This window comes from Bradyrhizobium campsiandrae, from assembly GCF_014529705.1.
Lineage (GTDB): Bacteria > Pseudomonadota > Alphaproteobacteria > Rhizobiales > Xanthobacteraceae > Bradyrhizobium > Bradyrhizobium campsiandrae.
Map to the genome: position 1 here is coordinate 1 of NZ_JAANIH010000025.1, position 55002 is coordinate 55002.

The window sequence follows — 55002 nt, forward strand, 5'->3', positions numbered from 1 at the left end:
ACAAAGCGCAGGCGCTCTTCCATTACCGAACTCGCTTTCCACGGCATCCACGCCTCCCGCAGAACAAAAGCGGAAAGTGTAACCCATGTGTCCGGTACGATTTGTCACCTATGTCTCGGGCCGCTCACGCCAAGCCGCCGGGGCCAGCCGCCCCATCCACTTACGCGCTATTTTCAGTTTGCCGAAACGCCAGCTTGCCGCGCCCGCGCCAGCGTGTCCGACGGTGCCTCGTGGAAGGTCGCGCGGTAGGCTGCGGCAAATTCGCCGAGATGATGAAAACCCTGGGCGCGCGCGCATGCCGCGACCGAGGCGCCGCTACTTCTGAGTAGCTGCGTGCGGGTGGCCCAAAGCCGCTTCAGGCGGATATATTGATGCAGGCTCATGCCGCGCACCTTGGTCACCGCGCCGCTGAGCGTGCGGACCGAGACGCCGAATTCACCGGCGAGATCCGCGGTATAGATCGGAGAAGCCGGATAGGCCGTGACATAGTCGTCGATCTGCTGCACGAGCTTTGCGGATCGCGCCCCTGCGCTCGGTGCCCGGCGCTCGGACAAAGGGTCGATCTGAAACAGCTCGTCGAGAGCAAGCAGCAGGCCCTCCTGGAGATGCGCGGCGACTTCCCTGGTCTCGAACATGTGCGGCTCGATCGAGGCGGTCCTGAGGATGTCTTGCACTAGCTGCCGTACGTAGAGATGAGCGGCGGCATCCGCGATACGAACCCACAGCGCGTCAGCGCGATCGAACCAGCCGCGATCCTTGAGGGTCGGCGAGAACATGATCAGCGCATGATGATTGGTCTGTGGCTCGACGAAATGGCAGTGGTGGCTGCCGCGCAAGGCAATGAAGAAGCGCGAGTCGATATCCATCCCGCTCGAACTGGCGCGCAGATGATCGGTCATCGGCAGGATCACCATACCGCCTGGCGCGCGGTAGGTGGTCTCCAGGATGCGGGCAAACGACCTTGCGACGATGATCCGGCACGCCGGCAGGTTCACGATTGCTCGCGCGGCAGCGAAGTTGGCAACGTCGAGGGGGATGCTCCTGGCGTCTTCCAGCGACTCAGCCGGCCGAAACGAGTCGACGTCGGTAAACCGGGTCAGCTGGAGGGCCGAAGAAGGGGCAAGAACGTCGAAGAACATGCGTCTGGCCGAATACTGCAATGTGACAATAAAATGAACGTCGGTACGTGGCAATCAATGGCGAAACACGACGATTCAGTAAACCGGATTCCGGGCCGTAGTATTGCGGACATCATGCCACGAGGGAGGCCCGATCGATGCCGCCGTCAACGGTCCGGCTCATCGGCTGACCGGTGGCGAGATCAATGAATGGGAGCCTCGCGGGGCGAGCGCATACAATGATGTGCGCGACAAATTTCATCTTTGATCTAGGTCAGTGCATTCCGCAAAACCGAAGGGGCCCCGGAGGGCCCCTTCAAAACTCACCAGCGGCGATAGCCGTAATAGCCATAATAGCGCGGACCATAATAGCGCGGGCCGTAATAACGCGGCGGCCCATAGTAGCCCGGCCCGTAGCCGTAGCCGTAATAGACGTTCGGCTGCCACCAGCAGCGTCCCCAGGCGTTGCAGACCATCCGGACCTGCTCGACATTGGAGACCTGCGGTGCCGCAGCAACTGGCATGGCCGACGCCGTCGACGATGCCGCGAGAGCACCGAACAGGGACGCGGCGACAACGCCGATCTTGAGCTTCATGATGTCTTCCTCCGCTTACGCAATACAGGATATCGAAGTTGTTCTGATCAAATTGTGGCAGAACCGAAATGTAATACTGATGAACAAACCTTCAGCCGGTCAGCCGTACCTCTGATCAAGCCTCGTCAAGTTACCCCAGCTGGGTCGCGATCGCCAAGGCATAGCGTCTGCCCTCCATCCTCGATCCCTCATCCTTGATCCTGCGCAATTCGCACGTCCGGCTTCCTCCTTAGTTTCGTCGTGTGGGGCGTCTTTCGAGGATTCGAAACGCATTCGGATCGGCCGCCCGCCTTAGTCGAGCAAGACGGCCAATTGTTTGGAGCAGTGCAATGAACAAGATGAGGATCGACAAGGGCGACTGGCTCGTCGTGTGCGATGGGCGCAAGGCGCTCATCCTGGAAAATCTCGGCGACGAGATGTTTCCGAATCTTCACACCAAGGAGGTTCGCGAGCAGACCAATCCGTCGACATCGGCGCAAGGGACTGATGCGCCGGGCCGGCTGCATGCGGCGGTCGGCGGCGCCCGCAGCTCGGCGGAGCAGACCGACTGGCACGATGAGGCCGAGCGCACTTTCCTGAGGAGCCTCGCCGAACGGCTCGATTCCGCGCTTAGCGCCGGGGAGACCTCAGCCTTGACCATGGTGGCTTCACCGCGTGCGCTTGGCATGATCCGGAGCGACTATTCGGACGCGGTGCGCAGGGCGCTGCGAGGCGAAGTCGGCAAGGACCTCGTCAAGCTGCCGGTCTACGAGATCGAAAAGCAGGTACTGCTGTCGGGGGCCGGGTAGGAAGGACCCCGCCGCGCCCGTCAGTAGCAGGGGTGCCGGCGACCGTCTTGGCCGACATAGGCGGCTGCGCTCTGGTAGCAGTGGTTGGTCGAGGGGCCGTCGTAGAAGGCGAAGGTGCCGGGGGTGATACCCGGGCCGTAATTGTGCAGATAGCTGATCGGATAGGGCAGCGGATTGGGGTGGTAGCGATGGTACCGGTGATGGACCCGCGCCTCCGCCAGGCCAGGGGCTAGGATTGCGGCCGACAGGGCAGCAATCGCGGCTACAAGCGTCAACTTGCTCATCTCGATTCTCCGGAACCCGCGCAAATAGGTCAGCCTTCTATAGCGATTTCGGGGCGCCGGGGCATCCATCAGGCGCCCTGAAATCGGGGCTAGTTCCGCAGATTCCCTGATGGGTGTGACAGAATTGCCGGAATTGGGGCCGAAGCCTGCCCATTTTTGGCCTTTTCGGGATGCTTAACGAATTCCCCACACAAGTATGGCCAAAGAGAATCCGGTCAAAGATTCCCAGCCAGTCGCTTGGGGAGTTCCTTGGGGGCTCTTCGAGGCCGGTTCGTTCCCGCAAGGTTTTGCCGTCACGCTGTCATGCGCATCACGCTCCTCAGCCTGTTGTTGCTCTCCCTCACCGCCGCGCCCGCGCGGGCCGAACTGCACATCACCCGTGACCACGGCGGCTATGTCGAGGAGTACAAGGCCAAGTACAAGCGCGTCCGCGACAAGGGCGAGCGGGTCATCATCGACGGCATCTGCAACTCGGCCTGCACGCTGGTGCTCGGCATCGTGCCGATGAACAAGATCTGCGTGACGCCAAAGGCGAGCCTCGGCTTCCATCAGGCCTATTACGACAAGGCCTTCACTTTCGGCATCAAGGTCACCAGCGCGGAGGGGACGTCGGATCTGATGTCCTATTATCCCGACACGGTGAAGGACTGGATCCGTCGCAATGGCGGGCTCACCACCGACATGAAGAAGATCAAGAACGGGGTCGAGCTCTGGAAGATCATCGATCCCTGTCCGGAAGAATGGTGATCGGTTGATCTGAACTGCTGCTCGCGCCGCAGCGCAGCATCGGAAATTCGCATTGCCGCACAGCGCCCGCTCGGGCAATGAGGGCGGCAATGAATCATAATCAAGACAGGCTCGCCGCCCGCGCAGCACCAATCCTGTTTGTGCTGCTCTGGAGCACGGGCTTCATCGGCACCAAATACGTCGTCAACGACGCCGATCCCTTGACCTATCTCGCCATCCGCATGGCGTTGGTGGTCGGCCTGATGGCGGTCATCGTGGCCGTCGCCCGCCCGAAATGGCCCGATCGCACCGGCATTGCGCATAGCGCGATTGCAGGCATTCTCGTCCATGGTTTCTATCTCGGCGGTACCGCGATTGCGATCGCGCATTCGATTCCGGCGGGCCTGTCCGCGCTGATTCCAGGCTTACAGCCGATCCTGACCTCGACCATTGCCAACCGTTGGCTCGGCGAGAAGGTGACGCCGGTGCAATGGGGCGGCCTGCTGCTCGGGCTCGGCGGCGTGGCGCTGATCCTGCACAATCGTCCCATGACCGGGGAGGCCGGGCTCGGCTGGCTCGCCTCAGTGGTCGCGCTGATCAGCATCACGCTCGGCACGCTCTACCAGCGGCGCTACTGCAACCACATCGACTGGCGCGCCGGCAATCTCGTGCAATATGTGGCGGTCACGATCTTCTTCGCGGTCGGCGCCTTCCTGTTTGAGGACCGGGTCGTGCACTGGACGCGGGAGTTCGTGCTTGCGCTGGCCTGGCTTGCCGTGGCGCTCTCGATCGGATCGATCGGGCTGCTGTACTGGCTGATCCGCCACGCCGCGGCGACGTCGGTGGCGAGCCTGTTCTATCTGGTGCCCGCGGTGACGGCGCTGATGGCCTATCTGCTGTTTTCGGAAAAGCTCGACACGCTGGCGATCGCTGGCATGGCGATGTGCGCAGCCGCTGTGTTTGTGGTCAACCGGCGCTTCGGCGCGTGACGGGCTTGCCGGAATACATCCCTGACGTGCGGCGGTCTTCGTGTTACGCTGGCGGGGATTTCGGCTGCCCTTTCACGCGGTGATTTCCATGAAGAAGGCGAAGCGCGCACTGCTCGGCAGGTCCCTGAAGCCGGTCCGGATTGCCTGCATCAACTACGCGCGGGAGTCGATTAACGACCGTGAGATGAGCCGGCTCACCAAAGCGCTGCAGAAGTGCTACGACAAGCATTTCCTGCCGGTGTGGGGCTATCCGGTCGAACTCTATGTCACGCGCAAACCGAAGCGTACCGATTGGCAGCTCGTCTATTTCGATGATGCCTTGCACAAGAACATGCTCGGGCGCCACGAGCTGACCCATCGCGGCCAGCCGATTTCGAAGATCTTCGTCAAGGCGCTTGGGGAGGAGCCGATCAGCGTGGCGGCTTCGCACGAGCTGTTCGAGATGGTGCTCGACCCCATGGCCAATCTCTGGGCGGACAAGAATCCGAACACCCAATACGCCTACGAGGTCTGCGACGCGGTGGAGGAAGACTCTTTCGACGTCGATGGCCTGCCGATGTCGAACTTCGTCTACCCGTCCTGGTTCGAGCCATTCAAGCATCCGCGCGGCGCCAGGTTCGACCACAAGGGAACGCTGAAGGCGCCGTTCTCGATGACCGAGGGTGGCTACGTCATCAAGAAGGTCAACGGCAGGAAGGTGATCAAGGCGTTCGGTTCACCGGCGAAGCGGCGGCGCTTCAACGCCGAGGATCGGCGCGGCCATCGCAGCGAATTTCGCGATCCGAACGGACAGCACCATCCGGGTCGGCGCGCTGCGAAGCGGCGCGGGTAGGGAGACAAGCCTCCGGGCACGCCCATACCCGGAGACTGTTTTCGAGCTGCGTTCAGCGCTTGGCCTTTTTGGCCTTCTTTTTCGACTTGGCAGCCTTCTTCGCCGCTTTCTTGCTCGCGGTTTTCTTGGCTGCCTTCTTCGTGGATTTCTTGGCTGTTTTCTTCGGCGCCTTCTTCGCTGCTTTCTTCTTGGAAGCCTTCTTTGCCTTCTTCGGCGAGACCTTCTTCGCGACCCGCTTGGCGGCCTTCTTTACTTTCTTCACGGCGGTGATGGCGGCATCCTTGGTCGCGTCTACGGCGGTGGTGATCGTCTCCATCGCCTGCTCGGTGATCGGCTTATCGTCGTCCATATCGCGTCCCCCACGGTTTGCATGGAGCGATGACGATAGCGGGTTTCATAATTGTGTCAAAGCAACGCTCAACTTTTGCGGAGCTTTGCGTAAGCGGCGAGGGCGCGCTCGCGTCCCTTGGCATGATCGACCATCGGATGCGGATAGGTCTTGCCGAGCGTGAGGCCGGCGCTCGCCAGATCGAGCGGCGTCGCTTGCCACGGCTGGTGGATCAGCTTGGCCGGCAGCTCTTTCAGCTCGGGCACCCAGCGCCGGACATAGGCTCCATCAGGGTCGAACTTCTCCCCTTGAAGCACCGGGTTGAAGACGCGAAAGTAGGGTGCGGCGTCGGCGCCGCAGCCCGCGACCCATTGCCAGTTGGCCGGATTGCTGCCGGCATCGGCGTCGACCAACGTGTCCCAGAACCAGGCTTCACCATCGCGCCAGTCGATCAGGAGGTGCTTGACCAGAAATGAGGCGACCACCATTCGCACCCGGTTATGCATCACGCCGGTGTGCCAGAGCTCGCGCAAACCAGCATCGACGATCGGATAGCCGGTGCGGCCGCGCTGCCAGGCGGCAAGCGCGTTCTTGTCGCTCTTCCAGGGGAAGTCGTCGAAGCTGGTTTGCAGGTTCTCGGTGGCGAGCTCTGGGTGGTCATGGAGCAGATGACGGCAGAACTCGCGCCAGCCGAGTTCGCTCAGGAACTTGTCGACGCCGGTGCCGATCGCCGGATTCTCGGCTGCAGCGAAACGTGCGGCGTGAAAGACTTGGCGCGGGCTGAGCTCGCCGAACCGCAAATGCGGCGAGAGGCCTGAGGTGCCAGCGCGATCGGGACGGTCGCGGTCGCCGGCATAGCCGTGCACGGTGTGCTTGAGGAAGTCGCGCAGGCGTGCGCAGGCGGAGGCTTCACCCGGCGTCCAGGTCTCACGCAGGCCGCCGGCCCAGTCGGGCTTGCTTGGCTCGAGCGCCCAATTCTCCAGTCTGTCGCTGAATAAGTTCGGCGCGGGTCGAAGCTGTTTCGGGGCGGGTAGCGGCTTTGGTGGATCGCCGAGCGCAAGCACCCGCCGCCAGAACGGCGTGAACACGCGCAAGCCGCGGCCTTCCTTGTTGCGGATCGCGGAGGGCGGGGCGAGCAAATCGCCGGGAAAGCCTTGCGAGTCCACGCCAAGTTTTGCCAGCGCTGCTTCGAGCTGTGTCTCGACGGCCTGATGCGGGGCTTGAGCGATCATGTTCCAGTAGACCGCACCGGCGCCGCTCTCCCGCGCCACCTCGGGGATCACCCTGGCTGCCGGGCCCTTGCGCAGGACAAGCGATCCGCCGCGCCCGGCGAGGTCGATGCCAAGCGCGCGTAGCGACTGGGCCAGCCACCAGCGCGCCGCGCCGCCCAATGCACGTCCGGCCGCCTCGTCGAGCACGTAGAGGCAGACCACCGGGGCGCCGGATGTCGCGGCGGCGTGCAGAGCGGGGTGATCGGACAGGCGGAGGTCGTCGCGAAACCAGACGATGACGGGCGGGGGAAACATGATCGCTACAGGCCCTGTTGGCGCACTTCATAGCTACGCCATGTCCAGGTGAAGTTTCATTCGCCGGCGGCGAGGCCGCGTTGTCAGCGCGTGAAACCGGGTACCTTGCCTGCCGTAGATGGTGGGGTAAGTGACTGGCCGCCGGGCTGCGGAACAGGGAGGCCACCAGTGAATCGAATCGCCGTACTGTACGTTGCGACCCTCGTCATTCTGACAGGCCTGGATTTTATGTTCCTCGGCTTTCTGGCCAAGGGGTTTTTTATGGCCCAAGTCGGAGACATGCTCGGCGACATCAGGCCGGTGCCCGCCGTGCTGTTCTATCTGATTTACGTGGTCGGCTTGCTTGTCTTCGTCAGCGGGTCGCCGGTCGCGACTTGGCAATCGACGCTGTTTTACGGCGCGCTGTTCGGACTGTTTTGTTATGCGACCTTCGAGCTGACCGCATTGTCATTGCTCAGGCATTGGACCTGGCCCGTCGTCCTTCTCGACATCGCGTGGGGCGCGGCGGTCTCCGCGGTCTCGTCGACCGCGGGACTTCTCGTGGCCAATCGTCTGACCGTTTAAGCCCTATTTCGGCTGCGGCACGATCCGAATGTAGGGCTTCGGTTCCTTCCAGCCTTGCGGATAGATCGTCTTGGCTTCGTCGTTGGACACCGAGCCGGCGATGATCACGTCGTCGCCCTGGGACCAGTCGGCCGGGGTGGCGACGCGATGCTTGGCGGTGAGCTGGAGCGAGTCGATCACGCGCAGGATTTCCTGGAAGTTCCTGCCCGTGGTCATTGGATAGACCAGCACCAGCTTGATCTTCTTGTCCGGTCCGATGATGAAGACGTTGCGGACGGTCTGGTTATCGGCCGGCGTGCGGGTGAGGGGATCGCCCGAGGTCGAGGCCGGCAGCATCTCGTAGAGCTTCGAGACGTTGAAATCGGTGTCGCCGATCAACGGATAGTTCGGCGCGGCGCCCTGCGTCTCCTTGATGTCCTCGGCCCATTTGGCATGGCGGTCGATCGGGTCGACCGAGAGGCCGATCAGCTTGACGCCGCGCTTGTCGAATTCCGGCTTCAGCTTGGCGAGCGCGCCGAGCTCGGTCGTGCAAACCGGCGTGAAGTCCTTGGGGTGGGAAAACAGCAGGGCCCAGCTGTTGCCAATCCAATCGTGGAACTTGATTTTCCCTTCGGTGGTCTCGGCTTCGAAGTCGGGGGCGGTAGCGCCAATCGGGAGTGTCATGTTTTGACCTCATCGCATTGAATTTACTTGGGAATTAGTCTCTGGCCGTCGAATTCAGTATAGGGTCTTCCTGGGCTTAAGTGAACGTCCGCTGAACTGCTTCAAGTAAAATGTTAATTCCTCCTCTGAAGGGCTGATTTCTCAGCACATTTTTGTTACGCGGGCGCCTGCGGCGAAACATCTCCACCGGGGCTTCACGGGCTCGCTTGCCCCGATAAAGCCTTTTATGACCCGCATCACGCCCGCCCGGCGCTCTCTGGAACCGAAACGGTCCTCATGGCGACTAATCGGCAACCATTGAGAAAAGTCGCGATCCCCATATCGAATCGTTAACCACCCCTTTACGCCCGCATGAAAATGCTGGTCGATCAGAAGAAATCTGGAAGTGAACTATGTCTGCCGCGCTGCCCAAGTCCGCTGAAAAGTCCACCGAGTCCTCGTCCCTCGAACCGTCTTGCCGCCACACCGCGGCCCATGCCCTCACCATCGTGCGCGACGGCGTGATCACGGGCGAAGGCCCGACCACCAAGGGCCGGGTGCACTTTTCCCGTTCCATCGATGCCGATGACGCCGCCTGGTGCCTCCGCATCCTGACCGCCACGGCCGTAAACGACGAGCCGGTCAGCCGCGCCGAAGCCGAGGCGCTGTTCGAGATCAACGAGGCCGCGACCGAGCGTGCCGACGGCGGCCGCTTCGACGATTTGCTGGCCAAGGCGGTCGCTCATTACGCCGCGAGCGCCTCCGGCCTGAAGGTGCCGCCGCGCAGCGTCGCACTGGCGCAGGACACCGACATCGAGAGCTGGGCGCCGTCCTATGCCTCCAAGGTCAAGAGCGAGATGCTGGAGTGGATTGCCGGCCAGATGCGCGGCAAGCGTCAGAACAACCGTCGCCTGATGGCGATGGTGGCGACTTTCCTCGGCGCCACCGCGCTGCCCCTGGCGGGCCAATTGCCTAATGTCTTCGACATCGGCATGTAAAAGATCTGGTCAGCTGAGGACCAAGACATTCCCGCGCCCCTTGCGAGGCGCGAGAGCAAGCGGCGGGGTTATTTCCCCGCCGTTTTTTGTTTGCCCGTCTCCGGCTCCAGGCCCAGCGTGCGGCCCGGGAAGCCGGCAGCGTCGAAATAGCGCTGGCTGCCGACGCGCTGGACGCTGAGAACGGTCTCGAGCCCGTTCTCGGACTTCTTCTTCGACTTCTCAACGGCCTTGAACGCCTTCGGCACGATGCCATTGGGCAGGGCCTCGGACATCACCCGGCCGACGAGACCGCCATTCTGCGAACCGCGCAGGCCGAGCAGCTGGGCCGCGGTCATGCCGACGTCGGCGTTGCTGACCGGCAGCTCGTCGACATAGCCGGCTTTGAAGTCCGGACCGATCGCGGCCATGAAGTTGTAGGTGTCGCCGCGGCTGAAGCTGCCGTGCATGCCCTGGCCCTGGCGCAGCACGGTGTCGGCCACTTGCACCGAGCAATTGGTCGGTGCCTCGCCACACTCGCTGGCATAGGAGCGGAAGTTGACCACGATCGCCGGCGTCGGCGTCGCCGCCTTGCCGCGCAGATTGATGCTCGACAGCGGCAGGGTGCCGGGGAAGCGGCCGAGCTGGTCGTCGACGAACAGGCCGGAGACGTAGTCCTGCTCCAGCAGGGCGCTGATGGTCTTGGCGGCCAGCTTCTTGTCCTTGTTCGGCAGATAGATCAGGTCCGAGCCGCCATTGGTGGCGACGACGAGGTCGGGCTTGGTCGGATCCTTGCCGAGCACGCCGTTGCCGGCTTTCGGATGGGCGTTACCGGTGACGGCGGCATTCTTGTCGTTGGGGTCGAACAGCGGCAGATCGAGCGCCTTGGCGAGGTCGAGGGCGACGAAGCCCATCGGCAGGAAGTCCTTCGGCGTGTCGTCATAGCTGGCCTTGGCCGAGGGGCTGGTCTTGCTCTCCTTGGAGATGGTCGAGAAGCCGTGGTCGGCCTGGATCATGATGTTGGTGTTGGCAGCGAGCCCAAGCTCGTCCAGCGCCTTGCGGATCTGGGCGAGGTTGTTGTCGACGTTCTTGATGCTCGCCATCGTGCTCGGGCCGTTGATGCCGGGCATGATCTGGTTGAGGCTGTCGCCCTGGTTGTGCTGGGTGCCGTCAGGATCTCGCGACCAGAACACCAGCACGAACGGCTTGTTGCGCGCCTTGAACATCGGCAGCACCACCTTGGTGGCGACGTCGGCGAAATAGGCCTGCTGCGCGACGTTGGCGACCGTGGTGCCGGGCGTTTTGGCGTCGCCCGCCTTTGCGTTGTCGCCGCGCGAGGGGGCGGTGAGGGGAAGGCCAGCCTTGGTCAGGGCGTCCTTGACCTCGTCCGACAGCGCCACGCCGTTCTTGCCGCCGGTGGCATCGTCGAACACGACCGAATGCAGGCCGGCCTTCTCGGGATGATCGGTGTGGTCGAACTGGTAGGTCGGGCCGACCTTGCCGATCGCCGCCGTGCTCAGGCCCTTGTCGCGGGCCATCTTCAGAACGGTCTCTTCGTTGAGATAGTCGCCCTTGAAATGCTCGTCGATGTCGCCGAGCACGGCGTCGTTCTCGATGAAGGGGACCACCGTGTCGCCGGCGGGAGCTGAGGTGTAGTTGGTCCAGATCGTGTTCGAAAACACGCCGGTATCGCCGAGATAATGGCCGGTCGACATCGCCGAGCCGTTGGCCATGGTGAAGGTCGGAAACAGCGAATGCGAGTTCTTGAAGTTGACGCCCTTGTCGCGGACCTCGGCCATCGCAGGCGCGGTCTCGCGGGTGACCTTCAGTGCGCGCAGCCCGTCGGGAATGAACAGGATCAGGTTACGGGGCGTGTTGTTCTGGGCGGAGGCAAATCCGGTCGACAGGACCGTGAGCCCGGCGGACAGCAACACCAGTGAACGGCGCATCAAAATCTCCTAGCGGTGAGGCGGCTTGGCCGCCGAACCGCGGCCCCGGCAATCGTTTAGTTTTGCTGTATGACGGTTTTGTTACAACAACCCATCGGCATGCAGAAGTGACGGGGAGGTGGCACGACATCCACGAATTCGTCATTGCGGATGCTGCTCGGGGCACGAGCTCGTATTTTGAGTGCATCTGTATCAGCAGTGTCAGTTGTATCAGCAGTGTCAGTGCGAGCGCAGCGAAGGATTGCTGGGCCCGCCCGGCAACGCAAGGTCTCGGGCTGCGGTCGCCAAATAAAAACCCGCCGCGCAACTGACGCGGCGGGTCCGAGATTTTGCAGGCGGATCTTACCAGCGATAGCGACCGCTCAGCGTGCCGTTGTTGTTGCCGTCGGGGCCGACATCGCCCTGCGTCGAGCTCGGTGTCGGGTGATTGCTGCCGTTGTACGTGCCGTACGGACCCGCGACATCAGGATAGTAGGCGCGCGGCTGGACCGGCTGGTAGGCCGGGGCGGTACGGTCCCAGCCCACGCGTCGGCCGTTCCACTCATAACCCTGTGCTGAAGCGGCGGTGCTGCCCGCGACCAGAGATGCCGTGATCAGGCAAAGCAGTTTTGACGTGTTCTGCATGTGAGATGCTCCTTGCTTCTTGTCGGGGGCCAACGACCGCAATAAGGGAGCGTTCCGGACCCGTTTGGCGTCGCGCGATCAACTCCGATCAACAGGTTATGAACGCCGGGCCGGGGAACCAAGCACTTGATACCATGAGAGGATTTCGGGCGATTGGCCGCACGCGATTTTTCATTAATCCCGTGCCTTAACCAACAATTAATTATACGTTTGCGGCTGGGCGACAGGGCGGCCTAGCGTGCGGTGGGGAGCCGCTATTCGCGAAGCCAAACGAGTTGGTGCGTATCATGATGTCCAGATCATTTGGGGCGTTGCTCGCCTCGCTCGGCGCAGCCGCGCTGCTCCTCGGCTCCAGCAACAGTTTTGCGCGACCGGGTGGCGTCGCTCCTCATGGCATGGTGACCGCCGCTGCGCCGCCGGCTGCGGCACGCCCGCCGATCGCGCCGGGGGCCCGGTTCCGCGGCCGCAGCAATCGCTTCAACAATCCCTGGGTCTATTGGCCCGGTGGCGGTGGATTCTTCTATGACGGCGCGAGCTACAGCGAGCCTTTCGCCGATGCCGGTCAGCCTGTCACCAACGACGTTCGCTATACCTACACCTACGACGTTCCCTGGGACTGGGCGCATCGCTTCCCGCCGAATGTCGTGCCGTCCGATCGGCCCTATGTGTCGAGCTGTCCGACGGAGCAGGTGACGGTGCCGGGCCGCGGTGGTGGCGACCACACCGTCAACATCACGCGCTGCTACTGAGCAGCGTGCAGCACAAGGCGCAGCCGACTACAGAACGCCTGCCGCGGCCGCCTGGTCGCGGTCGGTCTGTTTCCGCCTGACATTCGCAAGCTCGCGGCTGCAAGCCACAAACGCTGATGTCCCAGGGCGCAGTCCGAACTGACCGCAGACATCCCGATCCTCGTCGGCAATGACGCGCGCGAGCTCCGCCTCGGCGGCCTCCCGCATCGCGGGCGCCGAGACGAGCGTGTGCAGCCCGAGCGCCGCCACGACGGCAAGCACCAACGCCGCCGCGATTCCGAGGCGCTGCGTATCATCGGCCGCGTGCTGGGACGGGCGGACCCTGGTTCTGGTTCTGGCTTCGGTCATGCAATCCTCGAATGAAAATATCGATGGTCAAAATTGATGGTCGAGCCGGTCGGCAAAATTCGGCGGATCGAACATCAATACACGCTGCGTCGCAGCGCGCATGTGAAATAGATTACAGACTCCAGGCCGGCGCAGGCCGAATTCAAAGTCGAATTGAAAATCGCTATTAGCCGAGTTCAAAGCTGGTTACGCCGAACACGCGGTCGAGCCGCAGTGACCGGATCGGTCCAGTGTACATTCGCGCCGTTTCGAATGTCGGCTTCAGCCCGACGGATTCCGCAAGCGCGATAGCATCGCGATTCAGCGCCGGGATGTCGAGCACAATCTCGTTGCTTCCGGAGCTCGCCAACAAAGCCTGCAGCACGGCCTCCGCCGCGGCGCGGTCATCGGCTACCAACGGGCCGATCTTCCGGCCGGTCCGGCATGGGCGGATCACGCCCCACGCGGCAAGCGTGCCGTCGCGCAGCAGTGCGCAACCGACATGACCGGGGGAGTTGATCCAGGCGCGCAAGAAGGCCGAGCGTGAGGCGGGAAAGACGGTGGCGTCGTCGGCCTCCACAAGCGCAAATGGGATTGCGCCGAGCGCGACAACTTCGGCGGGCGGCTTCGGTGGCGCGGCAACGAGGCCACTGTAGCGAATATTGGCGTGAGCGAGCTGGAAGCCCGACTTCCTGTAGTTCTCCTGCTGCGCCACGACGCCGTCGAGCCCGATCACGCGCGCGCCCGCATGCGCGATCGCGGCCTTCCAGATGCGCAGGCCGTGGCCTTTGCCGCGAAAGTCCGCGCGCACTATATAGAAGCCGAGGAAGGCAAAGCGCTCGTTGTAATTGACGCACGAGACTGACGCGACCGGCTCGCCCTGGATCTCGCCGATGAAGAAACCTTTCGCGTCCGGAATCGCAAAGCAGGCGGCATCTCGCAGGCCGGGATTCCAGCCCTCCGTCGCGGCCCAGTCGATCGCGATCGAGATCTCATCGGGCCGCAAATTGCGGATCTGCAAATCGCTCATGTCGCGGTGCCTCGCGGGGGACTTGGTTTGCGGGCAGGTCTGGCTGTAGAAGGCCTGACGGCAGGGCTGCAGTGAGAACCTTGTCCTCGCCTCAACCTATCACAGGGACATCTGGTCATGGCAGCAGAGAAGGTCGCACTCGTCACCGCGGGCGGCAGCGGCATGGGAGCAGGAGCCGCGCGGCGGCTCGCGGCCGATGGCTTTCGCGTCGCGATCCTGTCGTCCTCCGGCAAGGGCGAGGCGCTCGCGGCCGAGCTCGGCGGCTTCGGCGTCACAGGCTCGAACAAGTCCAATGACGATCTGAAGCGCCTCGTTGACGGCGCGCTTTCGCAGTGGGGACGCATCGACGTGCTCGTCAACAGCGCCGGCCACGGCCCGCGCGCGGCGATCACGGAGATTACCGACGAGCAGTGGCATCTCGGCCTCGACACCTATCTGCTCAACGTGATCCGTCCCGTCAGGCTGGTGACGCCGGTGATGCAGGCGCAGAAGGGCGGCGCCATCATCAACATCTCGACTGCATGGGCGTTCGAGCCGAGCGCGATGTTTCCGACTTCCGCGGTGTTCCGCGCCGGGCTTGCCGCCTTCACCAAGATCTTCACCGATACCCATGCGGCCGACAACATCCGCATGAACAACGTGCTGCCGGGCTGGATCGACAGCCTGCCGCAGACGGAGGCGCGCCGCGACAGCGTGCCGCTGAAGCGCTACGGCAAGGTCGAGGAGATCGCAGCGACGATCTCCTTCCTCGCCTCCGACGGCGCCGCCTACATCACCGGGCAGAACCTCCGCGTCGACGGCGGCCTGACGCGCTCGGTCTGAAGCGTTTGGTTTAAGGGGTGCGCCTCGCTTGAGCCAATTGCCGACTTGTGCGAGCCTGTGCCTGAAGCGTTGGATGTCCTCGCGAGGGTCGCATGGCCGATTGGGGATCCGGATACGTCGTCGACACGGCCTATGTGCACGATTTCTGCCGCGTGCAGGTGCCGGCCATGCTCAGCTTCGCCGCGCTCGCCAGGGGCGTGGCGGCGACCGGGGGACGCGGCGAGCCGCTTCATTACTGCGATCTCGGCTGCGGGCAAGGGCTGACCGCCACCATCGTGGCAGCCGCCAATCCCAACGCGAAGGTGTTTGCGGCTGATTTCAACCCGACCCATATCGCAGGCGCGCGGTCGTTGGCCGAGGCTGCGGGGCTGAACAACATCGCCTTTCACGAGGCCGATTTTGCCGAGCTCGCCGACGACGCCTCGGTGCCGGAGTTCGACATCATCGCGCTCCACGGCGTCTATAGCTGGATCGGCGCCGATCATCGCAAGGCGATCGTCGCACTGATCCGGCGGCGGCTGAAGCCCGGCGGTCTCGTCTACGTCTCATACGACGCGATGCCGGGCTGGGCGGGAATGGCACCATTGCGGCGGCTGATGGTGCAGTTGCAGAGCGCCCAGCCGCAGGCCTCGTCGAAGCGCGCACTGGATCAGGCGCTGGCGCTCGCCGACCGCCTGAAGGAGGCAGGCGCGCATTTCTATCGCATGTACCCGCAGGCCGCGGTGCAGCTCGAGCGGCTGCGCAAGCTTCCCGCGTCCTATCTCGCGCACGAGCTGCTGACGCGGGACTGGCAGGCGTTCAGCTTCGCCGATCTCGCCCAGGAGCTTGCCACAGCCAAGCTCAGCTATCTGGGCTCGGCCCATCTCACCGACCACGTCGACCGCGTCAACTTCACGGAGGCGCAGCAGGCACTGCTGGCCGATCTCGCCGATCCCCTCATCGTCGAGACCACGCGCGACATGATCATCGGTCGCCAGTTTCGCCGCGACGTCTTCGCCAAGGGTTTCACGCCGATGGCGCCGATGGCAGCGCGGGAACGCTGGCTGGCGACGCGCTTCGTGCTGACGAGCCCGCGCGACGACATCGAGCTCAGCTTCGACACCCCACTTGGCCGCTTCCAGCTGCGCAGCGAGATCTACCAGGGCGTGATCGACGCATTCGCCGCAGGGCCGCTCCGCCTGCGCGAGGTGATCGAGCGTCTGCCGGAGACCAGTCTGGGCTGGGTTTCGCTCACCGATGCCGTCAAGGTGCTGGTCGGGCAGGGGCACCTCGCGCCGGCGCTGCCGCCGGAGGAAGAGACTACCAGGCAAAAATCCACGCAGGCGTTCAACGCGGCGGTGATGGCGCGTGCCAAGGAGACGACGGAGCTGCGTTACCTCGCTTCGCCCATCACCGGCGGCGGGGTCAGGGTCGATCCGCTCACGCAGCTCTACATGCAGGCGAGGCGCAAGGGCATCGCCGATCCGGCCGCGCTGCTGGCAAACCTTGCCACGGCGAATGAGAGCTTCGAGACGAACGGCCGAAAACTTTCCGCGGATGAGGTGCGCGCGCAGATCGCCGCCAGGATTGCGACGATCGACGAGCACGTCGTGCCGCTGCTCGCGCGGCTCGGGATCGGCTAGCTACAGCAGCGAAAAATCGTGACTGTGCTGCAGCAGCTGATGCAGCGTATCGCTGTCGCCCGATGTCGTTGTCGTGCCGCCGCCCTGGTTGCCGCCATGACCGGTCAACGCGCCGGCAAGCTTGATGTAGTCGTCGCCGAGCGCGCCGACATCGATGTTGAGCTTGTGCAGATCCGCATCGAGCTTGTGAAAATCCTCGCCGAACTTCAGCGCGATCTGATCGATCTTCAGCGTGCCGAAATTGTCCTGCGATCCCTTGATGTCGGTGGCGATCTTGAGGAAGTCGTCGCTGACCTTGTGCAGATCGTCGCTGACCTTCAGCGCGCCGCCGCCGAGCTTGATGAAGGCCTGGTCAATCGCCTCGGAGCCCTTGAAATCGCCGAGCTTGAGGAAATCCTCGCCGACCTTGTGGAAGTCGTCGCCGACCTTCTGCAGGCCGTTGCTGAAATCGGAGAGATCGCCGGCCCATTTGATGAAGGACTCATTGGCGCCTTCGCCTGAAAGGTGGAGCTTGATCGTGTCAAGCCCGAGCTTGATCGCTTCGAAGCCCGCGGCCTGGAAATCCGTGTCGAGCTTGATGAAGTCGTCGGACAGCCTCGGCGCGCCGCCATCGCCGGTGGTTTCGGCGAGGTTGCCGATGCCTGGCGTCTGATCGGCGAATTTCAGGATGACGTCGTCGAATTTGTGCAGGACATCGTCGAGCTTCAGCGTGTCGAAGCCGAGCTTGATGAAGTCGAAACCGGCGTGTTCGGCATCGTACTTGAAGTCGTGGGCGACCTTGTGCTCGTCGAACTTCAATGCATCGGAGAACAGATCGGTGAGCGCGTCGCCGACGCGATCGAAATCATGTCCGAATTTGAGGAAGTCGTGATCGAGCTTGTGCGCGAGGAATTGGTCGAAATTGTCGAACTTCAGGAAAAAATCGGAGGCCATGGCCTTAGCTCCATGTCTCAACAATTTATCGCAGCAATGGCTGGAGTGTAGGTGGACGAGATGGCGTGTCAAGCTCAAGGGCTCACACGCATTAGGCAAGCGCCGCTGCCCCATTCGGTTTCTGATGGTTGGGCGATCGCAGCGCCGATTTCGCGCGCCGGTTGCAAGGGCCGACTGCCGACTCAGAGACCGATTGCGCCCAGTTGTCTTGGTGTGACGCGAGCCTGCATCACGCGACAGCTACGCGTGACGGGCTTGGCTGGGCTTTCCGTTTTGCTCAACCATGTGCAATCAGCAGGTGCGCCAGCGCGGGCAAGATCTTGTAACGGGCGATCTCGTGCGGATATTCGCCGCGATTGGCGAGCAGCACGATGCCGATCCTCCGTGCGGGAACCAGGCCGATATAGCCGGAGGCGTTGTTGAGGCCGCCCGGCTTGTCGACGACAGTGAGGCCATCGAGATGCACGGTCTCCCAAGCCATTGCTTGTCCAAATGTGGCTTGTCCGAACGTCTGGTCGGTATGAAAGCTCTCCCGCTGCGTCAGCCGCAGCGCCTCGCGCAAATGTGGGTCGATCGCGTGGCCGTCGACGCAGGCCGCCACGAACGTGGCAAGATCTCGCGCGGACGAGAACATCTGGCCGGTGCCGGGGAAGTCGAAATAGCTCTGCTGGTTGCCGACAGGGCCGATGGCGCTACCCTGGTCGGAATATCCTTGCGCGACGCGCCGCAGCGTGGCGGCGTCCATCACCGCGCGGTTGTCAGGTCCGCGTTCGGGAACGAAGGTGGCGTGCATGCCGAGCGGGACGAGGATGCGGCTCTCGATCAGCTTTGCGATCGGCGTGCGATAGCAGCGCTCGAGCGCGAGCTGAAGCAGCACGTAGCCGGCATGGCTGTAGATGCGCTGCCTGCCCGGCGCGACGCCCGCGGGCGGCACGAAGGCGTTGAGCATGTCGATGAATTGCGCCTGGGAGTAGGAGTCGTTCGGCCATGGCGGGTGATCGGTCGGCAGCAGCAGTCCCGATGTGTGCGTGGCCAGCTCGCCAACGGTGACTTTGCGGACATAGTCGCCGGTCAGCTCCGGCAGATATTTCGGCACGGGATCGTCGAGCCGCAGCTCGCCCCGAAGCGTGCCTGAAGCCACCAGCGTCGCCTCGAACGGCTTTCGCAACGAGGCGAGATTGAACAGCGTGTCCGGCGTCACCGGCCGCCTGGTAGAGTCGTCGGCGAAGCCGTAAGTGAAGAATTCGACATGGCGGCCGGCATAGAGCGCGGCCGCAACGCCGCCCGGATGATCCGGCGTCGCGGTGGGGGCGAGGTCGGCGGCGACCATGTCGCGCATCTGCGCAATCATGTCGGCATCTGCCGACGCGCGGCGCGGCCCGGCCAGCGCGGCGGCCAAGGGAACAAGCGCTGCGCGGGCGAGGGATCGCCTCGTGATATGCGGGGAGGTGACAACAGGCGGCACGTGTTCCGATTGACGATGCGGTGCGCCCCATGACCATTCTAGCGGGGCGGGTCTCTGGTCCAATTCACGATTGCGTAGCGGGTTCCGCATTCGCGCTCCGGAAAAGATACTTAGCTTTGGAGCTAACAATCATTGACGGCGGATCGCGGCGCCTCTATAGTTAGCTGTATGGCTAACCAATTATCCCAGCTCGACCAGGTTTTCGCAGCGCTCGCCGATCCGACGCGGCGGGCGATCGTGATGCGGCTGTGCGCCGGCGAAGCCTCGGTCGGTGAGCTCGCCGAGCCGTTCGATATGGCGCTGCCGAGCTTCATGAAGCACATCCATGTGCTGGAGCTGAGTGGGCTCGTGCAGTCGGAGAAATCAGGCCGCGTGCGCACCTGCCGCCTCAGCCCGGACGCCCTTCTCAGCGCGGAAGACTGGTTCCAGCACCAGCGCGCGATCTGGGAGGCGCGGCTCGACCGGTTCGAGGCTTACGTGATGAAACTGAAGAAGGAGCGGGCGGCTGCCAGGCCGCCCTCCAAAACGAACAAGACGACCAACAACAAGCCAAGCAAACGGAAAGGTACCTGACGATGTCAAATGCTGCCAACGCCGCACTGTCGCAATGGTCGATGGACCGCGAGATCGTCATGTCGCGCGTGATCGACGCGCCGCGCGATCTGGTGTTCGAGGCGTGGTCCGATCCGAAACATTTGCCGCAATGGTTCGGGCCGAAGGGGTTCAAGATCGAGACCTTCGAGATCGACGTCCGCGTCGGCGGCGTCTGGCGCTTCAACATGATTGGTCCCGACGGCATCGTCTATCCGAACCGCATGCGCTTCCGGCGCATCGAGCGGCCGCATTTGATGGAGATGGATCACGGCGGCGACCAGGATGACGATCCCGGCATGTTCCGCTTCACCATCACCTTTGCCGAGCAGAGCAACGGCAAGACCGTTTTGATGATGCGGCAGCTGGCCGCGAGCACCGAGCAGCGCGATGGCATGATCGGCTTCGGCGCCGTGGAATACGGCTACCAGACGCTGGACAAGCTCGCGGCCTATATGGCGGCGATGAAAAGATAAGAGCCTCTGCGATTCGGGGGCGCTCTCGACGCGGCGCCCCCCGGATCAATCTGAAAAAGCAGGCGCGTTCGCAATTGTGACAGCGCTCAGGTGAATTATGACAGCGGCGTCACGCAGATTTTTGTCGCCTGGAACGAAGGATTTGTGACAGAATTGCTACCGTTGGATGTCATCTCGACTACAGCGGAGCTCATCATGTTGCAGTGGCAGGCCCGGTCAAATCCCCTCGCGTGGTGGTGGGGGTCTCTGACGCTTGTCAGTACGGCGAACATTCTCGTCTGGTTCATGCTGTACCGCGAGTTCTATCCGACGGTGGCCAGCAGCGTCGGCGGCGGTGCGGATATCGGCCTGATGTTCCTGCTCTGCGCCGGCTATGTGTTCGGCTGCGCCTTCCGCTCGGTGCTGCCGCGCGCCGACGTGCAGCGCATCTGCCTGTTCGACACCTGGCTCTCCAGCGTCTTCGTCGGCCGCACGGTCGCGACCGTGGCCGAGCTCTGCTTCGCCGCGCAATGGGCGATCATCCTGCATCAGCTCGGCAGGATGACCGGGGCGGAGACCGCGGTGAACATCGCGCTGGTGATCGTGCCTGTTATCATCATCGCCGAGTGCTTCTCCTGGTACGCCGTCGTCACCACCAATTTCCTCTACAACGCGATCGAGAACTCGCTGTGGGCGGTGACCTTCTTCCTCGCCGGCATCGCGCTGTGCCGCCTGATGCCGGAATTCCAGGGCATGGTGCGCTGGGCGCTGATGTCAGGCATCGTCGGCATCGCCTGTTTCCTCGCCTTCCTCGTCACCGTCGACGTGCCGATGTATCTCAGCCGCTGGCGGGCAGGGCATGAGGAGGGCAACAGGTTCCTCGGTTTCCTGGAGGGCCTGCATGACGTTGCGACGCGGTGGGTAGTGACCCACGACATCGCGCATTGGAAGGGCGAGCTGACCTGGATGTTCCTGTATTTCAGCGCCGCCGTGTGGTCGAGCCTCGCACTCTGCGCGCTCTATGCGATGGAAGGCTATCTCACGCGCTACCTGGCGTGAGCCCACCTTCGCTTGGGAATGCTCTATTTGCCAATCAGGCTGCATTTGCTGCGGTCGAGCGGGCGAAACGCCTGCTCGGGCGGAATGGTCGCGACCAGCTTGACGAAGTCCCACGGCCCCCTGGACTCCTGGGGCGTCTTGACCTGCACCAGATAGAGATCGTGCACCATGCGCTGGTCCTCGCGGATGCGGCCATTGGGCGTATAGGCGTCCGACACCGGGGTCGCCTTCATCTTGGCCATCACGGTCGCGCTGTCGTCCGAGCCGGTGTCCTTCACGGCCTGCAGATAGTGGCGCACGGCGGAATAGACGCCGGCCTGGATCTGCGAGGGCATCGCCTTGCGGCGGGCATAGAACGCATCGGAGAACTTTCGCGCGGCCGGCGAGACATCCTCGAAGAACGAGGTGACGATGAGATCGCCGCGCGTCGCCTTCAGGCCGACCGCCTCGATGTCGACGTTCTGGAACGACATCGGCACGATCTTGATGCCTTGATCCGCAAGGCCGAACTCCTCCGCCTGCTTGAGCGCGGTGGCGTTGTCACCGGCGACGTTGATCGCGAGGATCTTGGCGCCCGAGGATTGCGCCTGAAGCAGGAAGGATGAAAAATCGGGCGTGCCGAGCTGCGCCTTGACGCTGCCGGCAACCTTGCCGCCCAGCGCGACGATGCGCTCGCGCGCGGTCGCCTCGATCGAATGGCCGAACGCATAGTCGCCAGTGATGAAGAACCACGGCTCCTTGCTGGTCTGCATGATGCCGGAGACGACCGCGGTCGCGGTGGAATAGGCGTCCTGGGTCCACTGCACGCTTGATGGTGCGCAGGCCTCGTCGGTGAGCTGGTTGGCGCCTGCGCCGGAGACGAGGAAGATCTTGCCGTTGCCGCGCACCAGTTCCTGCACCGCGAGGGCCGCGCCGGAGCTGCCGCCATCAGCGATCGCCTGCACGCCGTCGCTGAACCATTTGCGGGCGAGCGAGGCGGCAAGGTCCGGCTTGTTCTGGTGATCGGCCTGCAGGATCTCGATCGGCTTGCCGTTGATCTTGCCGCCGAACTCCTCCGCCGCCATGCGCGCCGCCTCGACCGAGCCCGGACCCATCGCAGTCGCGAACACGCCGTTCATGTCGGTGAGCACGCCGATGCGGATGGCCTCGCCGTTGATCTCGGCGCGCGCAGCGCCTGTCAGCGCCAGTGTGATTAACAGGATGGCAGTGGAGGGGGTGCGGATAGTGGCCATGGCGTTTCCTGATGTTATCGTTGATGGATCGGTCGCGGTGTCAGGCCGGCTCGGCGATGACCTTGTTGCGCAGGACGCCAATGCCGGAGATCTCGACCTCGACGGTGTCGCCCGGGCGCATCCACAATGGCGGCGTGCGCTTGGCGCCGACGCCGCCGGGCGTGCCTGTCACGATGACGTCGCCGGGGACGAGCGGGCAGATCGTCGAGATATAGGCGATCAATTCGGGGACGGCGGTGATCAACAGATCGGTGGTGGTGTCCTGCACCACGGTGCCGTTGAGCCGGGTCTGCAAGGTGAGCTTCGACGGGTCCGGAATCTCGTCTGATGTCACCAGCCACGGGCCGAAGCTGCCGCTCTCCGCGAAGGTCTTGCCGGAGAGGAATTGGCTGGTGTGGCGCTGCCAGTCGCGGATGCTGCCTTCATTGTAGCAGGCATAGCCGGCGATATGGTCGAGCGCACGGCTCGCGGGAATGTGCCGGCCTTGCTTGCCGATGACGAGGGCGAGTTCGCCTTCATAATCGAAATCGTCGCTGACCCCAGGTTTCACGATCGGCTGGAGGTGACCGACCTGGCTGCAGGGGAAGCGGACGAACAGCGCCGGCTTCTCGGTGACGGTGCGTCCGGTCTCGGCGACGTGGTCGCGATAGTTGAGGCCGACGCAGATGATCTTGCCGGGGTCGGGGATGACAGGGGCGAAGCTGATGGCCTCCAGCGGATGATCCGGCGCGGTAGCAGCGACCAGCCTAGCCGCCTCGGCCACGCGGCCCGCTTCGAGCAATTGCCGCAAAGAGGTGCAAGGCGCCATGCGCGCGCCGAGATCGACGACGCCGTTGTCCTTGACGGCCCCGAAGGAGGCGCGGCCGTTGGCGATGAAAGAGAGCAGCTTCATGAGATATCCTTGGGGGAGATTGTTCGGTCAGGCCGCGGACGGCACATGGGTGGAAGGCGTAATGGCGGCGATGAGCCGGTCGAGCTCGGCATCGTTGCGGGCGGTGCCGCCGATGTAGCGGTCGGGACGAACCAGCGCGGCGATGAGGCCGTGCTCGCGCAGCCAGGGTCCGATGCCTTCGGCATCATCGCTGGTCAGGATCTTGAATCCCCCTTGCAAGAGCGCAGGATGGCCTGCGCTCTCGACGAGCAGGACATGGCTGTAGCCGATCCGGTCATCGCTGCGGTTGCCGTCCTTGAGCACGAATTGCGGCGCAAGATGTCCGGCGAGAGGCAGGTCGCCGAGCGCGAGCCCGGGGCCGAGCAGGGGCTTTTTGACGTCGAGCTTGACCGGCGCATTCTCGCGCGCCTGCCCGGCAGCGAGGCCGGCCTCGATCGCCTTGGTGTTGATGACGCCCCCGAGGCGAATGGCGAGCTCGATGAACTCGCGCACATGCGGCAGCCGTTCGCTCTGATAGGTATCGAGGATATCGGAGCTCGCTTCGCCGCGACTGATCGCGGCGAGCTTCCAGGCCAAATTGGCGGCATCGCGAATGCCGGCGCACATGCCCTGGCCAAGGAAGGGCGGGGTCTGGTGCGCTGAATCGCCGGCAAGCAGTAGCCGGCCGCTGCGCCATTGCTGCGCGATGGCGGAATGAAAGGTGTAGACCGCGGCGCGCTCGAGTTCGGCATCGTCAGGGGTGACCCAGCGCGACAGCAGCTCCCAGACCTTCGCCGGTTGTGCGACGTCGTTCGAATCCTCCTCGGGGAGAACCGTGATCTCCCAGCGCCGCCGGGCGCCGGTGCCGCGCACGTAAGTCGCCGGCCGCCTGACGTCGCAATGCTGGAGGCTGTAATCGCCGAGATCGTCGCGCGCGCGCTTGAGCTGCACGTCGATCACCAGCCAACGCTCATGGAAGCCGAGATCGTCCATGCCGGCGCCGATGAAGCGGCGCACGAGCGAACGTGCACCGTCGCAGCCGATCACGTAGGCCGCGCGGACTTCGCTGAGCTTGCCATTGGAGAGATCCTCGTAGCGGACCCGTACGCCCCTCTCGTCCTGATCCAGCGCGAAGACGTCGCAGCGACTGCGTAAGGTGACGTGCGGCCAGCGTGCGAGGCCTGCGATCAGCACGTCCTCGAGATCAGGCTGGTGGAAGCGATAGCTGAGATTCCACCCCATGGGGGTTGGCGTCTGCGGCCGCGACCAGTCCAGCAGCATTTTGCCGTCGGCATCGAGGAACAGCATGCCCGGGCTGAGGATGACCTGCGGCAGGATCGCCTCCGCAAGGCCGATGGTCTGGAACACCCGCATGCATTCATCGTCGAAATGCACCGCGCGCGGCAGATGATAGGTCCGCGCCTCGCGCTCCAGCACCAGGGTCCGCAGGCCGCAGAGGCCGAGCAGATTGGCCAGCGTGGCGCCGACAGGACCACGACCGACGATCACGGCATCGAATTCCGAAGCGGCGGAGTTATTTTGCATGCGCCATCTTTGTCCTCGGGCGGGTCTTGGCTTCAACGCCGCCGTGCCGAGTGTCCATCCAGCGGACACAGGGCTCCGCGCCCGCGAGGCTCAGCCGGGCCGAGGCCGATAATGCTCTTGCAATCGGCGGCAATTACATATATGTACATTTGAACATATATGCAGGTAGCCATGGCGAAGGCCAGACAGAAGAGCGTTGCGCCGTCCCGCCCGAGAGGGCGTCGCAGCAAGGACATGCCGGATGGCCGCCAGGCACTCCTGGCGGCGGCAACCCACGCGTTCGCTTGTCACGGTTTTGATGGCGCCGATCTGCGCAGCTTCGCGGCCGACGCCAAGGTCAGCGCCAATCTTGTGCGCGTTCACTTTGGCAACAAGGCTGCGCTCTGGGAGGCTTGCCTCGATCGCGTCGTCGCGGTCGGGCTTCCTGCCATGGCCGGGGTCCAGAAGATCGCTTGCGATTCCGCCCGCCCGCTGAGTGAACGGCTTTGCGCCGTGATCTCCGAGATCGCCCACTTCTACGCAGCCAATCCGGATGTCAGGGATTTCGTCGTCCGGCATGCGAGCGAAGCGCCGGAGCGTGCCGTGCTGGTGTCGGATCGGCTTCTGCGTCCCGCATATGCGACAGTGCGTGAGCTTTTCTCCGCCGGCATCGAAGCCGGAATCATTCGCAGCCCGCATCCCGCGCTGTTCTTTGCTCTTCTCAACGCGGCGCTCAACCAGCCACCGGCTTTTCCGATGCTGCTGAATCGGATCGCGCCCGAGATCGATCCGGAAACCTCCCGCGAGCTTCTGATCGAGACGACCATCGCGACGTTTCTCCACCTTCCATGATGCTGGGTGACGTCGCCTGCCTTCCCAAACGCCAACCCCAACCCGAGAGTGAGTATCCCTATGCAGTTCCGCCTAGTTCTTGCCCTGCTGAGTGCAACCATGTCGCCGGCTCTGGCCCAGTCCGGTCCGAGCGAGGCCGACCAGCGGCAAGCCTGCATGGGAGATGCTCTTCGGCTTTGCGCCGCCTATGTCCCCGACCGGACGCAGATCAGGAATTGTATGGCTGCGCAGCGCGACCAGCTCAGCCCGCAATGCCGCGTCGTCTTTGATGCATCCGCCCAGGCTTTGAATCCACAACGGCGCGCCGGGTCCGGAGCGCCCTAGGATTCGATGGAGATGGCGGCCGCGGTTTCGCGTAACGGCGCAACGAACCCGGCCACGGCTTCGTCGAGCGAAAGCGCTGACCGGATCCAGATGATCGAGATGCAGCCGAACACGATGTCATCGCGAACGATCGGCACTGCGATCGACGCCGTCTTTGGATTGTATTCGCCCTCGCTGCGGATGGCGTAACCCCGCGCGGTCGTCTCGGCGATCATCTGGTCGAGGCGATCCTGGTCGAGAAAGGGGCGGTCGTCGGCTTCGTCGATGCGACGGAGATGACTGACGATGAGGTCGCGCTCGCGCGCGGGGCAGGCGGCGAGATAGGCGCGGCCCGCCGACGTGCGCAGCATCGGCAGGCGCTTGCCGATCATGCCGCGATCGATCGAGAGGGGGCTGCGCGAATGTGTGGTCTCCTGCACCACCATCGCGGCGTTCTCGTAAGTCGAGAGATCGACCGGCCAGACCAGGGTCTTGCTGAGTTCGGCCAGATAAGGCGCGGCCGCCTGGCAGATCACTACGCCTGGATCGTAGCCATCGCCAAGGCTCAGGGCGAGCCGGGTGACGCGAAAACGATCGTCGCTGGCGCTGCGGGCGACATAGCCGAGTTCCTCCAGCGTTTCGAGCAGGCGATAGACGGTCGGGCGGGGCAGATCGAGCGCGCGGGCGACGTCGCCGGCGCGGATGCCGCCGGAGCGGTTGACCTCCTGCAGCACGTCCAGCCCGCGCTTGAAGGCCCGGACGCCCTCCGACTGCCGCGGCGGCCCGTTCCGCGTCCGCTCCTTGGACACTTCGTGTTTTCTCCCTTGTGGCGCGAGACGGTGCGATTATCGTCGTTGCAAACGCGAAGCGATTGCGCGCGCCACCGTAGGGTCGTGTGCGACCGGTATCAAGTTCGCCGCAGTGCAGCGGATGCGATGCCCTTGGGAGAACGTCGATGGAAATCACCGCACTCGGCTATATCGGGATCAACTCGTCCCAGCTCGACCAATGGGGGCAGATGGCGACCGGCCTGCTCGGCATGCAGCAGGTCGATCGCGGCGGCAAGATGCGCGCCTTCCGCATGGATGATCGCAAGCAGCGCCTGATCGTCGACGGCAGCAGCGATGCCGGCCTTGCGGTGATGGGCTGGGAGGTGCCTGGCATCGCGGAGCTCGACCAGCTGGCGGGCCGATTGGAAAGCCATGGCGTCAAGGTGACGCGCGGCTCGCGCGCTCTTGCCGACGAGCGCCATGTCGCCGAACTCATCACGTTTGCCGACCCGGCCGGCAACCGGCTGGAAGCTTTCTGCCAACCCGAGCTTGCAAGCGAGCCGTTCAAGCCGGGCCGCCCGATCTCGGGCTTCCGCACCGGCGCGCTCGGCATGGGGCACGCCGTGCTCAACGTCGAGGACGTCGAGCCGCTGTTGCCGTTCTATCGCGACGTGCTCGGCTTCCACGTCTCGGACTTCGGACTGAAGCCCTATGGCCTCTATTTCTTCCACGTCAACGGCCGCCACCACTCCTTTGCGATGGTCGGCTCGGGACGCAAGGCGCTGCATCATTTCATGGTCGAGCTCGGCAGCCTCGATGACGTCGGGCAGGGCTATGATCTCGCGCAGATGGACGATGGCCGCATCGCCTACACGCTGGGCCGCCACACCAACGATCACATGACCTCGTTCTATGTGAACACGCCGTCCGGCTTCTTCGTCGAATATGGTTGGGGCGGGCGCGTGATCGACCCCCAGACCTGGCAACCGCACGAAACGTTTGATGGGCCGTCACTTTGGGGCCATGAACGGCTCAACATGCCGGAAGAGCAGCGCAAGCGCCTGCGCGACATGCGGATGGATGCGGCTGCGCGCGGCGTGCGCGTTCCCGATCCCCGCGTGCCGCCGCTGAACTGCGCCTGGCTGGATCAGATGGTCGCGCGCGAATGATCGGCCACCTGGCGGAGCCGTTCACGCCTCGCCGAGATCGGGCTCCGTCAATATCCCCTGACGCAACGCCAATCGGACCAGCTCGATGTCGGAGCCGACGCCGAGCTTGTCCTTGATCAGCGAATGCAGATTCGCCACCGTCTTGGGGCTGACATGCAGCGTCTCGGCGATCTCCTCCGTCGTGTTCTCGGCGAGCAGCAGCCGCAGCACCTCGAACTCGCGCGGGGTGAGGACATCAGCGGCCGAGTCCTCGCCGCTGATCCGGCTGAGGGCAAGCTCGTGGTCGATGTCGGGGCTGATGGCGATCTTGCCGGCGAGCACGTCCATCACGGCGCGAACCAGCGTCTCCGGTGGACTGGTCTTGGTGACGTAGCCTCGCGCGCCGGCGCGGATGGCCTGTACGGCAAATCCGGCATTCTCGTGCATGGTGAAGACGAGGATCTTGGCGGCCTTGTCCCACTGCCTGATCCGCCTGACGGCCTCGACACCGCCGATGCCGGGCATGCTGAGATCCATGATGACGAGGTCGGGCGCGACGGACTTGAACAGGCGATAGGCCTCCGCGCCGTCGCTGGCTTCGGCGATGACGCGCAGGCCCGGCTGCTTCTGCAGCACGGAGCGATAGCCTTCGCGAACGACCGAATGATCGTCGACCAGCAAAATGGTCGCGGTCATGCCGCGTGCTCCAGCGCCTGCGGGCCCGCGGCCGCGAGCGGAATGACGACGCGCAGTGCGGAGCCGCCGGATGGGCCGACCTCGAAGCTCAGCCGGCCGCGCAGGGCTGCGACCCGCTCGCGCATACCGAGCAGGCCCATCCCTGACTTCGCGACAGGATCTGTCGAGCGGCCGTCATCGTCGATGGCGAGCGTGATCTCGTCGTCATGCATCGTCAGTTCGAGGTTCACCCTGGTGGCGCCGGCATGCTTGGCGGCATTGGTGAGCGCTTCCTGGACGATGCGGTAGAGATTGGCACTGATCGTCGCCGGCAGGGTCTCGAACGTGCCGTCGAAGCGGATCGAAAAACGGGTCTCGCCGCGGCCACGGCCATTCCAGCCGGCAACGAGGCCTTCGAGGCTGGCGACGAGCCCGAGCTCCTCGACATCGGGCGGGCGCAATCGGAACAATGCGCCGCGCAGCGTCTCCATCATCCCGGTCGCGGTCCGCGCGATGCCGTCGCATTCGCCAAGCAGGGACGGGCATTCCTGTGCGGCGGTCTGCCGGGCGGAGGAGGCGAGGGCGCGGATGGCGGCCAGCGACTGGCCGAACTCGTCGTGCAGCTCGCGGGCGAGATGACGGCGCTCCTCGTCCTGGAGCGCGATCAGTTTCCGCGTCAGCTCGGCGCGCTCGGCCAGCGCGGTGTCGAGACTTTCGGCGAGATGGTTGAAGATGTCGCGCACGGCCGAGAGCTCGGCGAGATCGAACGGCGGCAGCCGCGCGGTGAGGTCGCCGGCGGCGATCTGCTCGAGACCGGCGCGGATCATGCGGGTCGGACGCAGCGCGCGGGCGAGTGCGGCATAGACCAGCACGCACAGCAGCGGCAGGGCGATCGCCAGGGCCAGCATCAAGCGGCCGGCCTCGTGCCAGGCCTCTGCCGTCTGCACGGCCGGGTCGACCGAGACCACGGCCTCGCCGAGCTTCGTCCCGCGCAGGATCACAGGCCGCGCCGCCTCGCGGCCGGGGTCGAACAGGCCGTGATAGAACGCCGTGAAGATCTGCGGCGGCGAGTCATCCGTAACAGGCGCACCGCTGCAGAAGCGCTGGAGCATCTCGCCGCTGGTGCCGCGGAACGCCAGGCACAGGCCGGGCGTCATCACATAGGCCGAGACCGGATCGAGGTTGGGAAAATCGGAGCGCGGGCTTGCCGTCCACAGCACCTTGCCCTGTTGCAGCTCCAGCGTTTTCGCCACGATGGCGGCGATGCCGTCGTTGCGCGTATGGGCGGCGCGATCCGCCGTGATCAGGAAATAGGCTGAGATCGCGGCAAAGCAGGCGGCCGATATGGCGGCCACGCGCAAGGCCAGGCGGACCTTGAGATCGAATCTTTCGCGGTTCCACATCGGCGTGCACCTGGCGCGAACGGAATGTCGCTCCCGCATTAAAGGGCAGAACGGTGCTTGCGCAAAGCGGCACCCTTACTGCGGTGCAATGTCGTGAAATTTTCCCGGTGCCGGTCGGGACGGTCACGGCTGCGGCAGATGGCGCGTCGGCCTAGCTTGCGGCCTTTCTGTCATCCGAGGCCCGCGATGCGCCGTACCCTGTCGTTGCTGTCTTTGACTGCTCTACTCGGGGCCGGGCTGGATGGCCGGGCCGTCGCTGCCGAGACCACTGTCGCGCTCGACGATTTCAGCTACACCGATACCTCGGCCGAGCCTGTCGACCAGAGCGTCGCCCATGAGCGGCGGCTTCAGGCGTTCATGGTGGCGCTGCGGCGCGACATCGCCGCCGATCCGCGTTACCGGTTGGCGCCGTCCGAGCAGGAGGGGGCGGCGTTCAAGGTCATCGGCGGCATCCAGAAGACCAGCACACTGGTGCAATGGGCCAAGGTCGCGGTGATCGACGTCGGCGCCAGGAAGGTCGTGATGGACAAGCTCTACACCTTCCGCGGCGATAACGACGAATCGTGGGAGCGTGCCGAGATGTTCGTGTCCCGCGAGGTCATGGCCGCCTTGGCGCAGCCTTAAAAGGTCAGCTGCACCTTCATCGATTGCGCGCGGTCGCTGGCGAGCTCAAACGCGGCGACGGCGTTTTCGAATGGCATGGTCGCCGTGATCAGCGGCTTGACGTCGATCAGGCCTTCGCCCATCAGCCGCACCGCCAGCTCGAACTCGGGATCGAAGCGGAAGGTGCCGCGGAGCTGTAGCTCCTTGGCGACGATGGAATTGATCGGCAGCGTCATCTCGCCGCCGAGGCCGAGCTGCACCAGCGTCGCGCCGGGACGGAGCACGTCGAGCGCGGCACGCAGCGCGGCCTGATTGCCGGAGGCCTCGAACAGGGTGTCGAACACGCCCTTGCCGACGCGCCAGGGATCGAGCGCGGCGGCATTGGTCGCGACGTTGATGGCGTGCGTGGCGCCGAGCTTCCTCGCAACCGCGAGCGGTGCGTCGGCTACATCAGTCACCACGATCTCGGATGCTCCGCCGAAGCGCGCGACCAAGATCATCAACGCGCCGATCGGGCCGCAGCCGGTGATCAGCACGCGCTTGCCGAGGAGGGCGCCGGCCTGCTTGCCGGCGTGCAGGCACACCGCGAGCGGTTCGGCGACCGCGGCCTCCGCCAGCGACAGCTTGTCGGAGATCGGCACTGCCTGCGTCGCGTCGACGGTGATGAACTCGCGAAAGCCGCCCTGCACATGGGGAAAGCGCATCGCGCTCCCGAGGAAGCGCATGTCGAGGCACTGGTTGCGTAGGCCCTCCTGGCAATGCCGGCACGCGCTACAGGGTTTGCTCGGATTGACCGCAACGCGCGTGCCTGATTTCACGCTGCCGACGCCATCGCCGACGGCCGCGACCACGCCCGCGATCTCGTGCCCCAGCGCCATCGGCTGCTGGATGCGCACCACGCCAAAACCGCCATGATGGTAATAGTGCAGGTCGGAGCCGCAGATGCCGCCATTGGCGATCTTGACGCGGACCTCGCCCGGACCGGGCGCCGTGTCAGGATAATTGTCGATCCGCAAATCCTTGGGCGCGTGAATGACGACGGCACGCATGGGCTGAGTTCCTTGTTCGCGATTACATCGCGGCGATCATGCCGCCGTCGACATAGATGATCTGGCCGTTGACGTAAGTCGAGGCGTCCGAGGCGAGGAAGATCGCCGCGCCGACGAGTTCGTCCGGCTTGCCCCAGCGCTTGGAGGGGATGCGGCCCATCAGCCAGTTGTTGAAGTCGGGGTTGTTGACCAGCGCCTCGTTCATGTCGGTCAGCATGTAGCCGGGGCCGATGGCATTGGCCTGGATGCCGTGCTGGGCCCACTCCACCGCCATCGAGCGGGTCAGGTTCTTGATGCCGCCCTTGGCCGCGGTGTAGGGGGCAATCGTGGGGCGCGCCAGCTCGCTGCCGAGCGAGCCGATATTGATGATCTTGCCGCGCTTGCGCGGGATCATGCGCTTGCCGGCCTCACGCCCGATCACGAAGGCGCTGGTGAGATCGGTCTCGATCACCTTGCGCCATTCGTCGGTGGTGAATTCCGCGAGCGGCTTGCGGTGCTGGATGCCGGCATTGTTGACGAGAATGTCGACGGCGAGCCCTTCGCGGTCGAAGCGCTCGAAGGCGCCGACGATCGCGGGCTCGTCGGTGACGTTGAAGGCGGCCCCTTCGGCCTGGTGGCCGGCGGCGCGAAAGTCAGCGACGGCCTGCTCGACACGCTTGGGATCGACGCCGTTGATGATGATCTTCGCGCCGGCCTTGGCCATGCCCTCGGCGATGGCGCGGCCGAGTCCACGGGAGGAGCCGGTGACGAGGGCGGTGCGGCCGGACAGATCGAACAGGGCGGTGCTCATCTCAAGACATCCTCAAATGGTGGAGCGGCGCACGATCAGATCGGAGCGCTCGAAGACGGCGGGCAGAAGGTCGACGCCAAGGCCGGGGCCTTCCATCGGGAAGACGTAGCCGTCCTTGATCACGGGCATCGGCGTGACGAGCTCATTGTACCAGCCCTTGTAGAAGGCGCGCACGGATTCCTGGATCAACGTGTTGGGCTGGCTGAACGACATGTGGATGGCGGCGATGAAGCCGATCGGGCCGATGCAGTCATGCGGCGCGAAGGGCCGGTGATAGGTCTCGGCCATTGCGGCGATCTTGCGCCCCTCGGTGAGGCCACCGGTCCAGCACAGATCCGCCATCACCACATGCATGGCATCGCGGTCGAGCATGTCCTTGTAGGGGAAGCGCGAGCCCAGTGTCTCGCTGGCGCAGACCCAGACGTCGGTCGAGCGCGCGTATTCGGCCAGCGCCTGCGGCGAGTTCATGCGGATCGGGTCTTCGTACCAAGTCGGCTTGTAGGGCTCGAGCGCGCGTGCGATCTGCTTCGCGGTCGGCAGATTCCACAGCGAGTGGAGCTCGACCATGATCTCCATGGCGTCGCCGACCGCCTTGCGGATCTTCTCGAACGGCTCGATCGCCTGCTTCATCTGCGCGGCGGTGATGTAGAGGCCCTTGTTCTCCTGCGCCGCCGGATCGAACGGCCAGATCTTCATCGCCGAGATGCCGCTTTCCAGCAGGCTTTCGGCGAGCGCATCGGCGCGGTTCATGAAGCCGTCGAGGTCTTCATAGGGACCCCTGGAGGCGCCGAGATTCCAGTTCGAGACCGGGCTGATATTGGTGGAGCGGACATATTGCGTGCCGGCGCAGGTGTTGTAGATGCGCTGCTTGTCGCGGCAGAGGCCACCGAGCATCTGGTGCACCGGCTGATTGCAGACCTTGCCGAACAGATCCCACAGCGCGATGTCGATCGCGGACGCCGCGCGATATTCGACGCCGGTCGAGGACTGCGCCATCGGCAGGTTCAGCATGTCGCGATGGATCGCTTCGATGTGGAGGGGATTGCGGCCGAGCAGGCGGCCGGCAAAGGTGTCATGGATCTGAGCCTCGACGGCGCCTGCACCATAGAAGGTTTCGCCGAGACCGATCACGCCGCTATCGGTGTGAACGCGCACCCAGATGACGTTGGAGAATTCCTCGGTGCGCAGCGTCTCGATCGAAATGATCTTCACAGGCCTTGTCCTCCCGTCACGGCGCCTCGCGCCGACATGTTTTCATTTCGCACTGCAGCATGGTGCGAGGTCGATCGGAGTCTTACGCCTGCTTGTAATATATCACAACATGTTTTAAGGCTGCCACAAACAAGGCGCCGCCCTGCGAGCGACAACGCAGGCCGACGGGAGGCAAACATGGCACGGCGCAAGCGCGCGCTCGAGGTGGTGAGATCAGAGGATGACGGCGAGGGCAGGCCCTCGCGGCGCAACCGCCTCAACTTCTTCGAGCTGGCCTATCAGAAGATCGAGGAGCTGCTCGTTCATTGCGAGCTCAAGCCCGGCCAGTTCATGACCATGCTGGAATTGCAGCAGATCACGGGCTTCGGACGCACACCGGTGCATCACGCCGTCAACAGGCTCTCCGCCGACACGCTCATCATCATTCGTCCCCGCCACGGCCTGCACATCGCGCCGATCGATCTGGCGCGCGAGCGCATGTTGCTGGCTTTGCGCCGCGACATGGAGCGTTTCGTGATCCGCCTTGCGGCCGATCGCGCCAGCCTTTCGCATCGCAACCAGGCGCTGCACATCGAGCGCCTCTTGCGCGAGCGCCGCGCCAGCCTGACCCTCGACGAATTCAACAGCCTCGACCGGCGCATCGATGCGCTGGTGCTGGAGGCTGCGGGCGAGCCTTTCCTGGTGCACACGCTGCGGCCGCTGCACACGCTGTATCGCCGCATTGGCTACATCCACCACCGCTTCATGCCGGGCAAGACCGATCTGTCAGGAACGATCGATCATCATCTCGGTATTCTCCACGCGGTCGCGAACCGCCGCGTCGAGGATGCCGTCAAGGCGAGTGACGCCCTGATCGACTACATGGACGAGATGTTCACGGGCATGGAGGCGGGGATCGATCCGCGCCTGCTCGATTGCAGCATCGAGCCGCTGCTCGGCGCGTAGAGAGTTTTGAAGAAGGGACCCAAAATGTCGACGATGGCCGTGCCACAACCTACCGCGAGCGAAGCCGCGGTCCGCTACCTCATCACCAATTACAGCCCCAAGGGCAACAAGGTCGGCTGGCTGATGATGGCCTCGATCCTGGTCGAGGCCTGGGACCTCTATTCGATCGCCTTCGTGCTGATCTTCATCAAGGAGCAGTACAATCCCGACCCGCTGATGCTCGGCCTAGCCGCGGCGGGCACGCAGGGCGGTGCGCTGATCGGCGCGCTGCTTGGTGGCTGGCTGTCCGACAAGATCGGCCGCCGCGTGATGTTCCTGGTGACGATGGTGATGTTCATCGTGCTGGCGCTGGCGCAGGCCTTCGTGCCCAACGTCACCTGGCTGGTGGTGATCCGCTTCCTGCTCGGCGTCCCGCTCGGCTCCGACATCTCGACCGGCTACACCTACATCATGGAATCCATGGCCAAGGGTGAGCGCGAGGTCATGGGCAACCGCTGGCAGTTCATGTTCGCCGTCGGCGAGGTGCTGACGATCGGCGTCATCGTGATCTTCCTGCTGCTCGACATCCATCACGAGACGCTGTGGCGCGTGACGCTCGGCCTCGGCGCGGTGCCGGCGCTCATCATCCTCATCATGCGCCACGACGTGCCGGAAACGGCGGTGTGGCTGGTGCAGAAGGGGCGCTTCCGCGAAGCCAAGCAGGTGGCGCGCGAGATGTTCAACGACGACCTCGCCATGCTCCCGGACCAGGACGTTGTGGTGCCGAAGGTCTCGACCCGTGCCTTCCTCGCAGATCTCAAGAAGGATCCGATCCGCTGGCGCGCCACGATCTACGGCTGGATCGCCTGCTTTGCGCAAGGCAGCGAGTTCTCGACCTTCGCGTTCTATCTGCCGGTGCTGTTTGTGATGGTCGGCGTGTCGAGCATTCTCGGCAACAATCTGGTGACCATGGCGCTGTTCTGCTTTGCCGCGGTGTCGGGCTGGGTCGGTCCGCTCTTGACGCCCAAGATCGGTCATCGCGGGATTGCCATCGCCGGTTTCGGCATCGTGCTGGCCTCGCTTCTGGTCGCCGCCTTCGCGCTCTACACCGACAACAAGATGCTGTTGCCGTTCGCGGCCGCCGCCATGCTGTGGGGCCATTACTGGGACGCGTCGAACTGCATGACGATCCCGACCATGGTCGCCAAGCCGAAGTACCGCGGCACCGCCAGCGGCTTTGCCTACATGTTCGTGAAGCTGCCGTCGTTCCTGGCGATCTTCCTGTTCCCGTCGCTGTTCGCCGCGATCGGACAGGCCAATGCGACGCTGTTCGTCGCGATCTTCCCGTTGATCGGATTGCTGGCCGCAATCTTCATCCTGCCGGAAGTCTACGGCTACGAGAACGACTGACGATGTAGGGCCCGGTCGCGGCTGTTTACGGTCGCGATCGGGCTTGTCTCGCTACGGGCTCAGAAAGACGGGATCGATGCCGGTCGCCGTATGGCTCAGCAAGCCGATGGCCTGAAGCTGGGCGCTGTGCAGATCGACCTGCACGATCGCGAATACGGTCAGAAGAACGATGGCCGAGAGCATCAGCAGCGGATGCGATGTCTCATGCGGCGAGGCAAAGCCCCGGATGGAGCGTTGCAGGGAAAAACTCTGCGGCAATGCCTTGGATTGGATCTGCATAATGACCTTCCTTGCCGCGCCATAGTCGAATTGCGCGACAAATGGACTTTAGCCGCGGGATCGTTGCTGGCATTGATGCACCGCAAACAGGTGGTCGTTAGTGGATCGCGGCTGCCAGCGCGGCGATCAGGGCCGGTGGCGTCACCAGCATACCGAGCTTGAGGAACGGCCAGGCGCCGACCTCGATCTTTTCCCGCCGCAGCGCCACCAGCCAGAGAATGGTGGCGAGCGACCCCGTCACCGACAGGTTGGGCCCGAGATCGACGCCGATCAGGATGGCGCTGACGACGGGCGCGGGCAGGTGGTCGCTCGCGGCGACGGAGCCCGCGACAAGGCCGACGGGCAAATTGTTGGCGATGTTGTCCGCGATCGCGGTGGCAATGCCGACGCTCCAGGCGGCTTGGGGGACTGATTGCGCGACGGCCTGATGCAGCAGCGCGCTGAGTTGCCCGATGACGCCGGTCTTGATCAGTGCCTCCACCATCACGAAGAGGCCCCCGACCAGCGGCAGCACGCTCCAGGACACGCCTTTCAGCACGGGCAGCGGCGATTGGCGACTGATCAGCAGCACGATCGCGGCGGTGACGACGCCGCAGACAAAGGTCGGCAGTCCCAGCGGCGTGTCGAGCGCCGACGCGGTGACCAGCACGATGCCGATGGCGATGATGCCGACAGCCGTCAGCTTGCCGCCACGGCCGAGGATCGAGTGTGGCACGCTGCTTGCGATCGCTTCCTCCTTCAGCGCGCGGTGCTGGGTCAGGCGCAAGACGATATAGGTCAGCAGGATCGAAGCCGCCGAGGGCAGGGCGAACAGGCGCAGCCATTCGGTGAGCTGCGGCATGCGCGTGCCGAACACGACGAGATTGGCGGGATTCGAGATCGGCAGCACGAAGCTCGCGGCATTGGCGATGAAAGCACAGACGAACAGATAGGGTAGCGGCTTGGCGCCGGCCGCACGCGTCGCGGCGTAGACGGCGGGCGTGAGCACGATCGCGGTGGCGTCGTTCGAAAGCAGCACGGTCACGACCGTGCCGACGATGTAGATCAGCAGGAACAGCCGCTGCGGCGAGCCGCCGGCATATTCCACGGCAACCGCGGCGAGATAGTCGAACAGGCCCTCAAGCCGCGCGAGCTCTGCGATCAGCATCATGCCGATCAGGAAGAGATAAACGTCGACGCCTTTCTCGATGCCGGAAAGCGCATCCTGCCAAGGCAGCAAGCCTGATAACACCAAAGCACCGGCGCCGAGCACGGCCCAGATCGCCTCAGGGAGGCGAAACGGGCGGACGATGACGCAAGCGGTCGCGGCGACGATGATGCTCCAGGCCCAGATGGCGTCAGACGGCACGTTCAATCCTTGGCGTGGGATGGGTTCATTCGGCAGCGATAGCGGAAGCCGGCGCAATTGTCTTCCCCTGCCGACGCGGAGCGCCGTCCTTGGCGTGTCGCGTCTCAGGCAGGGCCAGCAGGCAGATGACGGCACCGATCGCCGCAACCGCGCCAAGGGTGATGAAGGCGGCGCTGTAACCGGCGCCGACCACGACAAAGCCCGCGAGCGTCGTCGACAGTGCCGCGCCGATGCTCTGCGCCGTGATCACGGCGCCTTGCGCGACATTGAAGCGGCCGGTGTTGCGCATGAGGTCGGCGACGATGACGGGGAATATCGCGCCGAAGATGCCGGCGCCAACGCCATCGAGCAGCTGCACGCCGACCAGCCAGAATGGGTTGTCCGAGAGCGTATAGAGCGCGCCCCGGATCGGCAGGATCAGGAGCGCGGCGAGGAAGAAGCGCTTGTGGCCCCAGCGGTCGGCTTTCGCGCCGACCAGCATCGCGAATGGCACCATCACCAGCTGCGCGGCGACGATGCAGGCCGACATCAGGCTGGTGCCCATGTTCTTGTCCTGAAGCGCGAGCTTCTGCCCGACCAGCGGCAGCATCGCAGCGTTCGAGAGGTGGAAGAGCGCGGCGCAGATCGCGAAGACCAGCAGAGGACGGCAGGTCAGGAGGACACTGAAGCCTGAGGGGGCGTCCTGCGACTTGTCTGTAGCGGCTTCGTGCAGCCCGCGGGCGAGGTCATGGTCAATCGCGCCTTCTGGAATCGCAAGGATGCTGACGAGGCTTGCGATTGCCATGGCACCAAGTAGATAGAACACCACGGTTGGCCCGAACCAATAGGCGGAGATCCCGGCGAGGCCGGCCGCGACCGCGTTGCCGGCGTGGTTGAAGGTCTCGTTGCGACCGATCCGCCGGGTGAAGGCGGCATGGCCAAAAATGCCGAGCGAGACGGCCGCGATCGCCGGCGGAAAGATCACGGCAGCCGCCTGCGCGATGCCTTGCGAGACCGCAACCGGCAGGAAGCTCGGAAACAGGGGCAGCGAGAGCGAGGCGAGCGTGACCAGGACGGCCGCAAGCGCCATCACCGTCCGTTTCGCCCTCGTCGCATCGACCAGCGCGCCGGCCGGCGTCTGCGCCACGATGCCGGCGACGGTTGCGACCGACATCACGAGGCCGATGCGCGCTTCGTCCCAGTGCTGCTCGGTGAGCAAATAGACAGCGAGATAGGGGCCAAGCCCGTCACGGACGTCGGCGAGGAAGAAGTTTGCCGCATCGAGCGCGCGGCCGGCGCGGGCCTTGTTGTCTTTGTCCGACATGCAGGTCTCCTTCCTCGCCTTCCTTCCCTCAAGCCGCGTGGGCGTCTTCGTCGTGGCCGTGCCTCGGCTTCTTGTCCTTCGGCTTTTTCACCGGCTTCAGCCTGTCGGGATCGGGCCCGATCTCCAGCGCGTGGATCACGCGGCCATGCTTCGTCTTGAGGCCGTCGCCGCGGGCGGCAAGTTTGGCACCGGGGGCGAGCAGGGCCGCGACATGCTCGGCCTCCTTGGGGCCGATGCGCAGCACGGTGCCGTCGGACAATAGCGCTCCGCGCAATTCGCCCTTGGGGCCGAACAGTGACAGTTCGACGCGATCGTGGACGGACATCGGCTCGTGCTTCACCTTGGGATGCTTGCGGTCGTGATCCGGACCCTCGTCGACGATGTCGCGCCCGCCTGCCGTGGTCACCGAAACAGCCGCGAGCAGCTGGGCGCCGCGAGGCCGCACGCCGCGCACGCGGACCTTGTCGCCGCGCGCGAGGTGACGGGTCAGTTCGCCATCCATGTGCGGCGGGGTGTGAACCAGGATGGTGGTCTGCTTGTCCCTCATGACGAAGCCGTCGACCTCGCCATGGGGATTGAGCACGAAGCGTTCGAAGGTGCCTGCGACTTCCGGCAGGCTGTCGGGATCGATCCAATGCATGGTGTTGTCCTCATTCTGTTGTCGTTTCGAGCAAAGCCTCAGCCGCGCGGGGGCGGCGGCGGGCCGAAGCCGGGAGGCGGCGGAGGACCGCGGCGATCGGGGCCATCCTTCGGGCCGGGCGGGCGCGGACCGCGGAGCTCGGTCATCTGCTCCGGCGAGGCGCCGATGGCCCTGATGTCGACGACCTTGCCGAGCGCGGTGTCGAGTACGTCGCCGCGCGCCGAAACGGTCTGGCCCGGGCGCAGCCAGTCCTGCATGCGCTCGGCTTCCGGCGGCGGCAGGCGAAGCGTGGTGCCGTCGTCGAGCAGCGCGCCGTTCACCTCGCCGCGCTTGCCGTGCAACTGCACAGCGATGCGGCCGCTGATGACCGGATCATCGTTTGCGCCACGTCGATCCGGAGGCCCATTGTCAACAGCGCTCTTGCCGGTTGCGACGTTGGTGATCGAGGCGGCGTCGACCAGCGGCAGCGCCCGCGCGCGCAAACCGCGCACGGAAACGTTGTCGCCCGGATGGATCGCGAACACCGTCTGGGCGCTGAGGTGAGGCGGCAGCTTCACCTCGGTGCCATCGGTGAGAATGACGCCGTCGACGTCACCTCGCGGCGTCAGCGTGTATTGCTTCACCGTCCCGCGCGTTTCCGGAAGCTGCGACGAATCCCACATCGGACCCGTCGCCTGCGAATACGCGGCCGCACCGCCGCCGATCGCCGTCGTGGCGAGCAGCATCCAGAACGCCGCGCGTAGGCGTGTCGTTTTCATGGAACAACTCCTTTCGATATCGCGACCTCGTCGCTTGCCTGTCGTTGAGCAAGCGATATGCCAGGTGCCGAATGCTTGATTTGAAAGGGTTTATTCCTGCGGCGACGAGATCAGGCGTCATCTTTCCCGACGCGGTCCGTCAGCTTTTCTGACATCTCGAGGAGGCCGTAGCGCTGCATCTTGGTGTAGAGCAGCTGGCGGTTGATATTGAGGCGGCGCGCCGCCTCGGTGCGGTTGCCGGCGCAAGCATCCAGCGCGCGCGCAATCATCGTCTTCTCCAGTTGCGCGACGGCTGCCGGGAGATCTGCATCGGGTGCCGACGGGTCCGCTGTCCTGTCGTGCGCGCTGGTGTCGATGTCCTCGGGCCCGATCACGTCCGCGCGCGTCATGATGCAGGCACGTTCGATCACATTGCGCAGTTCGCGGACGTTGCCGGGCCAGGAATGGCGCTGCAATTTGTCGATCGCGGCCTGGCTGAGACGCTTGTGCCTGATACCGCTCGCGCTCGCGCGGGCGAGGAAGTGCTGCGCGAGCGGCAGGATGTCCGCCGCGCGATCGCGCAGCGGCGGGATTGCGATCTGCACCACGTTGAGCCGGTAATAGAGATCCTCGCGGAATTCGCCCGTGGCAGTGAGCTTGGCGAGATCGCGATGGGTCGCTGCAATGACGCGTGCCTTGGTGTGCACCGGCTTGCCGCCGACCGGCGTGATCACCTGTTCCTGCAACGCGCGCAGGATCTTGGCTTGCATCGCGAGCGGCATGTCGCCGATTTCGTCGAGGAACAGCGTGCCGTTGGCGGCCTCACGGAAGGCGCCGGCCCGGTCGGCGGTTGCGCCGGTGAAAGATCCCTTCACATGCCCGAACAACTCGCTCTCGAGCAGGTCTTCCGGAATCGCCGCACAATTCACGGCGACGAACGGGCCGTCCTTGCGCTTGCCATGCACATGGAGCGCACGGGCCACCAGCTCCTTGCCCGTACCGGTTTCGCCGAGGATCAGCACGATGGCGTTGCTGTCGGCGGCAAGACCGATCGCCTTCTGCACGGCGCGCATCGGCTCGCTCGATCCGATCAGGCTGTCCTCTGTGTCGGCATCCGGGACGCCGACCGCCGGCATCCGCTCTGGCAGGCGGCAGAGCAGATCCTTCAGCTCCGCGCGTCCGATCGGCTTGCTGAGGTGATCGAAGGCACCGAGGCGCATCGCCTCGATCGTGTTGGCGGCGCTGGCGAAGGCCGTCAACACCACGACGGGCGGGGCGTCGCGGTTCGCGCGGATCCGGCGAAGCACCTCGATGCCGTCCATCCCGCCGGGCATACGCAGGTCGAGCAGCACGACGTCGACATCGCCGTGAAGCGCCGCGAGACCTTCGCGGCCGGAGGCGGCGAGACGGGGCGTATGGCCGAGATCGGTAAGCGCTTCGGCGAGACCCTCGCGCAGTGCTGCGTCGTCGTCGATGATCAGGACGGTCGCCATGGCACTTCGATCTCGAAAACTGCGCCGCCGATGTTTCGCACGAGGCGGACGTGACCGTGATGATTCCGCGCGATCTCGCGGACGATGGCGAGCCCAAGGCCGGTGCCGTCAGCACGGCCCGTGACGAACGGCTCGAACAGGCGCTCGCGTACGTCCTCGGCAACGCCGGGGCCGTTGTCGGCCACGCGTAACAGCAAGCTGTCGTCGCGCCGATCTGCGTTCACCGCGATCGTGCCGCCTGCCGGCGTGTTCTGGATGGCGTTGATGATCAAATTGTCCAGGGCTCGCTGCATCTGGGACGGATCCAGCTGCGGTAACGGTGACGATACGGGGCCGGTTCCCGCGGTCAGGGTGATGCCGCGGGCCGCGGCGAGCTCGCGATGGCTCTCGAGCGTGCGGGCCAGGAAGGTTTCGAGATCGACCTCCGCGAGCTTCGGCTCGCGGGCCTGCGTCATCTCCAGGAGATCGCGCAGCAGGGTATCGAGGCGGTCGACCTGCTGAAGGATTGCGCTCAGGGCTGCTTCGCTGCGGGAGCCGTCGGTCACAGCCAGCGCGTTCTCCGCCTTCAGGCGCATGGCCGCGATCGGGTTGCGAATTTCATGGGCAAGGCCGGCCGACATGCGGCCGAGCGCTGCTAGCCGTTCGGCGGCGGCGGCGCGGCGGCGCTCCAGCGCGAGGCGTTCGCCGGTGCTGTTGAGCGCATCGACCAGGCGGTCGAGCTCGGGCGCTCCGGTCTGCGCCAGCCTGGGCAGATCGATCGCTCCGTCCCGGCGATCGTCCAAAGTCCGTTCGATCTGGTTGATCTTGCCCGACCAGGCATAGAGCACGCGCGCGAGCCAGGCGGCCGAGCCGAAGATGGTCAGCGCGAGCACGATGAGGCCGGCGAGGAGCTGGTTGTAGGCGGGACCTTCGGCGGTGAAGGCCCGTGTCATGGTCCATCCCGTGACCCCCGCCAGCGGGCCGCGCAGCGGGCAGGCGTGGACGATGAGCACTTGGGAACGGCCTGCCTGCCGGATCGTCGCCGCTCGCCCGGACCGCTGCGCCTCGGCATTGACCTCGCGGATGGTGTTGAGCTCGGCGGCGGGAAGGTCGGTCTTCGGCCCGGTGCCTTCATAGGTCGGGAACGCATAGGCAAGGGAGCCCTCATCGGCCTGCCAGACGCCGCCCTCAACGCCGGCTGCGCCTGCCAGCGCTGTCTGGGCGACGGCAACCAGCTGCTGCTTCAATTGATCGTCGATCGGCCCACCGCTCCAGCCGGTCACAAAGAACTGGTAACGGTCGGCGAGATCGCGGCAGGCGCGCGCAACCAGCTCCTCGGATCGGGCGAGCCGTGCGTTCGCTGTCTGCTGAAAGGATTCGAACAGCAGATAGCCGGTCGCGACACCGGAGACGACCAGCATGATCCAGAGCGCCAGCAAACGTGAGCGAAGTGAACGCATGAGCTATGAACGCGTCGGCGTGGAATGTGTGCCCTAGAACCTGATCGCCAGCAGCACTGCACCGGCGCCGATCATGATGATCCCGATCCAGCCCTGCGCGGACGGTCGCTCGCCGAGAAAGGCGAAGGCGAACAACGCCACCAGCACGACGCTGAGCTTGTCGATCGGCGCTACCAGCGTCGCGGGCCCGAGCTTGAGCGCGCGGAAGTAGCAGAGCCATGATGCGCCGGTCGCAAGCCCCGACAGCACCAGGAACAGCCAGGTCTTCGACGAGATCGCCGACGGCACGGCGAATTGCCCGGTGAAGAACAGCAGCACCGAGAAGGCGAGCAGCACCACGATGGTGCGGATGAAGGTGGCGAGGTCAGGATTGACGTTCTCGACGCCGACTTTGGCGAAGATCGCGGTCAGCGCGGCGAAGCAGGCGGAGAGCAGCGCCCAGGTTTGCCAGGCGGAGAAGAGGGCGGGTTTCATGGGGTAGGTATCGCTACGTTCGACGTTATGTAGGCAGGCGCATCCTAACACTTTGCCGTCGTCCCGGCGAAGGCCGGGATCCATACCCCCAGGGAGAAGTTTGACACGAGATGGTCATTGGAAATCTTCGCCAACAGCTTTTCGTGGTTATGGGTCCCGGCCTTCGCCGGGACGACAGCGTGGGTTTGGCTAACACTCACCTCGCCGCCGACAGCTTCTCCGTGATGGCCTTGCGCAGGATGCGCGAGAGCGATTCCACCGAATAAGGCTTCTGTATCAGCTCAAAGCCGCGATGGGCGCTTTCGGCGAGCACGTTGCTGTAGCCGGAGGTGAGCACGACGGGCAGGCCCGGATAGCGCTCGCGGATGATGCCGGCGAGCTCGACGCCGTTCATGCCGGGCATGATGACGTCGGAGAAGACGAGGTCGACCGCGAATTCGTTCTCGCCCAGGATGGCGAGCGCGGCATTGGCGTTGGCGACCCGGCGGGTGACGTAGCCGAGGTCTTCCAGCAGCTCGGTCGAGAACTGGCCGACATCGTCATTGTCTTCCACCACGAGCACGCGATAGCCGCGCCCCGTGGTGGCGGCCTCGCTGGTCAGCGCCGCGGCCGCGTGCTCGGCGATCGGACTCTGCGCCTGCGGCAGGTAGATGGTGAAGATCGCGCCCTGGCCTGCCGTGCTTGTCACGGCGATGTCGCCCTCGGACTGTTTTGCAAATCCGAACGCCTGGCTGAGGCCAAGGCCGGTGCCCTTGCCGACCTCCTTGGTGGTGAAGAACGGCTCGAAGATCGCGTCAATGTTCTCAGGGGCGATGCCGCTGCCGGTGTCGGCGACCGAGATCGCGACATAGTCGCCGCTCCGCGCCGATTGTTCCCGCAGGCTCGGAATGCCATTGACCTTACGTACCGCAATGGTGAGGCGGCCTTCGCCGTCCATGGCATCGCGGGCGTTGATGGCAAGGTTGATCAGCGCGGTCTCGAACTGGGCGATGTCAGCCACGGTGAAGCAATCGGCATCGTCGATCTCGACCGCGATCTCGATGCGGCCGCCGACCAGCGGACGCACTAGCTGCGCCACGCCCTCGACCTGGCTGCCGACATTGAAGATCTGGGGCTTCAGCGGCTGCCTTCGCGCGAACGCCAGCAGCTGCGATGTCAGCTTGGAGGCGCGCTCGACGGTGTCCGAGATCGCGTCGACATAGCGGCGGCGGCGCTCCTCCGGCAGCTCGCGCCGGCGCAGGAAGTCGGTCGCGGAGCGGATGATGGTGAGGAGGTTGTTGAAGTCGTGCGCGACGCCGCCGGTGAGCTGGCCGATCGCTTCCATCTTCTGCGACTGCCGCAGCGCTTCCTCGCCGCGGCGGCGCTCGGTGATGTCGACGGCCTCGGGGACGGCGCCGGTGATGTTGCCGCGGCGGTCGAGCACCGGGCGCATGCCGAACTCGAAATCGCGCTCGCCGATCGGCAGGCGCAGCCGCATCTCCATTCGCACGGCTTGCCCTTTCAGCACGGTGTCGAAGGCCTCGCGCACGGCCGCGCTCATGCCCTGTGTGCCGGTGAACCAGGGCGTGTCCCAGAGCAGCTTTCCGATCACCTCCGAAGAGCTCGCCTTGATGCCGTCGAGCGCGGTCTTGTTGGCGTAGAGCAATGTGCCCTGCAGGTTGACGAGGCCTTGATACTGATTGCTGGTCTCCAGGATCGCGCGCAGCCGCGCCTCGTTGGATTCCAGTTCGGCAGTGCGCTCGGCGATGCGCTCTTCCAGCGTCTCGTTGAGCCGACGGAGTTCGATCTCGGCCTGCTTGGCGACGGTGATGTCGTGGGCGACGCCGATGAAACCGATATGCCGGCCGGTCGGGTCCCAGCGGGGTTGCGATTCCGAGCGCAACCAGCGCCATTCGCCGGATGCATTCTTGTAGCGCGCTTCCAGCACGAAGGGTTTGAGCGAAGCCTCACCCTCCACCGATTGCTGCAAGACATGCGGCAGGTCGTCGGGATGCAGCACCTTGCGCCAGTCGAAGGCGATGGCCTGGTCGTAGGGCAGGCCGACGAAATCGACATAGGCCTGATTGGCAAAGGAGCGGGTGCGGTCGAGCTTGGTCACCCAGATCGGCACCGGCGCGCTGTCGGCGATCAGCCGGAAACGCTCTTCGCTCTCGCGCAAGGTCTCGCGTGCGAGCGCCTGGTCGGTGATGTCGATATGGGCACCGACGAGGCGGATAGCGCGGCCGTCGCGGTCGCGTTCGATCTTGGCGACGACGCGGATCCAGCGGGTTTGGCCGTCGCTGGGGCGGACGATACGGTATTCGGCGGTGTAATCTTCGCTTGCGCCGGCGAGCGCATCGAAGAAATGTTTGACGGTCGCGGCGCGGTCGTCAGGGTGGATGCGGCTGACCCAGTCCTCATGGGCCTCGTCGGCGGCCTCGGACGGCAGCCCGTGGATTATCAGATATTCCGGCGAGCGTCTGTTCTTGAAGCCTTCGCGGAAGTCGACCTCGAGGCCGCCAACCTTGCCGATGCGCTGGATACGCGCGAGTTCGGCTTCGCGTTCCTGGAGCGCACGATAGGCATTGTCGCGCTCGCGCGCGATCTCTTCGAGATGCTGGCGCAGGCTTTCGGCAGCTGGGGACTCGGGCGTAGGATCGTTCAAGGCGTCGGCCGGTGTGATGCGGGAGCGCACGTGCCGATCATATATTCACACAGACAAAGCGTGATAGCCATTGCTCAAAAGGGAATAGATCAAGGAAAGGCCCGCTGCGTCGCTTGGCGGGTATGAATGAACGCGGGAGCTGGCTATTTGTTCCGGGGATTGGAACGATGAGCGGTCTGCGCGCGTATCTGCGTGGCGCCACGTCTGATATCCGTAACACACCCTTTCCCAAGAGGCTCAATCTTGAAGCTCTTTGTTTGCCAGGCTTGCGGCAACGTTCTCTATTTCGAGAACCGCGCTTGCGAACGCTGCGGTCACCGGGTCGCCTTCCTGCCTGAAAAGGAGACGATGTCGGCAATCGAGCCCGATGGGGAGGGCTGGAAGACGCTTGCGGACAAGGGCGAACGCCGGATGCTTTGCCGCAATGCCGAGTATGACGCCTGCAACTGGCTGACCGATGCTAGCGATACCACCGGCTTTTGCCGGGCCTGCCGCCACAACGGCATCGTGCCTGATCTCTCCGACCCTGCACAGCTCGCCGGCTGGCGCGAGTTGGAGATGGCGAAGCACCGGCTGTTCTACTCCCTGATCCGCTGGAAGCTGCCTCTCAAGACCCGGCAAGATGACCCCGAGCACGGGCTGATCTTCAACTTCCTCGCCGACGATCCGAGCACCGGGCAGAAGATCATGACCGGCCACGACAACGGCCTGATCACGATCGCGCTCACCGAGACCGATACGATCGAACGCGAACGGCGCAGGCTGGAGATGGGCGAGCCCTATCGGACGCTGCTCGGGCATTTCCGCCACGAGGTTGGCCACTATTTCTGGGACGTGCTGGTGCGCGACGGCGGCAGGCTGGAGGAATGCCGCGCCGTGTTCGGCGACGATTCAGCCGATTATGGCGAGGCGCTGCAGCGCCACTACGCCGAAGGCGCACCCCCTGAGTGGCAGCAGAATTTCGTGTCGGCCTACGCCACCACGCACCCCTGGGAAGATTTCGCCGAGACCTGGGCGCACTACCTGCACATCGTCGATACGCTGGAGATGGCTTCCGAATTCGGCATGGAGGTACGCCCCAAGGTCGACCACGACGGGGAGTTGACGGCGCGGATTCGCTTCAACCCCTACGAGGCGAAGGGCGTCGAGGCCCTGGTCAACGCATGGCTGCCCTTTACCTTCGCCATAAACAGCGTCAACCGCGCCATGGGCCTGCACGACCTCTATCCCTTCATCCTGTCACCGGCCGTGGTCGCCAAACTGGGCTTCATCCACAGCCTGGTCCGGGAGGTGGCCAAAGACAGGACCAGGGCCCGGGAGCCGTAGGCACTCCCCAGGGGGCTTGCCGAGGCCACCGGCGGTCTTGCGCTGGTACGCCAGAGCGGGCCGGATTTTGCCCGTTGCCTCCGGCCGATTTTGCTGTACCACGGCAGGATACGGCCCCGTTCGGTCGGCCCGCCAAGGCCCCGGAGGGGTCCCGCCCAAGGGACGAAGCTCAAGAAAATCATGTTCAAACGCATCCTGATCGCCAATCGCGGCGAAATCGCCTGCCGGGTCATCAAGACCGCGCGCAAGATGGGAATTCAGACGGTTGCGGTCTATTCCGAGGCCGACCGCGACGCCCTCCATGTCGAGATGGCCGACGAGGCCGTCCTGATCGGCCCGCCCGCCGCGGCCGAGAGCTATCTGGTGATCGAGAAGATCGTCGAGGCCTGCAAGAAGACCGGCGCCGAGGCCGTGCACCCCGGCTATGGCTTCCTGTCCGAGCGCGAGGCATTTCCGCGGGCGCTGGAAGCGGCCGGCATCGTCTTCATCGGTCCCAATCCGGGCGCGATCGCCGCGATGGGCGACAAGATCGAATCCAAGAAGGCGGCTGCGAAGGCCAAGGTCTCGACCGTGCCTGGCTATCTCGGCGTCATCGAGGACGACAAGCACGCCGTGAAGATCGCAGACGAGATCGGCTACCCCGTCATGATCAAGGCCTCCGCCGGCGGCGGCGGCAAGGGCATGCGGATCGCCCATTCCAAGGCCGAGGTCGCCGAAGGCTTCAATCTCGCCAAGGCGGAAGCAAAGGCCTCGTTCGGCGATGATCGCGTCTTCGTCGAGAAGTTCATTGTCGATCCCCGTCACATCGAGATCCAGGTGCTGGGCGACAAGCACGGCAACGTGATCTATCTCGGCGAGCGCGAATGCTCGATCCAGCGCCGCAACCAGAAGGTCATCGAGGAGGCGCCGTCGCCGCTGCTCGACGAGGCCACCCGCCGCAAGATGGGCGAGCAGGCCGTCGCGCTGGCGAAGGCCGTGAATTATGATTCCGCCGGTACGGTCGAATTCGTCGCAGGCCAGGACAAGAGCTTTTACTTCCTGGAGATGAACACGCGTCTCCAGGTCGAGCATCCCGTCACCGAGCTCGTCACCGGCGTCGATCTCGTCGAGCAGATGATCCGCGTCGCTGCCGGCGAGAAGCTCGCGATCGCGCAGAAGGATGTCACGCTGACCGGCTGGGCGGTGGAGTCGCGCCTTTACGCGGAAGATCCGTTCCGCAACTTCCTGCCCTCGATCGGACGCCTGGTGAAGTATCGCCCCCCGGCGGAAGCGAGCCAGGACGGCATCACCGTGCGCAACGATACCGGCGTTCAGGAGGGCGGCGAGATTTCGATTCACTACGATCCGATGATCGCCAAGCTGGTCACGCACGCACCCTCGCGCGCAGCGGCGATCGAGGCACAGGCGACCGCGCTCGATTCGTTCTATGTCGACGGCATCAGGCACAACATCCCGTTCCTGTCGGCGCTGATGCATCATCCTCGCTGGCGCGAGGGAAGGCTGTCGACCGGCTTCATCGCCGAGGAATTCCCCAAGGGCTTTGCAGTGCGCGTGCCCGAAGGCGAGGTCGCCCGGCGGATCGCAGCGGTCGGCGCCGCCATCGATCACGTGCTCGGCGAGCGCAAGCGGCAGATCTCGGGGCAGATGGGCGGGCGCGTCGTGCAGCGCGAACGCCGTCGCGCGGTCTGGCTCGACCGCCAGGAAATCCTGCTCGAGGTCGTCCGCGAGGGCGATGCGATCGCGATCCGTTTCGTTGACGCTGACGGCAAGGTCGGCAATGCGCATCTGTTGCAATCGCCGTGGAAGCCGGGCGATCCGGTCTGGCAGGGCACCATCGACGGCCAACTCGTCGCGGTGCAGACGCGGCCGATTGCCAACGGCATTCGCCTTGCGCACCAGGGCGTCGAGGTGCCCGTCTATGTCTGGACCGAGGCGGAAGCGGCCTCGGCGCGGCTGATGCCGGTAATGACGGCGTCCGATACCGGCAAGAAGTTGCTGTGCCCGATGCCCGGCCTGATCGTCTCGATCGCGGTGACCGAGGGGCAGGAGGTCAAGGCCGGCGAGACGCTGGCCGTGGTCGAGGCCATGAAGATGCAGAACGTGCTCCGCGCCGAGCAGGACGGCACCGTGAAGAAGGTCCACGCCAGCGCCGGCGCGACGCTCGCGGTGGATGCGCTGATTTTGGAGTTTGCGTAAACGTGTGAGTGGGGCCCCGCTGGCCCACCAACACCGTCATTGCGAGCGCAGCGAAGCAATCCAGACTGCCTCCGCGGAAAGACTCTGGATTGCTTCGCTGCGCTCGCAATGACGGAGTATGTTGCGGCTGCGTCGCAACAATTGAGAGGGCACCATGGCCTTTCGTTCCCGCCGCGAGAAACTGCGGCTCATCCTGTCGGGCGGGACCTGCGTCCATCCAGGCTCCGTCTATGACGCCATCTCGATCCGCATTGCCGAGGATCTTGGCTTTCCGCTCGGCATGTTCGGCGGCTCGGTCGCCTCGCTCGCCGTGCTCGGCGATCCCGACGTCACGCTGATCACGCTCACCGAGCTCGCCGAGCAGATGCGGCGGATGTCGCGCGCCGCAAGCCTGCCGGTGCTGGTCGATGCCGACCACGGCTACGGCAATGCGCTCAACGTGCGCCGCACGGTGCAGGAACTAGAGACGGCGGGCGCCGCCGGCCTCACCATCGAGGATACGCTGTTGCCGGCGGCCTTTGGCGAGGCGAAGGCGCAGCTGATCTCACTGGAGGAGGGCGTCGGCAAGATGAAGGCCGCGCTCGATGGCCGTGGCGATCCCTCGCTGGTCATCATGGGCCGCACTGGCGCCGCCTCGATCACCTCGATCGAGGACGCGATCCGTCGCGCCAGGGCCTATGAGGCCGTTGGCGTCGATGCGCTGTTCTTCACCGGCATCAAGTCGCGCGCCGAGCTTGAGGCCATCGCCGGCGCCACGCGTCTGCCCATCGTGCTCGGCGGCGCGCCGGACGAATTGAACGCGCTCGACTATCTCGCGAGCCAGCGCGTGCGCATCGCGCTCCAGGGCCATGCGCCGATCGCGGCGGCGACGCAGGCCGTCTACGAGGTTCAAAAAGCGTTGCGCGAGGGCACGCCGCCGAAGGCGCTGAAGGGATTGCCGTCCGTGGAGCTGACCAATCGTGTCACGCGTGAGGCCGACGTCAAGGCGCGCAGCGCCGATCTTCTTGGACTGAAAAAATGAGCCGCGCGATCCTCCAGGTCATGATCCGCGGGCGTGTGCAAGGCGTGGGCTATCGGGCTTGGGTCGAATATCAGGCAACCGCCAGCGGTCTCGAAGGCTGGGTCCGCAACCGCCGCGACGGCAGCGTCGAAGCGCTGTTCGCCGGCGCGCCGAAGCATGTCGCCGACATGGTCGCGCTGTGTCGCCACGGCCCGCCATCCTCGCGCGTCGACAGCGTGACGAGTGAGACGGCAAGCCTCGACGAGCTGAACCTGCGCCGGGCAGGGGAGGCATTCTCGGTGTTGCCGACGATTTAGCCGGCCATCACCGCGGCAGTTTCGATATCGCTTCGCTGAGCTCGTGGATCTCATACGGCTTGCGCAGGATCGGGAACTCGCCGCGGACGCCAGCGGCGACTTCGCTGTAGCCGGTGGCGAGCAGAATCGGCAGGTCGGGATGGATCTGACGAAGACGGTGGGCGAGGCCGAGTCCGTCCATCTTGCCAGGCATGACGATGTCGGAGAACACGAAGTCGACGCCGTTGTTCTCGAGCTCGCGCAGCGCGGCTTCGGCGTCCGCGACCCGACGTACGTGGTAGCCGAGCTGCTCCAAAAGGCCGATGCTGACGAGTGCGACATCGGGATTATCTTCAACCAGCAGCACGGTGCCGCTGCCGCGGAGCGGCGTTGTCACGGATGTTTCGCTCGGGGCGGCCGCGGTTTCGCGCGGCAACAGGATGGTGAACGTCGTTCCCTTGCCGAGCTCGCTGGCGACCTTGACCGTGCCGCCGGCCTGGTGCGCAAAGCCGTGCACCTGCGACAGGCCGAGACCGGTGCCTTTCCCGACTGGCTTCGTCGTGAAAAACGGCTCGAAGATCTTGTCGACGACGTCGGAGGGGATACCGAGCCCGGTATCGGAGACGGCGATGGCGACGTATTCGCCGCTATGGAGCGGATCGTCGAGGATGATGTTGTGCGCGCCGATCGTCACCGTGCCGCCGTCGGGCATCGCGTCGCGCGCATTGATGACGAGATTGAGCAGAGCGGTCTCGAACTCGGAGACGTCCGCTCTGACCGGCCAGACCTCGCGCTCGATATCGAAGGCGAGACGAACGGCGCTGCCGACGCCGGCGTGAAGCACCTCGCGAATGGCCTCGATGCGATCGCCGAAATGGATCGCCTGTGGATTGACGCTCTGCCGCCGCGCGAAGGACAGCAGCTGTCCCGTCAACGCGGCGCCGCGCTTGGTGGCCGTCTCGATCGCCGAGATCGCGCGCTGTAATCTGGAATCGTCGGGGTCGCCCTTCTTCAGGACGTGCAAGCTGCCGCTGATGATCATCAGCAGATTGTTGAAATCGTGCGCGACGCCGCCGGTGAGCTGGCCGAGCGCATCGAACTTCTGCGACTCGGCAAGCTGCCTCTGCATCGCCTCGAGCTTGAGCTGGGTGTTGCGGCGCTCGGTGATGTCGCGGGTGATCTTGGCATAGCCGACGAGGGTGCCGTCCTCGTAGATCGGGTCGATCACGACGCTGGCCCAGAAGAAGGTGCCGTCCTTACGGACACGCCAGCCCTCCTCTTCGTAACGGCCCTGGTCCCGGGCGATGCCGAGCGCCCGTGCGGGCTTGCCGTTGGCGCGGTCGGTCTCGGTATAGAAGCGCGAGAAATGCTGGCCGAGGATCTCCTGCGGTGAATAGCCTTTGATCCGCTCGCCGCCGATGTTCCAGCTGGTAATGATTCCGTTGGGATCGAGCATGTAGAGGGCGTAGTCCGCGACTCCCTCCACCAACAGCCGGAAACTCCGTTCGCTTTCGAACAAGTCTCTCTGTTGATTGGACTTTCTGATCATTCCGGACCCCGCCTCGACGGGGGCAAACGCTTCACGCGGCGTTTGGTTCCCGTATCCTGGGACGTTTTTAGGCAAATGGAGCCGACGGTATGCAAGTGCCAAAGGCCCTTGACACGCAATCGCAGGCGTCAGATATTTCTGTTATGACAGAAATAACCGGAAAGAAGAAACTTCCCGCCGCCGTCGAGCGCTTCATCCTGCATTGGGGGGACATGGGGGATCAGTGGGGCGTCAACCGCTCGGTCAGCCAGATCCACGGGCTGCTCTATCTTGCCGAGGCGCCGATGACGGCCGAGGACATTGCCGACACGCTCGGCATGGCCCGCTCCAACGTCTCCAACTCGCTGAAGGAACTGCTCGCCTGGAATCTGATCCGGCGGGTGCCGATCCTCGGCGACCGCCGCGACCATTACGAGGCTGAGACGGACATCTGGGAGGTCGCGGCCAGGATCGCTGCGCGGCGCAAGGAACGGGAGCTCGATCCGGCGATCACGGCGCTGCGGGCCTGCGTGACCGATGCCGCCGATGATCCGACCATCAATCCGGTCGCGAGCAAACGGCTGAAGGAGATGCTCGCGTTCACCGAACTCGCCGACCACTGGTTCATGCAGATGCTGAAAGTGCCGCGGTCGCGGGTGGTCGCGTTGATGCGGCTTGGCGAAAAGATCGCCAACCTGCTGCCGCTGGGCAAGGCCAAATAGTGTTGAGGAGGGTTGCGATGACGTCGGCTCGATTATCAGGCTTCAACGCAACGCCCTCCGCTCACATCAAACTGCTCGACGATCGTCGCTTCCGTTCGTTGCTGTCGGACGAGGATTGGGGCCGCCTGCCGCTCGCGACCTGGCGGCGTTTTTCCAAGCGCGTCGCCGATGGCGACAGCGTCGTCTATGTCGGCGTGGTCGACGAGGTCTCTTTCAGCAACATCGGCTGGTGGTTCGCGCAGGCCGCGCGCCTGATCGGCGGGCCGCTGCCGACTGGTCCTGACACCGGCGTGCCGATGATCGTCACCGTCACCGAGGACGGCGCGACCGGCGGCCAGACCTGGACGCGCATCTGCGCGCGCAAGCGCGGCTTTCCGCAGGTGATTCATTCCGCAAAACGCTTCGCCGGCCCGACGGGGCTCGAGGAATATGTCGGCTTCGGCGTCTCGATGGCGCTCCGCATCGCGGTCGAGGGCGAAACGCTGACCTTCCGCAGTGCTGGCTACGGCTTGCAGCTCGGACGTCTGTGGATCCCGCTGCCGCAATGGCTCACGCCGGGCGATCTCACCGTGACGCATCGCGATCTCGGCGAGGGCGTCTTTCGCTTCACCCTCGACGTCATTCATCCGCGTTACGGCACGCTGATCCATCAGTCAGCCTTGTTCAGGGAGACCGTGTCATGACCCCGCTGTTGTGGACCCTCATCGCCATCCAGATCGTGATGGGCGTGTTCGACACCTTCTATCACCACGAATTCACGGAGCGCCTGGCATGGCGGGTGTCGCAGCGTTTCGAGCTGAAGCTGCACGGCATCCGCAACATGCTGTATGCGCTCTTGTTCCTGCTGCTCGGCTGGCTGGAGGTCTACGGCGTGCTGGCGCTCTTGATCGTCGCGGTGCTGGTCGCTGAGATCGTCATCACGCTGATGGATTTCGTCGAGGAGGATCTGAGCCGGAAGCTGCCGCCGAGTGAGCGGATCAATCACACGCTGCTCGCGATCAATTATGGCGCCATCCTGGTGCTGTTGCTGCCGGTGCTGATCGATTGGGCGATGCAACCATTTGGCGTGAGCGTCGTGTATCAGGGCCTGCTCAGCATCGCCGCGACCGCCTGCGCGGTTGGCGCGGCGCTGTGCGGCGTCAGGGATTTTGCCGCGATGCGGCGGCTCGGCCGGATGCGAAGCGTCCCTGCGGACGGCCTCGTCGAGAAGCTGCCTGGCCGCAAGACGGTGTTGATCACCGGCGCCACCGGTTTCATAGGCAGCCGGCTTGCGGCGAGCCTCAGCGAAGCAGGGCACCACGTCATTGCGCTAATACGTAACCGCGCCAAGGCCGAGATGCTGCCGCCGCCGGTGACGTTGGTCACGAGCCTCGATCAACTCGCCGCGGACACGCCCATCGATGCCATCGTCAATCTCGCCGGCGAGCCGATCGGCAACAGCCTGTGGACCGAAGCGAAGCGCGCGAAGATCATCGGCTCCCGCGTCGACATGACCGACGAGGTCGTGAAGCTGATCGCGCGACTCGACCGCAAGCCCGAGGTGCTGGTCAGTGGCTCTGCGACCGGCTGGTATGGATTGTGGGCGGACCAGGTGCTGACGGAGTCGGCGAAGTCGCACGCCTGCTTCAGCCACGAGCTGTGCGCGGCCTGGGAGAAGGCGGCGCTCCCGGCGGAGGAGTTTGGTGTGCGCGTGGTCCATTTGCGCATCGGCCTCGTGCTGGGAACGGAAGGCGGCTTCATCACGCGCATGCTGACGCCGTTCGAGTTCGGGCTCGGTGGTCCGCTCGGCACCGGTCGGCAGTGGATGTCCTGGATCGA

54 protein-coding genes and 1 pseudogene (1 of these 55 only partly in view) are annotated in these 55002 nt (G+C 64.6%); 24 read left to right on the plus strand and 31 right to left on the minus strand.

Annotated features, from left to right (window positions below; translation table 11 throughout):
- Positions 1-173: 173 nt before the first annotated feature.
- A complete protein-coding gene (locus tag G8O24_RS19535) occupies positions 174-1139 on the minus strand; it encodes an AraC family transcriptional regulator (RefSeq protein WP_188102091.1) in 966 nt (321 codons plus the stop codon).
- Between the two features lie 302 nt (positions 1140-1441).
- Complete coding sequence (locus G8O24_RS19540) at positions 1442-1714, minus strand: hypothetical protein (RefSeq protein ID WP_188102093.1); 273 nt, start codon at positions 1712-1714, stop codon at positions 1442-1444.
- Between the two features lie 329 nt (positions 1715-2043).
- Between G8O24_RS19540 and G8O24_RS19545 the strand changes: the two genes are divergently transcribed.
- Entirely contained in the window at positions 2044-2502 is a 459-nt protein-coding gene (locus G8O24_RS19545) for a baeRF12 domain-containing protein (RefSeq protein ID WP_188102095.1), read from the plus strand.
- 20 nt (positions 2503-2522) lie between these two features.
- Here G8O24_RS19545 and G8O24_RS19550 read toward each other — a convergent pair whose 3' ends face one another.
- Positions 2523-2786 carry a hypothetical protein gene (locus G8O24_RS19550; RefSeq protein WP_188102097.1) on the minus strand — a complete coding sequence of 88 codons (264 nt, stop codon included), beginning with the start codon at positions 2784-2786 and terminating at the stop codon, positions 2523-2525.
- Positions 2787-3089: 303 nt separating this feature from the next.
- On the opposite strand from G8O24_RS19550, the gene G8O24_RS19555 reads away from it, so the two are divergent.
- The 3 genes from G8O24_RS19555 (at position 3090) to G8O24_RS19565 (ending at position 5333) form a co-directional block, all read left to right on the plus strand.
- Positions 3090-3533 (plus strand): hypothetical protein, encoded by a 444-nt coding sequence (locus tag G8O24_RS19555; protein ID WP_188102099.1) that lies wholly within the window; start codon positions 3090-3092, stop codon positions 3531-3533.
- Between the two features lie 89 nt (positions 3534-3622).
- Positions 3623-4501, plus strand: a complete 879-nt coding sequence (locus G8O24_RS19560) for a DMT family transporter (RefSeq protein WP_188102101.1) — start codon at positions 3623-3625, stop codon at positions 4499-4501.
- A gap of 88 nt (positions 4502-4589) precedes the next feature.
- The gene (locus G8O24_RS19565) at positions 4590-5333 is read left to right on the plus strand and encodes a hypothetical protein (protein WP_188102103.1); all 744 of its coding nucleotides are present in this window, start codon (positions 4590-4592) and stop codon (positions 5331-5333) included.
- A 52-nt stretch (positions 5334-5385) separates the two neighbouring features.
- Here the strand turns inward: G8O24_RS19565 and G8O24_RS19570 are convergent, their stop codons facing one another.
- Positions 5386-5682 (minus strand): histone, encoded by a 297-nt coding sequence (locus tag G8O24_RS19570; protein WP_188102105.1) that lies wholly within the window; start codon positions 5680-5682, stop codon positions 5386-5388.
- Between the two features lie 68 nt (positions 5683-5750).
- A complete protein-coding gene (locus G8O24_RS19575; protein ID WP_188102107.1) occupies positions 5751-7187 on the minus strand; it encodes a cryptochrome/photolyase family protein in 1437 nt (478 codons plus the stop codon).
- Between the two features lie 168 nt (positions 7188-7355).
- Here G8O24_RS19575 and G8O24_RS19580 point away from each other — a divergent pair, with 168 nt between their 5' ends.
- Complete coding sequence (locus G8O24_RS19580) at positions 7356-7751, plus strand: DUF2177 family protein (RefSeq protein ID WP_188102109.1); 396 nt, start codon at positions 7356-7358, stop codon at positions 7749-7751.
- Between the two features lie 3 nt (positions 7752-7754).
- Here G8O24_RS19580 and G8O24_RS19585 read toward each other — a convergent pair whose 3' ends face one another.
- Positions 7755-8414 (minus strand): peroxiredoxin, encoded by a 660-nt coding sequence (locus G8O24_RS19585; RefSeq protein WP_188102111.1) that lies wholly within the window; start codon positions 8412-8414, stop codon positions 7755-7757.
- A 392-nt stretch (positions 8415-8806) separates the two neighbouring features.
- Here G8O24_RS19585 and G8O24_RS19590 point away from each other — a divergent pair, with 392 nt between their 5' ends.
- Positions 8807-9391: a hypothetical protein gene (locus G8O24_RS19590; protein ID WP_188102112.1), complete on the plus strand. Its 585-nt coding sequence runs from the start codon at positions 8807-8809 to the stop codon at positions 9389-9391.
- Positions 9392-9459: 68 nt separating this feature from the next.
- Here the strand turns inward: G8O24_RS19590 and G8O24_RS19595 are convergent, their stop codons facing one another.
- Together G8O24_RS19595 and G8O24_RS19600 are read right to left on the minus strand one after the other, a co-directional pair.
- A complete protein-coding gene (locus tag G8O24_RS19595; protein ID WP_188102114.1) occupies positions 9460-11316 on the minus strand; it encodes an alkaline phosphatase family protein in 1857 nt (618 codons plus the stop codon).
- A 342-nt stretch (positions 11317-11658) separates the two neighbouring features.
- Positions 11659-11940: a hypothetical protein gene (locus G8O24_RS19600; protein ID WP_188102116.1), complete on the minus strand. Its 282-nt coding sequence runs from the start codon at positions 11938-11940 to the stop codon at positions 11659-11661.
- Positions 11941-12227: 287 nt separating this feature from the next.
- Between G8O24_RS19600 and G8O24_RS19605 the strand changes: the two genes are divergently transcribed.
- Positions 12228-12689: a hypothetical protein gene (locus G8O24_RS19605; protein ID WP_188102117.1), complete on the plus strand. Its 462-nt coding sequence runs from the start codon at positions 12228-12230 to the stop codon at positions 12687-12689.
- Positions 12690-12716: 27 nt separating this feature from the next.
- Here the strand turns inward: G8O24_RS19605 and G8O24_RS19610 are convergent, their stop codons facing one another.
- Together G8O24_RS19610 and G8O24_RS19615 are read right to left on the minus strand one after the other, a co-directional pair.
- Positions 12717-13037: a hypothetical protein gene (locus G8O24_RS19610; protein ID WP_188102118.1), complete on the minus strand. Its 321-nt coding sequence runs from the start codon at positions 13035-13037 to the stop codon at positions 12717-12719.
- A gap of 166 nt (positions 13038-13203) precedes the next feature.
- Complete coding sequence (locus G8O24_RS19615) at positions 13204-14046, minus strand: GNAT family N-acetyltransferase (RefSeq protein WP_188102119.1); 843 nt, start codon at positions 14044-14046, stop codon at positions 13204-13206.
- 117 nt (positions 14047-14163) lie between these two features.
- On the opposite strand from G8O24_RS19615, the gene G8O24_RS19620 reads away from it, so the two are divergent.
- A complete protein-coding gene (locus G8O24_RS19620; RefSeq protein WP_188102120.1) occupies positions 14164-14868 on the plus strand; it encodes an SDR family oxidoreductase in 705 nt (234 codons plus the stop codon).
- 92 nt (positions 14869-14960) lie between these two features.
- Positions 14961-16490, plus strand: a complete 1530-nt coding sequence (locus G8O24_RS19625) for a class I SAM-dependent methyltransferase (protein WP_188102121.1) — start codon at positions 14961-14963, stop codon at positions 16488-16490.
- On the opposite strand, the gene G8O24_RS19630 is transcribed toward G8O24_RS19625, so the two are convergent.
- Together G8O24_RS19630 and G8O24_RS19635 are read right to left on the minus strand one after the other, a co-directional pair.
- Positions 16491-17423: a hypothetical protein gene (locus G8O24_RS19630; protein ID WP_188102123.1), complete on the minus strand. Its 933-nt coding sequence runs from the start codon at positions 17421-17423 to the stop codon at positions 16491-16493.
- A 277-nt stretch (positions 17424-17700) separates the two neighbouring features.
- Entirely contained in the window at positions 17701-18774 is a 1074-nt protein-coding gene (locus tag G8O24_RS19635) for a serine hydrolase (protein ID WP_188102125.1), read from the minus strand.
- Positions 18775-19056: 282 nt separating this feature from the next.
- On the opposite strand from G8O24_RS19635, the gene G8O24_RS19640 reads away from it, so the two are divergent.
- The 3 genes from G8O24_RS19640 to G8O24_RS19650 all read left to right on the plus strand — a co-directional run bounded on the left by G8O24_RS19640 (position 19057) and on the right by G8O24_RS19650 (position 20993).
- Positions 19057-19461, plus strand: coding sequence for an ArsR/SmtB family transcription factor (locus G8O24_RS19640; protein WP_188102126.1), 405 nt, complete (start codon positions 19057-19059; stop codon positions 19459-19461).
- Between the two features lie 2 nt (positions 19462-19463).
- The gene (locus tag G8O24_RS19645) at positions 19464-19955 is read left to right on the plus strand and encodes an SRPBCC family protein (RefSeq protein WP_188102128.1); all 492 of its coding nucleotides are present in this window, start codon (positions 19464-19466) and stop codon (positions 19953-19955) included.
- 195 nt (positions 19956-20150) lie between these two features.
- Positions 20151-20993: a hypothetical protein gene (locus G8O24_RS19650; RefSeq protein ID WP_188102130.1), complete on the plus strand. Its 843-nt coding sequence runs from the start codon at positions 20151-20153 to the stop codon at positions 20991-20993.
- A gap of 23 nt (positions 20994-21016) precedes the next feature.
- Here the strand turns inward: G8O24_RS19650 and G8O24_RS19655 are convergent, their stop codons facing one another.
- The 3 genes from G8O24_RS19655 to mhpA are packed head-to-tail and all read right to left on the minus strand — an operon-like array spanning position 21017 to position 24641.
- Positions 21017-22225, minus strand: a complete 1209-nt coding sequence (locus tag G8O24_RS19655; protein ID WP_188102132.1) for an ABC transporter substrate-binding protein — start codon at positions 22223-22225, stop codon at positions 21017-21019.
- A gap of 40 nt (positions 22226-22265) precedes the next feature.
- A complete protein-coding gene (locus tag G8O24_RS19660) occupies positions 22266-23117 on the minus strand; it encodes a fumarylacetoacetate hydrolase family protein (protein WP_188102134.1) in 852 nt (283 codons plus the stop codon).
- Between the two features lie 27 nt (positions 23118-23144).
- The gene (gene mhpA, locus G8O24_RS19665) at positions 23145-24641 is read right to left on the minus strand and encodes a bifunctional 3-(3-hydroxy-phenyl)propionate/3-hydroxycinnamic acid hydroxylase MhpA (protein ID WP_188102136.1); all 1497 of its coding nucleotides are present in this window, start codon (positions 24639-24641) and stop codon (positions 23145-23147) included.
- Between the two features lie 171 nt (positions 24642-24812).
- Here mhpA and G8O24_RS19670 point away from each other — a divergent pair, with 171 nt between their 5' ends.
- Complete coding sequence (locus G8O24_RS19670; RefSeq protein ID WP_244645909.1) at positions 24813-25472, plus strand: TetR/AcrR family transcriptional regulator; 660 nt, start codon at positions 24813-24815, stop codon at positions 25470-25472.
- Between the two features lie 320 nt (positions 25473-25792).
- On the opposite strand, the gene G8O24_RS19675 is transcribed toward G8O24_RS19670, so the two are convergent.
- A complete protein-coding gene (locus G8O24_RS19675) occupies positions 25793-26584 on the minus strand; it encodes a DNA-binding transcriptional regulator (RefSeq protein ID WP_188102138.1) in 792 nt (263 codons plus the stop codon).
- Positions 26585-26730: 146 nt separating this feature from the next.
- Between G8O24_RS19675 and G8O24_RS19680 the strand changes: the two genes are divergently transcribed.
- Positions 26731-27714 (plus strand): VOC family protein, encoded by a 984-nt coding sequence (locus G8O24_RS19680; RefSeq protein WP_188102140.1) that lies wholly within the window; start codon positions 26731-26733, stop codon positions 27712-27714.
- Between the two features lie 21 nt (positions 27715-27735).
- On the opposite strand, the gene G8O24_RS19685 is transcribed toward G8O24_RS19680, so the two are convergent.
- Positions 27736-28389 (minus strand): response regulator, encoded by a 654-nt coding sequence (locus tag G8O24_RS19685; protein WP_188102142.1) that lies wholly within the window; start codon positions 28387-28389, stop codon positions 27736-27738.
- Positions 28386-29771: a sensor histidine kinase gene (locus G8O24_RS19690; RefSeq protein ID WP_188102144.1), complete on the minus strand. Its 1386-nt coding sequence runs from the start codon at positions 29769-29771 to the stop codon at positions 28386-28388. The genes G8O24_RS19685 and G8O24_RS19690 overlap by 4 nt, the downstream gene beginning before the upstream one ends.
- A gap of 186 nt (positions 29772-29957) precedes the next feature.
- Between G8O24_RS19690 and G8O24_RS19695 the strand changes: the two are divergent.
- Positions 29958-30392: pseudogene (locus tag G8O24_RS19695) on the plus strand (DUF2380 domain-containing protein); the annotation flags it as partial.
- On the opposite strand, the gene G8O24_RS19700 reads toward G8O24_RS19695, so the two are convergent.
- Genes G8O24_RS19700 through G8O24_RS19710 form a run of 3 tightly spaced genes read right to left on the minus strand, consistent with a single transcriptional unit; the run spans position 30392 to position 33425 of the window.
- Positions 30392-31423, minus strand: coding sequence for an L-idonate 5-dehydrogenase (locus tag G8O24_RS19700; protein ID WP_188102146.1), 1032 nt, complete (start codon positions 31421-31423; stop codon positions 30392-30394). The pseudogene G8O24_RS19695 and the gene G8O24_RS19700 sit on opposite strands and share 1 nt — an antisense overlap.
- Before the next feature lie 22 nt (positions 31424-31445).
- The gene (locus G8O24_RS19705) at positions 31446-32213 is read right to left on the minus strand and encodes an SDR family oxidoreductase (RefSeq protein ID WP_188102148.1); all 768 of its coding nucleotides are present in this window, start codon (positions 32211-32213) and stop codon (positions 31446-31448) included.
- 12 nt (positions 32214-32225) lie between these two features.
- Positions 32226-33425, minus strand: a complete 1200-nt coding sequence (locus tag G8O24_RS19710; RefSeq protein WP_188102150.1) for a mandelate racemase/muconate lactonizing enzyme family protein — start codon at positions 33423-33425, stop codon at positions 32226-32228.
- A gap of 177 nt (positions 33426-33602) precedes the next feature.
- Between G8O24_RS19710 and G8O24_RS19715 the strand changes: the two genes are divergently transcribed.
- Positions 33603-34370 (plus strand): GntR family transcriptional regulator, encoded by a 768-nt coding sequence (locus G8O24_RS19715; protein WP_188102152.1) that lies wholly within the window; start codon positions 33603-33605, stop codon positions 34368-34370.
- A 24-nt stretch (positions 34371-34394) separates the two neighbouring features.
- Positions 34395-35759, plus strand: coding sequence for an MFS transporter (locus G8O24_RS19720; RefSeq protein ID WP_188102153.1), 1365 nt, complete (start codon positions 34395-34397; stop codon positions 35757-35759).
- A 51-nt stretch (positions 35760-35810) separates the two neighbouring features.
- Here G8O24_RS19720 and G8O24_RS19725 read toward each other — a convergent pair whose 3' ends face one another.
- The 9 genes from G8O24_RS19725 to G8O24_RS19765 form a co-directional block, all read right to left on the minus strand.
- Entirely contained in the window at positions 35811-36038 is a 228-nt protein-coding gene (locus G8O24_RS19725; RefSeq protein WP_188102155.1) for a hypothetical protein, read from the minus strand.
- A gap of 97 nt (positions 36039-36135) precedes the next feature.
- Positions 36136-37386, minus strand: a complete 1251-nt coding sequence (locus G8O24_RS19730; protein ID WP_188102157.1) for an arsenic transporter — start codon at positions 37384-37386, stop codon at positions 36136-36138.
- Between the two features lie 25 nt (positions 37387-37411).
- Positions 37412-38689 (minus strand): MFS transporter, encoded by a 1278-nt coding sequence (locus tag G8O24_RS19735; protein WP_188102159.1) that lies wholly within the window; start codon positions 38687-38689, stop codon positions 37412-37414.
- 28 nt (positions 38690-38717) lie between these two features.
- Positions 38718-39329, minus strand: coding sequence for a hypothetical protein (locus tag G8O24_RS19740; RefSeq protein ID WP_188102160.1), 612 nt, complete (start codon positions 39327-39329; stop codon positions 38718-38720).
- Positions 39330-39367: 38 nt separating this feature from the next.
- On the minus strand, positions 39368-40087 hold the full coding sequence (locus tag G8O24_RS19745) for a hypothetical protein (protein ID WP_188102162.1): 720 nt from the start codon (positions 40085-40087) through the stop codon (positions 39368-39370).
- 110 nt (positions 40088-40197) lie between these two features.
- Entirely contained in the window at positions 40198-41559 is a 1362-nt protein-coding gene (locus G8O24_RS19750) for a sigma-54-dependent transcriptional regulator (RefSeq protein ID WP_188102164.1), read from the minus strand.
- Positions 41544-42998, minus strand: a complete 1455-nt coding sequence (locus tag G8O24_RS19755; protein ID WP_188102166.1) for a sensor histidine kinase — start codon at positions 42996-42998, stop codon at positions 41544-41546. The genes G8O24_RS19750 and G8O24_RS19755 overlap by 16 nt, the downstream gene beginning before the upstream one ends.
- A gap of 33 nt (positions 42999-43031) precedes the next feature.
- Positions 43032-43472 carry an EamA family transporter gene (locus G8O24_RS19760; RefSeq protein WP_188102168.1) on the minus strand — a complete coding sequence of 147 codons (441 nt, stop codon included), beginning with the start codon at positions 43470-43472 and terminating at the stop codon, positions 43032-43034.
- 196 nt (positions 43473-43668) lie between these two features.
- Complete coding sequence (locus tag G8O24_RS19765; RefSeq protein ID WP_188102170.1) at positions 43669-46146, minus strand: hybrid sensor histidine kinase/response regulator; 2478 nt, start codon at positions 46144-46146, stop codon at positions 43669-43671.
- A gap of 213 nt (positions 46147-46359) precedes the next feature.
- Between G8O24_RS19765 and G8O24_RS19770 the strand changes: the two genes are divergently transcribed.
- From G8O24_RS19770 to G8O24_RS19785, 4 genes are all read left to right on the plus strand, one after another.
- The gene (locus G8O24_RS19770) at positions 46360-47442 is read left to right on the plus strand and encodes a zinc-binding metallopeptidase family protein (RefSeq protein WP_188102172.1); all 1083 of its coding nucleotides are present in this window, start codon (positions 46360-46362) and stop codon (positions 47440-47442) included.
- Positions 47443-47622: 180 nt separating this feature from the next.
- Positions 47623-49638 carry an acetyl-CoA carboxylase biotin carboxylase subunit gene (locus tag G8O24_RS19775; protein WP_188102174.1) on the plus strand — a complete coding sequence of 672 codons (2016 nt, stop codon included), beginning with the start codon at positions 47623-47625 and terminating at the stop codon, positions 49636-49638.
- A gap of 154 nt (positions 49639-49792) precedes the next feature.
- Entirely contained in the window at positions 49793-50659 is an 867-nt protein-coding gene (locus G8O24_RS19780) for an isocitrate lyase/PEP mutase family protein (RefSeq protein ID WP_188102176.1), read from the plus strand.
- Positions 50656-50955: an acylphosphatase gene (locus G8O24_RS19785; protein WP_188102178.1), complete on the plus strand. Its 300-nt coding sequence runs from the start codon at positions 50656-50658 to the stop codon at positions 50953-50955. The genes G8O24_RS19780 and G8O24_RS19785 overlap by 4 nt, the downstream gene beginning before the upstream one ends.
- A 7-nt stretch (positions 50956-50962) precedes the next feature.
- Here the strand turns inward: G8O24_RS19785 and G8O24_RS19790 are convergent, their stop codons facing one another.
- Positions 50963-52483, minus strand: coding sequence for a PAS domain-containing hybrid sensor histidine kinase/response regulator family protein (locus tag G8O24_RS19790; protein WP_188102180.1), 1521 nt, complete (start codon positions 52481-52483; stop codon positions 50963-50965).
- A gap of 143 nt (positions 52484-52626) precedes the next feature.
- Between G8O24_RS19790 and G8O24_RS19795 the strand changes: the two genes are divergently transcribed.
- The 3 genes in view from G8O24_RS19795 to G8O24_RS19805 are tightly spaced (at most 17 nt apart) and all read left to right on the plus strand, a layout consistent with a single transcriptional unit that may run on beyond the window.
- Entirely contained in the window at positions 52627-53184 is a 558-nt protein-coding gene (locus tag G8O24_RS19795; protein ID WP_188102182.1) for a GbsR/MarR family transcriptional regulator, read from the plus strand.
- Positions 53185-53201: 17 nt separating this feature from the next.
- Positions 53202-53867, plus strand: coding sequence for a DUF4166 domain-containing protein (locus G8O24_RS19800; RefSeq protein WP_188102184.1), 666 nt, complete (start codon positions 53202-53204; stop codon positions 53865-53867).
- Positions 53864-55002, plus strand: the 5' portion of a protein-coding gene (locus G8O24_RS19805) for a TIGR01777 family oxidoreductase (protein WP_188102186.1). Its footprint extends 298 nt past the window's final position; 1139 of the gene's 1437 nt are visible here — the first part of the coding sequence; the start codon lies at positions 53864-53866; its stop codon lies beyond the right edge, outside the window. Before G8O24_RS19800 ends, G8O24_RS19805 begins: the two co-directional genes overlap by 4 nt.

Coding starts and splice junctions, on each gene's coding strand:
- G8O24_RS19570 (WP_188102105.1), bottom strand. CDS start 5,682: ATGGACGACGATAAGCCGATCACCGAGCAGGCGATGGAGACGATCACC.
- G8O24_RS19640 (WP_188102126.1), top strand. CDS start 19,057: ATGGCTAACCAATTATCCCAGCTCGACCAGGTTTTCGCAGCGCTCGCC.
- G8O24_RS19565 (WP_188102103.1), top strand. CDS start 4,590: ATGAAGAAGGCGAAGCGCGCACTGCTCGGCAGGTCCCTGAAGCCGGTC.
- G8O24_RS19755 (WP_188102166.1), bottom strand. CDS start 42,998: ATGCGTTCACTTCGCTCACGTTTGCTGGCGCTCTGGATCATGCTGGTC.
- G8O24_RS19735 (WP_188102159.1), bottom strand. CDS start 38,689: ATGTCGGACAAAGACAACAAGGCCCGCGCCGGCCGCGCGCTCGATGCG.
- mhpA (WP_188102136.1), bottom strand. CDS start 24,641: ATGCAAAATAACTCCGCCGCTTCGGAATTCGATGCCGTGATCGTCGGT.
- G8O24_RS19555 (WP_188102099.1), top strand. CDS start 3,090: ATGCGCATCACGCTCCTCAGCCTGTTGTTGCTCTCCCTCACCGCCGCG.
- G8O24_RS19790 (WP_188102180.1), bottom strand. CDS start 52,483: ATGATCAGAAAGTCCAATCAACAGAGAGACTTGTTCGAAAGCGAACGG.
- G8O24_RS19680 (WP_188102140.1), top strand. CDS start 26,731: ATGGAAATCACCGCACTCGGCTATATCGGGATCAACTCGTCCCAGCTC.
- G8O24_RS19600 (WP_188102116.1), bottom strand. CDS start 11,940: ATGCAGAACACGTCAAAACTGCTTTGCCTGATCACGGCATCTCTGGTC.
- G8O24_RS19545 (WP_188102095.1), top strand. CDS start 2,044: ATGAACAAGATGAGGATCGACAAGGGCGACTGGCTCGTCGTGTGCGAT.
- G8O24_RS19615 (WP_188102119.1), bottom strand. CDS start 14,046: ATGAGCGATTTGCAGATCCGCAATTTGCGGCCCGATGAGATCTCGATC.
- G8O24_RS19595 (WP_188102114.1), bottom strand. CDS start 11,316: ATGCGCCGTTCACTGGTGTTGCTGTCCGCCGGGCTCACGGTCCTGTCG.
- G8O24_RS19540 (WP_188102093.1), bottom strand. CDS start 1,714: ATGAAGCTCAAGATCGGCGTTGTCGCCGCGTCCCTGTTCGGTGCTCTC.
- G8O24_RS19620 (WP_188102120.1), top strand. CDS start 14,164: ATGGCAGCAGAGAAGGTCGCACTCGTCACCGCGGGCGGCAGCGGCATG.
- G8O24_RS19585 (WP_188102111.1), bottom strand. CDS start 8,414: ATGACACTCCCGATTGGCGCTACCGCCCCCGACTTCGAAGCCGAGACC.
- G8O24_RS19705 (WP_188102148.1), bottom strand. CDS start 32,213: ATGAGCACCGCCCTGTTCGATCTGTCCGGCCGCACCGCCCTCGTCACC.
- G8O24_RS19775 (WP_188102174.1), top strand. CDS start 47,623: ATGTTCAAACGCATCCTGATCGCCAATCGCGGCGAAATCGCCTGCCGG.
- G8O24_RS19590 (WP_188102112.1), top strand. CDS start 8,807: ATGTCTGCCGCGCTGCCCAAGTCCGCTGAAAAGTCCACCGAGTCCTCG.
- G8O24_RS19655 (WP_188102132.1), bottom strand. CDS start 22,225: ATGGCCACTATCCGCACCCCCTCCACTGCCATCCTGTTAATCACACTG.
- G8O24_RS19650 (WP_188102130.1), top strand. CDS start 20,151: ATGTTGCAGTGGCAGGCCCGGTCAAATCCCCTCGCGTGGTGGTGGGGG.
- G8O24_RS19715 (WP_188102152.1), top strand. CDS start 33,603: ATGGCACGGCGCAAGCGCGCGCTCGAGGTGGTGAGATCAGAGGATGAC.
- G8O24_RS19550 (WP_188102097.1), bottom strand. CDS start 2,786: ATGAGCAAGTTGACGCTTGTAGCCGCGATTGCTGCCCTGTCGGCCGCA.
- G8O24_RS19660 (WP_188102134.1), bottom strand. CDS start 23,117: ATGAAGCTGCTCTCTTTCATCGCCAACGGCCGCGCCTCCTTCGGGGCC.
- G8O24_RS19670 (WP_244645909.1), top strand. CDS start 24,813: ATGGCGAAGGCCAGACAGAAGAGCGTTGCGCCGTCCCGCCCGAGAGGG.
- G8O24_RS19725 (WP_188102155.1), bottom strand. CDS start 36,038: ATGCAGATCCAATCCAAGGCATTGCCGCAGAGTTTTTCCCTGCAACGC.
- G8O24_RS19800 (WP_188102184.1), top strand. CDS start 53,202: ATGACGTCGGCTCGATTATCAGGCTTCAACGCAACGCCCTCCGCTCAC.
- G8O24_RS19690 (WP_188102144.1), bottom strand. CDS start 29,771: ATGTGGAACCGCGAAAGATTCGATCTCAAGGTCCGCCTGGCCTTGCGC.
- G8O24_RS19645 (WP_188102128.1), top strand. CDS start 19,464: ATGTCAAATGCTGCCAACGCCGCACTGTCGCAATGGTCGATGGACCGC.
- G8O24_RS19785 (WP_188102178.1), top strand. CDS start 50,656: ATGAGCCGCGCGATCCTCCAGGTCATGATCCGCGGGCGTGTGCAAGGC.
- G8O24_RS19560 (WP_188102101.1), top strand. CDS start 3,623: ATGAATCATAATCAAGACAGGCTCGCCGCCCGCGCAGCACCAATCCTG.
- G8O24_RS19625 (WP_188102121.1), top strand. CDS start 14,961: ATGGCCGATTGGGGATCCGGATACGTCGTCGACACGGCCTATGTGCAC.
- G8O24_RS19635 (WP_188102125.1), bottom strand. CDS start 18,774: ATGATTGCGCAGATGCGCGACATGGTCGCCGCCGACCTCGCCCCCACC.
- G8O24_RS19760 (WP_188102168.1), bottom strand. CDS start 43,472: ATGAAACCCGCCCTCTTCTCCGCCTGGCAAACCTGGGCGCTGCTCTCC.
- G8O24_RS19780 (WP_188102176.1), top strand. CDS start 49,793: ATGGCCTTTCGTTCCCGCCGCGAGAAACTGCGGCTCATCCTGTCGGGC.
- G8O24_RS19535 (WP_188102091.1), bottom strand. CDS start 1,139: ATGTTCTTCGACGTTCTTGCCCCTTCTTCGGCCCTCCAGCTGACCCGG.
- G8O24_RS19700 (WP_188102146.1), bottom strand. CDS start 31,423: ATGCGTGCCGTCGTCATTCACGCGCCCAAGGATTTGCGGATCGACAAT.
- G8O24_RS19740 (WP_188102160.1), bottom strand. CDS start 39,329: ATGCATTGGATCGATCCCGACAGCCTGCCGGAAGTCGCAGGCACCTTC.
- G8O24_RS19630 (WP_188102123.1), bottom strand. CDS start 17,423: ATGGCCTCCGATTTTTTCCTGAAGTTCGACAATTTCGACCAATTCCTC.
- G8O24_RS19685 (WP_188102142.1), bottom strand. CDS start 28,389: ATGACCGCGACCATTTTGCTGGTCGACGATCATTCGGTCGTTCGCGAA.
- G8O24_RS19750 (WP_188102164.1), bottom strand. CDS start 41,559: ATGGCGACCGTCCTGATCATCGACGACGACGCAGCACTGCGCGAGGGT.
- G8O24_RS19795 (WP_188102182.1), top strand. CDS start 52,627: ATGACAGAAATAACCGGAAAGAAGAAACTTCCCGCCGCCGTCGAGCGC.
- G8O24_RS19575 (WP_188102107.1), bottom strand. CDS start 7,187: ATGTTTCCCCCGCCCGTCATCGTCTGGTTTCGCGACGACCTCCGCCTG.
- G8O24_RS19605 (WP_188102117.1), top strand. CDS start 12,228: ATGATGTCCAGATCATTTGGGGCGTTGCTCGCCTCGCTCGGCGCAGCC.
- G8O24_RS19745 (WP_188102162.1), bottom strand. CDS start 40,087: ATGAAAACGACACGCCTACGCGCGGCGTTCTGGATGCTGCTCGCCACG.
- G8O24_RS19610 (WP_188102118.1), bottom strand. CDS start 13,037: ATGACCGAAGCCAGAACCAGAACCAGGGTCCGCCCGTCCCAGCACGCG.
- G8O24_RS19720 (WP_188102153.1), top strand. CDS start 34,395: ATGTCGACGATGGCCGTGCCACAACCTACCGCGAGCGAAGCCGCGGTC.